At 56.7% G+C, this 54,697-nt stretch carries 63 protein-coding genes, 2 pseudogenes and 1 riboswitch (2 of these 66 only partly in view); of the genes and pseudogenes, 31 read left to right on the forward strand and 34 right to left on the reverse strand.

Features of this window, described 5'->3' with window-relative positions; all coding sequences use genetic code 11:
* The 3 genes from CQ011_RS04835 to thiO form a co-directional block, all read right to left on the reverse strand.
* Positions 1-155 carry the 5' portion of a thiazole synthase gene (locus CQ011_RS04835; RefSeq protein ID WP_286161093.1) on the reverse strand. It extends 652 nt beyond the left edge of the window, so the window shows 155 of its 807 coding nt (coding positions 1-155); it begins with the start codon at positions 153-155; its stop codon lies beyond the left edge, outside the window.
* A 2-nt stretch (positions 156-157) separates the two neighbouring features.
* Complete coding sequence (thiS, locus tag CQ011_RS04840) at positions 158-403, reverse strand: sulfur carrier protein ThiS (protein WP_146112563.1); 246 nt, start codon at positions 401-403, stop codon at positions 158-160.
* Between the two features lie 11 nt (positions 404-414).
* Positions 415-1,533, reverse strand: coding sequence for a glycine oxidase ThiO (thiO, locus tag CQ011_RS04845; RefSeq protein WP_105675242.1), 1,119 nt, complete (start codon positions 1,531-1,533; stop codon positions 415-417).
* A riboswitch (TPP riboswitch) is annotated at positions 1,529-1,628 on the reverse strand. (Overlaps the previous gene by 5 nt.)
* A gap of 79 nt (positions 1,629-1,707) precedes the next feature.
* On the opposite strand from thiO, the gene CQ011_RS04850 reads away from it, so the two are divergent.
* Positions 1,708-2,676 carry a GNAT family N-acetyltransferase gene (locus tag CQ011_RS04850; RefSeq protein ID WP_105675243.1) on the forward strand — a complete coding sequence of 323 codons (969 nt, stop codon included), beginning with the start codon at positions 1,708-1,710 and terminating at the stop codon, positions 2,674-2,676.
* 105 nt (positions 2,677-2,781) lie between these two features.
* Here CQ011_RS04850 and CQ011_RS04855 read toward each other — a convergent pair whose 3' ends face one another.
* The 3 genes from CQ011_RS04855 to CQ011_RS04865 form a co-directional block, all read right to left on the reverse strand.
* On the reverse strand, positions 2,782-4,059 hold the full coding sequence (locus tag CQ011_RS04855) for a mechanosensitive ion channel (protein ID WP_105675245.1): 1,278 nt from the start codon (positions 4,057-4,059) through the stop codon (positions 2,782-2,784).
* A gap of 321 nt (positions 4,060-4,380) precedes the next feature.
* Positions 4,381-4,815 carry an OsmC family protein gene (locus CQ011_RS04860; protein ID WP_105675247.1) on the reverse strand — a complete coding sequence of 145 codons (435 nt, stop codon included), beginning with the start codon at positions 4,813-4,815 and terminating at the stop codon, positions 4,381-4,383.
* 4 nt (positions 4,816-4,819) lie between these two features.
* Positions 4,820-5,323, reverse strand: coding sequence for a GNAT family N-acetyltransferase (locus CQ011_RS04865; protein ID WP_146112564.1), 504 nt, complete (start codon positions 5,321-5,323; stop codon positions 4,820-4,822).
* Between the two features lie 326 nt (positions 5,324-5,649).
* Between CQ011_RS04865 and CQ011_RS04870 the strand changes: the two genes are divergently transcribed.
* From CQ011_RS04870 to CQ011_RS04880, 3 genes are read left to right on the forward strand one after another with little or no spacing between them, the layout of a single operon-like run.
* A complete protein-coding gene (locus tag CQ011_RS04870) occupies positions 5,650-6,798 on the forward strand; it encodes an acetyl-CoA C-acetyltransferase (protein WP_105675251.1) in 1,149 nt (382 codons plus the stop codon).
* 34 nt (positions 6,799-6,832) lie between these two features.
* Positions 6,833-8,419, forward strand: a complete 1,587-nt coding sequence (locus tag CQ011_RS04875; RefSeq protein ID WP_105675253.1) for a fatty acyl-CoA synthetase — start codon at positions 6,833-6,835, stop codon at positions 8,417-8,419.
* Positions 8,416-9,615, forward strand: a complete 1,200-nt coding sequence (locus CQ011_RS04880; protein WP_105675256.1) for an acyl-CoA dehydrogenase family protein — start codon at positions 8,416-8,418, stop codon at positions 9,613-9,615. Before CQ011_RS04875 ends, CQ011_RS04880 begins: the two co-directional genes overlap by 4 nt.
* 8 nt (positions 9,616-9,623) lie before the next feature.
* Here CQ011_RS04880 and CQ011_RS04885 read toward each other — a convergent pair whose 3' ends face one another.
* The 5 genes from CQ011_RS04885 to CQ011_RS04905 all read right to left on the reverse strand — a co-directional run bounded on the left by CQ011_RS04885 (position 9,624) and on the right by CQ011_RS04905 (position 13,364).
* Entirely contained in the window at positions 9,624-10,463 is an 840-nt protein-coding gene (locus tag CQ011_RS04885) for an alpha/beta fold hydrolase (RefSeq protein ID WP_105675258.1), read from the reverse strand.
* Positions 10,460-11,158: a lysoplasmalogenase gene (locus tag CQ011_RS04890; RefSeq protein ID WP_105675260.1), complete on the reverse strand. Its 699-nt coding sequence runs from the start codon at positions 11,156-11,158 to the stop codon at positions 10,460-10,462. Before CQ011_RS04890 ends, CQ011_RS04885 begins: the two co-directional genes overlap by 4 nt.
* A 51-nt stretch (positions 11,159-11,209) precedes the next feature.
* Entirely contained in the window at positions 11,210-11,956 is a 747-nt protein-coding gene (locus CQ011_RS04895; RefSeq protein WP_286161094.1) for a class I SAM-dependent methyltransferase, read from the reverse strand.
* Complete coding sequence (locus CQ011_RS04900; protein ID WP_105675267.1) at positions 11,949-12,683, reverse strand: VOC family protein; 735 nt, start codon at positions 12,681-12,683, stop codon at positions 11,949-11,951. The genes CQ011_RS04895 and CQ011_RS04900 overlap by 8 nt, the downstream gene beginning before the upstream one ends.
* 66 nt (positions 12,684-12,749) lie before the next feature.
* On the reverse strand, positions 12,750-13,364 hold the full coding sequence (locus tag CQ011_RS04905; protein ID WP_181147996.1) for an NAD(P)-dependent oxidoreductase: 615 nt from the start codon (positions 13,362-13,364) through the stop codon (positions 12,750-12,752).
* Between the two features lie 138 nt (positions 13,365-13,502).
* Between CQ011_RS04905 and CQ011_RS04910 the strand changes: the two genes are divergently transcribed.
* The 5 genes from CQ011_RS04910 to CQ011_RS04930 all read left to right on the forward strand — a co-directional run bounded on the left by CQ011_RS04910 (position 13,503) and on the right by CQ011_RS04930 (position 17,110).
* Positions 13,503-13,967: a DUF8821 family protein gene (locus tag CQ011_RS04910; RefSeq protein WP_105675270.1), complete on the forward strand. Its 465-nt coding sequence runs from the start codon at positions 13,503-13,505 to the stop codon at positions 13,965-13,967.
* A 110-nt stretch (positions 13,968-14,077) separates the two neighbouring features.
* Positions 14,078-14,830, forward strand: a complete 753-nt coding sequence (locus tag CQ011_RS04915) for a hypothetical protein (RefSeq protein WP_105675272.1) — start codon at positions 14,078-14,080, stop codon at positions 14,828-14,830.
* A gap of 222 nt (positions 14,831-15,052) precedes the next feature.
* Positions 15,053-15,349 (forward strand): Fe-S cluster assembly protein HesB, encoded by a 297-nt coding sequence (locus CQ011_RS04920; RefSeq protein ID WP_105675274.1) that lies wholly within the window; start codon positions 15,053-15,055, stop codon positions 15,347-15,349.
* A 105-nt stretch (positions 15,350-15,454) separates the two neighbouring features.
* A complete protein-coding gene (locus tag CQ011_RS04925) occupies positions 15,455-16,567 on the forward strand; it encodes a DNA alkylation repair protein (protein WP_105675276.1) in 1,113 nt (370 codons plus the stop codon).
* A gap of 45 nt (positions 16,568-16,612) precedes the next feature.
* Positions 16,613-17,110 carry a mycothiol transferase gene (locus CQ011_RS04930; RefSeq protein ID WP_105675278.1) on the forward strand — a complete coding sequence of 166 codons (498 nt, stop codon included), beginning with the start codon at positions 16,613-16,615 and terminating at the stop codon, positions 17,108-17,110.
* A 24-nt stretch (positions 17,111-17,134) separates the two neighbouring features.
* On the opposite strand, the gene CQ011_RS04935 is transcribed toward CQ011_RS04930, so the two are convergent.
* Positions 17,135-17,902 carry an isocitrate lyase/PEP mutase family protein gene (locus CQ011_RS04935; RefSeq protein WP_105675280.1) on the reverse strand — a complete coding sequence of 256 codons (768 nt, stop codon included), beginning with the start codon at positions 17,900-17,902 and terminating at the stop codon, positions 17,135-17,137.
* 132 nt (positions 17,903-18,034) lie between these two features.
* On the opposite strand from CQ011_RS04935, the gene CQ011_RS04940 reads away from it, so the two are divergent.
* Positions 18,035-18,613, forward strand: a complete 579-nt coding sequence (locus CQ011_RS04940) for a CDP-alcohol phosphatidyltransferase family protein (RefSeq protein WP_105675282.1) — start codon at positions 18,035-18,037, stop codon at positions 18,611-18,613.
* A gap of 8 nt (positions 18,614-18,621) precedes the next feature.
* On the opposite strand, the gene CQ011_RS04945 is transcribed toward CQ011_RS04940, so the two are convergent.
* Positions 18,622-19,206, reverse strand: coding sequence for a DapH/DapD/GlmU-related protein (locus CQ011_RS04945; RefSeq protein WP_105675284.1), 585 nt, complete (start codon positions 19,204-19,206; stop codon positions 18,622-18,624).
* A 160-nt stretch (positions 19,207-19,366) separates the two neighbouring features.
* Between CQ011_RS04945 and CQ011_RS04950 the strand changes: the two genes are divergently transcribed.
* Entirely contained in the window at positions 19,367-20,254 is an 888-nt protein-coding gene (locus tag CQ011_RS04950) for a macrolide 2'-phosphotransferase (RefSeq protein WP_105675286.1), read from the forward strand.
* Between the two features lie 125 nt (positions 20,255-20,379).
* On the opposite strand, the gene CQ011_RS04955 is transcribed toward CQ011_RS04950, so the two are convergent.
* The 5 genes from CQ011_RS04955 to CQ011_RS04975 all read right to left on the reverse strand — a co-directional run bounded on the left by CQ011_RS04955 (position 20,380) and on the right by CQ011_RS04975 (position 24,054).
* On the reverse strand, positions 20,380-21,225 hold the full coding sequence (locus CQ011_RS04955; protein ID WP_105675288.1) for an MBL fold metallo-hydrolase: 846 nt from the start codon (positions 21,223-21,225) through the stop codon (positions 20,380-20,382).
* A 47-nt stretch (positions 21,226-21,272) separates the two neighbouring features.
* The gene (locus CQ011_RS04960) at positions 21,273-21,788 is read right to left on the reverse strand and encodes a 2'-5' RNA ligase family protein (RefSeq protein ID WP_105675290.1); all 516 of its coding nucleotides are present in this window, start codon (positions 21,786-21,788) and stop codon (positions 21,273-21,275) included.
* Between the two features lie 304 nt (positions 21,789-22,092).
* Positions 22,093-22,656, reverse strand: coding sequence for a hypothetical protein (locus CQ011_RS04965; RefSeq protein ID WP_105675292.1), 564 nt, complete (start codon positions 22,654-22,656; stop codon positions 22,093-22,095).
* A gap of 397 nt (positions 22,657-23,053) precedes the next feature.
* Positions 23,054-23,425, reverse strand: a complete 372-nt coding sequence (locus CQ011_RS04970; RefSeq protein WP_105676108.1) for a DUF6176 family protein — start codon at positions 23,423-23,425, stop codon at positions 23,054-23,056.
* A gap of 110 nt (positions 23,426-23,535) precedes the next feature.
* A complete protein-coding gene (locus tag CQ011_RS04975; RefSeq protein WP_105675294.1) occupies positions 23,536-24,054 on the reverse strand; it encodes a GNAT family N-acetyltransferase in 519 nt (172 codons plus the stop codon).
* A 183-nt stretch (positions 24,055-24,237) separates the two neighbouring features.
* Between CQ011_RS04975 and CQ011_RS04980 the strand changes: the two genes are divergently transcribed.
* Positions 24,238-25,236, forward strand: a complete 999-nt coding sequence (locus CQ011_RS04980) for an alpha/beta fold hydrolase (RefSeq protein WP_286161095.1) — start codon at positions 24,238-24,240, stop codon at positions 25,234-25,236.
* Positions 25,237-25,765: 529 nt separating this feature from the next.
* Here CQ011_RS04980 and CQ011_RS18025 read toward each other — a convergent pair.
* Entirely contained in the window at positions 25,766-25,888 is a 123-nt protein-coding gene (locus tag CQ011_RS18025; protein ID WP_286161096.1) for a hypothetical protein, read from the reverse strand.
* A 621-nt stretch (positions 25,889-26,509) separates the two neighbouring features.
* Here CQ011_RS18025 and CQ011_RS04985 point away from each other — a divergent pair.
* The 3 genes and pseudogenes from CQ011_RS04985 (at position 26,510) to CQ011_RS05000 (ending at position 29,262) form a co-directional block, all read left to right on the forward strand.
* Positions 26,510-27,359: pseudogene (locus tag CQ011_RS04985) on the forward strand (bile acid:sodium symporter family protein).
* Between the two features lie 449 nt (positions 27,360-27,808).
* Entirely contained in the window at positions 27,809-28,186 is a 378-nt protein-coding gene (locus CQ011_RS04995) for a PadR family transcriptional regulator (RefSeq protein WP_105675298.1), read from the forward strand.
* The gene (locus tag CQ011_RS05000; protein WP_105675300.1) at positions 28,183-29,262 is read left to right on the forward strand and encodes a hypothetical protein; all 1,080 of its coding nucleotides are present in this window, start codon (positions 28,183-28,185) and stop codon (positions 29,260-29,262) included. Before CQ011_RS04995 ends, CQ011_RS05000 begins: the two co-directional genes overlap by 4 nt.
* Before the next feature lie 91 nt (positions 29,263-29,353).
* Here the strand turns inward: CQ011_RS05000 and CQ011_RS05005 are convergent, their stop codons facing one another.
* Positions 29,354-29,515 carry a HigA family addiction module antitoxin gene (locus CQ011_RS05005; protein WP_502692874.1) on the reverse strand — a complete coding sequence of 54 codons (162 nt, stop codon included), beginning with the start codon at positions 29,513-29,515 and terminating at the stop codon, positions 29,354-29,356.
* Between the two features lie 225 nt (positions 29,516-29,740).
* Here CQ011_RS05005 and CQ011_RS05010 point away from each other — a divergent pair, with 225 nt between their 5' ends.
* The 4 genes from CQ011_RS05010 to CQ011_RS05025 all read left to right on the forward strand — a co-directional run bounded on the left by CQ011_RS05010 (position 29,741) and on the right by CQ011_RS05025 (position 32,334).
* Positions 29,741-30,448, forward strand: a complete 708-nt coding sequence (locus tag CQ011_RS05010; protein WP_105675304.1) for a histidine phosphatase family protein — start codon at positions 29,741-29,743, stop codon at positions 30,446-30,448.
* Positions 30,449-30,457: 9 nt separating this feature from the next.
* The gene (locus tag CQ011_RS05015) at positions 30,458-30,991 is read left to right on the forward strand and encodes a DUF3090 domain-containing protein (RefSeq protein WP_105675306.1); all 534 of its coding nucleotides are present in this window, start codon (positions 30,458-30,460) and stop codon (positions 30,989-30,991) included.
* Positions 30,991-31,758: an SCO1664 family protein gene (locus tag CQ011_RS05020; protein WP_105676112.1), complete on the forward strand. Its 768-nt coding sequence runs from the start codon at positions 30,991-30,993 to the stop codon at positions 31,756-31,758. Before CQ011_RS05015 ends, CQ011_RS05020 begins: the two co-directional genes overlap by 1 nt.
* Positions 31,759-31,947: 189 nt before the next feature.
* Positions 31,948-32,334, forward strand: coding sequence for a hypothetical protein (locus CQ011_RS05025; RefSeq protein ID WP_105675308.1), 387 nt, complete (start codon positions 31,948-31,950; stop codon positions 32,332-32,334).
* Between the two features lie 85 nt (positions 32,335-32,419).
* On the opposite strand, the gene CQ011_RS05030 is transcribed toward CQ011_RS05025, so the two are convergent.
* From CQ011_RS05030 to CQ011_RS05040, 3 genes are all read right to left on the reverse strand, one after another.
* The gene (locus CQ011_RS05030) at positions 32,420-32,656 is read right to left on the reverse strand and encodes a hypothetical protein (RefSeq protein WP_105675310.1); all 237 of its coding nucleotides are present in this window, start codon (positions 32,654-32,656) and stop codon (positions 32,420-32,422) included.
* Positions 32,657-32,892: 236 nt separating this feature from the next.
* On the reverse strand, positions 32,893-33,408 hold the full coding sequence (locus CQ011_RS05035) for a peptide-methionine (S)-S-oxide reductase (RefSeq protein ID WP_286161097.1): 516 nt from the start codon (positions 33,406-33,408) through the stop codon (positions 32,893-32,895).
* A gap of 53 nt (positions 33,409-33,461) precedes the next feature.
* On the reverse strand, positions 33,462-33,821 hold the full coding sequence (locus tag CQ011_RS05040; protein ID WP_105675311.1) for a hypothetical protein: 360 nt from the start codon (positions 33,819-33,821) through the stop codon (positions 33,462-33,464).
* Positions 33,822-34,270: 449 nt separating this feature from the next.
* On the opposite strand from CQ011_RS05040, the gene CQ011_RS05045 reads away from it, so the two are divergent.
* Positions 34,271-34,966 carry an SDR family NAD(P)-dependent oxidoreductase gene (locus tag CQ011_RS05045; protein WP_181147997.1) on the forward strand — a complete coding sequence of 232 codons (696 nt, stop codon included), beginning with the start codon at positions 34,271-34,273 and terminating at the stop codon, positions 34,964-34,966.
* Between the two features lie 344 nt (positions 34,967-35,310).
* On the opposite strand, the gene CQ011_RS05050 is transcribed toward CQ011_RS05045, so the two are convergent.
* Positions 35,311-35,739 (reverse strand): hypothetical protein, encoded by a 429-nt coding sequence (locus tag CQ011_RS05050; RefSeq protein WP_105675313.1) that lies wholly within the window; start codon positions 35,737-35,739, stop codon positions 35,311-35,313.
* A 194-nt stretch (positions 35,740-35,933) separates the two neighbouring features.
* Positions 35,934-36,926 (reverse strand): Abi family protein, encoded by a 993-nt coding sequence (locus CQ011_RS05055; RefSeq protein WP_286161098.1) that lies wholly within the window; start codon positions 36,924-36,926, stop codon positions 35,934-35,936.
* Positions 36,927-37,042: 116 nt separating this feature from the next.
* Here CQ011_RS05055 and CQ011_RS05060 point away from each other — a divergent pair, with 116 nt between their 5' ends.
* The 7 genes and pseudogenes from CQ011_RS05060 to CQ011_RS05090 form a co-directional block, all read left to right on the forward strand.
* Complete coding sequence (locus tag CQ011_RS05060; protein WP_146112565.1) at positions 37,043-37,231, forward strand: hypothetical protein; 189 nt, start codon at positions 37,043-37,045, stop codon at positions 37,229-37,231.
* A gap of 168 nt (positions 37,232-37,399) precedes the next feature.
* Positions 37,400-38,170, forward strand: a complete 771-nt coding sequence (locus CQ011_RS05065; protein WP_105675317.1) for a hypothetical protein — start codon at positions 37,400-37,402, stop codon at positions 38,168-38,170.
* Positions 38,171-38,511: 341 nt separating this feature from the next.
* Complete coding sequence (locus CQ011_RS05070; protein ID WP_105675319.1) at positions 38,512-39,117, forward strand: TetR/AcrR family transcriptional regulator; 606 nt, start codon at positions 38,512-38,514, stop codon at positions 39,115-39,117.
* Positions 39,114-39,716 carry a GNAT family N-acetyltransferase gene (locus CQ011_RS05075; protein WP_105675321.1) on the forward strand — a complete coding sequence of 201 codons (603 nt, stop codon included), beginning with the start codon at positions 39,114-39,116 and terminating at the stop codon, positions 39,714-39,716. Before CQ011_RS05070 ends, CQ011_RS05075 begins: the two co-directional genes overlap by 4 nt.
* A gap of 227 nt (positions 39,717-39,943) precedes the next feature.
* A complete protein-coding gene (locus CQ011_RS05080; protein WP_105675323.1) occupies positions 39,944-40,189 on the forward strand; it encodes a hypothetical protein in 246 nt (81 codons plus the stop codon).
* Complete coding sequence (locus CQ011_RS05085; protein ID WP_105675325.1) at positions 40,186-40,746, forward strand: Clp protease N-terminal domain-containing protein; 561 nt, start codon at positions 40,186-40,188, stop codon at positions 40,744-40,746. The genes CQ011_RS05080 and CQ011_RS05085 overlap by 4 nt, the downstream gene beginning before the upstream one ends.
* A 15-nt stretch (positions 40,747-40,761) precedes the next feature.
* Positions 40,762-41,175 (forward strand): annotated as a pseudogene (locus tag CQ011_RS05090) (hypothetical protein); the annotation flags it as partial.
* 177 nt (positions 41,176-41,352) lie between these two features.
* Here the strand turns inward: CQ011_RS05090 and CQ011_RS05095 are convergent.
* The 4 genes from CQ011_RS05095 to CQ011_RS05110 form a co-directional block, all read right to left on the reverse strand.
* Entirely contained in the window at positions 41,353-43,815 is a 2,463-nt protein-coding gene (locus CQ011_RS05095) for a hypothetical protein (RefSeq protein ID WP_286161099.1), read from the reverse strand.
* A gap of 535 nt (positions 43,816-44,350) precedes the next feature.
* On the reverse strand, positions 44,351-45,436 hold the full coding sequence (gene ychF / locus CQ011_RS05100; protein WP_105675329.1) for a redox-regulated ATPase YchF: 1,086 nt from the start codon (positions 45,434-45,436) through the stop codon (positions 44,351-44,353).
* 46 nt (positions 45,437-45,482) lie between these two features.
* Complete coding sequence (locus tag CQ011_RS05105; protein WP_105675331.1) at positions 45,483-46,580, reverse strand: 4-hydroxy-3-methylbut-2-enyl diphosphate reductase; 1,098 nt, start codon at positions 46,578-46,580, stop codon at positions 45,483-45,485.
* 98 nt (positions 46,581-46,678) lie between these two features.
* Positions 46,679-47,917 carry an SH3 domain-containing protein gene (locus tag CQ011_RS05110; protein ID WP_105675333.1) on the reverse strand — a complete coding sequence of 413 codons (1,239 nt, stop codon included), beginning with the start codon at positions 47,915-47,917 and terminating at the stop codon, positions 46,679-46,681.
* A 260-nt stretch (positions 47,918-48,177) separates the two neighbouring features.
* Between CQ011_RS05110 and xseA the strand changes: the two genes are divergently transcribed.
* Genes xseA through CQ011_RS05125 form a run of 3 tightly spaced genes read left to right on the forward strand, consistent with a single transcriptional unit; the run spans position 48,178 to position 50,454 of the window.
* Positions 48,178-49,446 (forward strand): exodeoxyribonuclease VII large subunit, encoded by a 1,269-nt coding sequence (gene xseA, locus CQ011_RS05115; RefSeq protein ID WP_105675335.1) that lies wholly within the window; start codon positions 48,178-48,180, stop codon positions 49,444-49,446.
* A gap of 9 nt (positions 49,447-49,455) precedes the next feature.
* Positions 49,456-49,683 (forward strand): exodeoxyribonuclease VII small subunit, encoded by a 228-nt coding sequence (locus CQ011_RS05120; RefSeq protein ID WP_105675337.1) that lies wholly within the window; start codon positions 49,456-49,458, stop codon positions 49,681-49,683.
* Between the two features lie 45 nt (positions 49,684-49,728).
* Positions 49,729-50,454: a ZIP family metal transporter gene (locus CQ011_RS05125; RefSeq protein WP_353616160.1), complete on the forward strand. Its 726-nt coding sequence runs from the start codon at positions 49,729-49,731 to the stop codon at positions 50,452-50,454.
* A gap of 5 nt (positions 50,455-50,459) precedes the next feature.
* Here the strand turns inward: CQ011_RS05125 and CQ011_RS05130 are convergent, their stop codons facing one another.
* The 5 genes from CQ011_RS05130 to CQ011_RS05150 form a co-directional block, all read right to left on the reverse strand.
* On the reverse strand, positions 50,460-51,323 hold the full coding sequence (locus CQ011_RS05130) for a PPK2 family polyphosphate kinase (RefSeq protein ID WP_105675341.1): 864 nt from the start codon (positions 51,321-51,323) through the stop codon (positions 50,460-50,462).
* A gap of 123 nt (positions 51,324-51,446) precedes the next feature.
* Positions 51,447-51,659, reverse strand: coding sequence for an antitoxin VbhA family protein (locus CQ011_RS05135; RefSeq protein ID WP_105675343.1), 213 nt, complete (start codon positions 51,657-51,659; stop codon positions 51,447-51,449).
* Between the two features lie 164 nt (positions 51,660-51,823).
* Entirely contained in the window at positions 51,824-53,044 is a 1,221-nt protein-coding gene (locus CQ011_RS05140; protein WP_105675345.1) for a pyridoxal phosphate-dependent aminotransferase, read from the reverse strand.
* A 69-nt stretch (positions 53,045-53,113) separates the two neighbouring features.
* Complete coding sequence (locus tag CQ011_RS05145) at positions 53,114-53,944, reverse strand: glycine betaine ABC transporter substrate-binding protein (RefSeq protein WP_105675347.1); 831 nt, start codon at positions 53,942-53,944, stop codon at positions 53,114-53,116.
* Between the two features lie 38 nt (positions 53,945-53,982).
* Complete coding sequence (locus CQ011_RS05150) at positions 53,983-54,456, reverse strand: NUDIX hydrolase (protein ID WP_105675349.1); 474 nt, start codon at positions 54,454-54,456, stop codon at positions 53,983-53,985.
* 111 nt (positions 54,457-54,567) lie between these two features.
* On the opposite strand from CQ011_RS05150, the gene CQ011_RS05155 reads away from it, so the two are divergent.
* Positions 54,568-54,697, forward strand: partial view of an Lrp/AsnC family transcriptional regulator gene (locus CQ011_RS05155; protein WP_105675351.1) — the beginning only. The gene runs 371 nt beyond the window's last position; 130 of the gene's 501 nt are visible here — the first part of the coding sequence; its start codon is at positions 54,568-54,570; the stop codon falls past the right edge of the window.

Raw genomic sequence — 54,697 nt, forward strand, 5'->3', positions numbered from 1 at the left:
CTGATCGATACCGTGGTCAGCTCCGTACCTGAGACACGGAGCGCGTGTTCTAAAATATCCAGCGAGGTCGCTCCCCCGGTGCCAAGGATCAGGCGAGAGGCAAACCGTACCCCGGCAACGTCAAATCCGTCATTGTCCATCGTAAGTTTTTCCATCTTCAGCCTCCCTGCGCTGCGGTGACTAGTTCTACTCGGTGCCCTGGTTGCAAGGAAAAATCATTCCACCCACTGCGTGGGACTACCGCAGAGTCCACCGCAACCGCAATGCCCAGACGTGATCCATCGCTGGCTCTGCCTTCTTCGGTGATTTGTTTTCCGGTATGAGTGGCGACCAGTTCACGCACCGTGCTGTTGGCGGCCATGGTGGTGGGTGTGGAATTGAGAAAAAGTTCTATTTCTTGCATGTTTTGATCTCCTAGAAAGTGCCGGTTTGCAGGTGGTCGTCGCCAAATCTTTCCGGCGAAACTGCGGCGAGTAGATGCGCGTCTTGTGGGTCATTGAGCAGTATCCCGGCGCCGAGTTGTGCTCCAAGCGGGGCTAACAACACCCCGTGTCGCGAGTAGCCGGTGGACAAGACAAGCCCGGCATCCAGCCGGCCAATCAGCGGCCTATCGTCCGGCGTGGTGGGGCGCGCGCGGACGATAGCTTCATTCAGCGTGGTATCCACGATGCCCGGCACAAGTCTGCGCGCATTGTCCAACAACGCATGTAGTTGTCCCACATTGACTTGTTCTTGTCCGTCTTCCCGGCTTGACGCACCCAGGACTAAACTTCCGTCGGCGCGTGGGACCAGATAGACCGGTTCACGGTGCACGATTCCGCGAACAGTTCGCTTGATCAAGGGGAAACGTGTGGAGCCTTGTAACCGTAAGATATCGCCATATACCGGACGTAGCGCGAGGTTTGATACTCCCGGAATTTCTCCCAATCCGGAGGCCAGAAGCACTTGGTCTGCAGAGATTCGCAGCCCGCTGGCAGTGATCACCCCGCTAGTTTTTGGCCCGTGGCTCAAGAGCCCCACCACGGTCTCGTGCACGATGGAGGATTCAAAGTAGCTGATCAGAATGTTCAGCAAAGACCGTGGATCCAATTGTTGATCTTCGGCGCAGTAAATGGCGCCAGCAATGTTAGTCGCCAGTGCTGGTTCAAGTTTGCGTGCGGCGCTCGGCATAAGTCTTTCAGCGCTGAACCCTAAAGAGTCTTGGAGCCGCTTTAATTCCAGCAGCGCATCCATATCCGCTAATTCGGCGGCGATCACCAGAGTCGAATTTTCAACGTAAGCGGCGCGCTGGCCAGTGGTCTGAAAAATTCGATCAATAAATTCAGGGTAAGCCTTGGCCGAACAGGACATCAGCCGGTGAAGTTGGTCTTGGCCCCAGGTGGTTTCGGCAGTTGGCGCGAGCATCCCGGCGGCCGCATGACTTGCGCCTAAGCCGGGTGCCGGATCAATGATTGTGACTTCAACGCCGCGGGCGTGAAGTTCGAAAGCTGTGGCGAGACCGATAATTCCGGCGCCCACAATGACAGTGTGCACGAAGGCAGTTCCTTCCTACGGCGGCATGACCCGCATCAGGTGTAGCGGTCGGCACAAAGCCCTCTCAGCCCTCTAGGGCTCCCGCGGAGTACTTGGATTATAAGCATGTCGGGGGTCACCTTTGCTAACTTCATGACTTCACGGACGTAGCTGTCTTGTGTTTTACTCGTTGCCATGCCCGAATTTTTTGTCCCGGGAGATTTGTCTCCTGATCACTTGGTAGCCGCAAAGATCATTGACGGCGAAAAGCTGTTACTTACGCGGCGCATTCGCCACGATCAGCAAGAGCTCAAACGGCTACTTCATGAAGATTTTGAAGAAGTTGGTGCCTCCGGCAGAAGCTACGATCGCGCCCAAATCATCGAGCAGCTCATGGATGAACCAGTCGAGGAATCACCTACCCTCCGATTGCTCGAGCCGCGCATCCAGCAGCTCAGTGAGACTCTGGTGTTACTCCGCTGGAAAACTGGCGCGGATAATCCGAGCCAGCGCACCTCATTGTGGGTCCATTCCGCTCATGGTTGGCAGTTGCTCTTCCACCAGGGAACCAAGCTGCCCAAGATCCCCGTTGATGTCGCGACCGCACCTCGTGATGAGTCAGGGACTCAAGCTTTTGTTCGTCCGTTGCTTCCGAGTGATGCACCCCAAGTTCTTGAGGCTTTCTCTTCCCACCCCGACATGGCGCGGCAAGGTGAGGTTCAAAATCTTGTTGAGGCCAAGAACTATATTCAGCAGCTACTAAAAAATCCTGAACAGCAAGTACCACTAGCAATAGTTCAAGGTACCGACTTAGTCGGTTTAGTCGCGGCGAGTATTGACTCCGGAAATCGCAATGCGTGGGTCTGGTACTGGATGAATGCGGCACATCGCGGTGGCGGATTAGCTAGCCGCGCACTGGCTGCTTTGGCTGACGAGCTTTTTGCCGTCCATCAGATGCACCGGTTGGAGCTGGGTTTGCGGGTGAATAATCCTGCATCTAAAAAGGTCGCTGAGCGTTGTGGTTTTGTGCTCGAAGGCCGCGAACGGGACAAATTTTTAATCAACGGTGAGCGGATCGATGTTCTAAATTATGCTCGGTTGATCACCGATCAGGTCCCGCCCATCACCGCGCTGACCTTACGCGGAGTTCAGCAGGATCGATAGTTCAATACAGGCTCGCAAATGCTGAATCTGACGACTCATTTTTGGACAGTAAAAGGTGGGACCGGGCAATCGGTCCCACCTTTTTACTGCGTCAAGCTCTAGATATTAGAACTCGTTTGGTGTTGTCGGAGGTGTGGTTGGTGACGGACGGGTTGGAGTCGTCGGTGCTGGACGAGTTGGCACGGTTCCGGTGCTAGCCGGTTCGTCCATCTTGTTCAGATCGATCTTCTCCAAGGTACGTGCTGCCGCATCGCGTCCACCCAGCCCGAAGGCGAGGGCTGCCGCGAGTGCTGCGCCAATCACGATGGCACCGAAGGCCATGTTGATGATCGAGTCGGCCAGGCCCATGTACTTCAAGCCCATCGCCACGAACAGTGCGATCGCGGTGTAGCGGACAATCTTCGAGGCCGTAGTATCGCCCATCAGTCGATGGATGACGTTTGCCAAGACGAAGCCAATCGCGATGATCACTGCGCCGAAGACGACCTTGCCGCCCAGCTCCAGCACCTCGTTGAGGATATTAGTGATTGCCGGGAAGTTCAGCATGCTTGCTGCCATGACGGCGAAGAACAAGATAATTGCGATCTTCACGATGGTAGCGAGGATGCCCGAGGCGCTCTGGCCTTCAGGAACTACTCCCCAACCGGCCACAACGCGGTCAGTACCGACTCCACGAAGGGTGGATTCAAGCAGTTTGCCAACGAATTTCGCAATCAGGAAGCCTACTGCCAGAAGTATCAGCGCCATGATGACCTGTGGAATGGCGGTCAGGACGATCTGCAGCATTTCCTGTGCAGGTACCGAAATAGCGGCGATACCAAGAACCTGAAGTGCAGAAATCGAGACGACCAACAGGATTAGCGCAAACACGATGTTGGCGATGACATCCACGATGGTCTGCTGGGTACGAATTGAAGTTTCCGGATCAACCTCTTCGGCGTCTCCGGGGGTAACCTTTCGGACCAAAGCGCTGAAATCAACAGTGCCCAGACCGGTCTGGATCAGCTGCTTGATGACGTTAGCAATCACGTAGCCGATGATGAAGATGAATGCTGCACCGATGAGATTAGGCAAGAAGCCCATCACACCGCCGAGCAAATCTTGCACCGGAGAGAGCACCTCGGTTAGCGCGAAGACCTGGAGTATGGCAACCAGCCCGAAGAGCCAGACAATCAGCCCGGCGACTTTACCAAGGGAATCGCCGATCTGCTTTCCGTCGGTACCTGGTTTTTGGAGGAACTTGATCTTGGTGACGAGCTTGGAGACAGCCCATTTAACAACTTTTGCTATCAGCCAAGTGACAATGAGGATAACTAGCGCGATGCCTACTTTTTGTAGCATCGACGCCCAGTCAATGTTTCCTAATACGTTCTGAGATTGCATTACTGCTCCTTCAACGTGGGGATGATTTAGACCCTACGACGAGGATTTTTTGCTGACTAGGGCAAATTAGCTACAAGGGGCGGGTAACGCGAAGAAATTCAGGTAATCCACCTTCGGATTCAGGATCAAAATCAGTAAAACTCTACGCTTTCGATAGCATTCCGCGCTTGGAACCTACGAATCCAGTGATACTTAAAATTATTTTCAGATCCTTAGATCAAGTGACCAATATGTGAGTTCCCTGTATAGATAAAAGTAAAAACCCGCCATGAGCAATGCTGAGCTATGGCGGGTCTAAAAATTCATTTAGTGCAGGTAAAACTAGCTTTTGACTATCTCACTGGTTACCTTGGCGCCCAGTTCAACCGTGCGCGAAACTGTGCAATATTTATCGTGTGAGAGCTTCACGATGCGTTCGACCATACCTGCTGCCTTACGTCCCTCTTCGGTGTCCGGGAATTTAAGATCAAAACCGAGACGGATGTCCTCCATCCGGCTGGCACCATCCTCAGTGAGCTTGTCACCCGATGCTGTCACTTCAAATTTCTCTGGTTCGCTTCTCCGAGTCGTGGCAACGTCAACATCGATACTCGAACAACCGGCGATGGCCGCCAAGAGAAGTTCAACCGGGGTCAGTAGACCCTCAGCCTGTCCGAATTCAATACTCGAACCGGTTATGGCACTCGTGGCCTTATACGTACGTGATGCGGTTCGCACTACACTGACTTCACGAACTTCGCGACTATTTTCACTCATAGTGTTATCGTCGCACGACCTTAGCGCCGACACCGGCATGACGCAGTAGAATATTCGCCGCGGGTTCGGTGCTCAGGTTCTGCTCCGCGGATAGCTCAAATCCACAGCTACGGAAGAAATCGATTCCTGCGGCATTCTGCGCACTGACTACCATCTGCACATTCGTTTGCTTCGAATGAGCGAATGCCGCTAATGCTCTTCCTACGCCAGCGTGGCGGTGTTCGTGGTGAACCCACAGTAATTCGACCCGATCGTCTCCCATGGACATAAACCCCACGATCCGCGTCCCGAGCTGTGCAACATAAACCAGTGATCGTTGTGCATAAACGGTTTCGAGTGTGGGGGCCACCGAATTCAGATCGCTAACCGAGAGAAAATCTCGCCGCCCCTCAATCGAGGAACGCCAAACGTCTAAGAGCTCCGGAACTTCTTCAACCCCGAACCAGGGACGGATCATCAAAGCTTCATCCGCCGAACTCGGCGAATTCTCGCCAGGCTTAGAACTCACTGAATAATCCTCCTCCAACAGTTCCAAGGCACTTCCTACTGAATCGTAACCTAGTGCTTTGTCGGCTCTCACATCAACTATAAAAATAGGTTTGACACTAAAAGGTAGCCCCACCGCAGTATTCGCCGCACTGGCCTAGTCGCTGGACTAAGCCATCCCTGCGTTGCTCCGCTGACTGACTGCCACCCCACGCGCCCTGTGAGCTAGACAACACTGGCAGTCTTGGGCATTCTTATTTCATACCCAGTGGTTGTGTGAATTTTCGTTTTCACGACTGGAAACACGAATAATGCCGTGCGACGGTGCACTATTTTGGAGGATCATCTATGTCCGAGGCTTACATCATCGACGCACTGCGTACCCCGGTAGGACGCCGCGGCAAGGCGCTTTCGCAGGTTCATCCTTTGGATCTTGCCGCTACCCCACTAGCCGAGTTGGTACGCCGAAACAATATCGACTCGGAGCAATACGACGAGATCATCTTGGGGTGCATCGATCAAGTCGGTCCGCAAGCAATGGACATCGCCCGCAGCGTGTGGTTAGCCGCGGGGTTGTCCGAGCAGGTGCCTGGTACCACCGTAGAACGTCAATGCGGATCCGGTCAGCAAGCAGTGTCTTACGCCGCTCAAGGGGTCATGAGTGGCAGTAGCGACCTCGTTATCGCCGGCGGCGTGCAATCGATGTCAAGCATTCCGTTGTCTTACTCCAACGTGGCCGCGAAAGAATTCGGATTCCCTGATCCGTTCAGCGGATCAGCACTGTGGTCACAGCGTTATGGAAGCCAAGAGATTTCGCAATTTCGCGGGGTGGAGATGATGGTTGACCGGTGGGGACTTTCCCGAAAAAGCCTCGAAGACTTCGCCGAAATCTCTCATCGGCGAGCCCTTGATGCCCAGCGTGAAGGCTATTTTGACCGAGAAATCCTGCCGATAGCTGGCTTAGAAATCGATGAGGGGCCCCGAGAGGTGGACCGGGCAAAAATGGCTTCGCTTGCCCCAATCGTTGCTGGCGGACAGCACACCGCGGCCACCGCTTCGCAAATGTCTGACGGCGCTGCCATGCTACTCATTGCCTCCGAAGCTGCGGTCAAACGCTACGGGCTCAAACCCCGAGCTAGGATCCACCACGTATCAGCACGCGCCGATGACCCAGTCATGATGCTTTCGGCCCCCATTCGAGCCACCGAGCATGCATTGGCGCGCACCGGGATGAGATTGCAAGATATGGACCGCATCGAAATAAATGAAGCTTTTGCCGGGGTTGTCCTCGCATGGCAACACGAGACCCAAGCAGATATGGACAAGGTCAACGTCAATGGTGGAGCTATCGCCCTGGGTCATCCGATCGGCGCTACCGGAGCCCGCTTGTTGACCTCGTTGCTGCATGAGCTTGAACGCAGTGACACCCAGTGGGGACTGCAAACCATGTGTGAGGGTGGCGGACAAGCAAATGTCACCATTCTCGAAAGACTCTGAAACCACTAACGCGACCCTTCTATCAGGAGCACCGATGATGAACTATGTACCTCCCGTAGCCGCAGAAACCAGCAACACCATCGGAGCCCTATTACGCCGGAGTACCGCGCGAAACCCCGAGGCTACAGCCTTGCTCTTCGAAGACCGGCGGTGGACCTACCATGAGTTAGAACTTGCGGTACAGCGAGTCGCGCGCAGGCTGGTGGATGCCAACTTCCCTGCGGGCTCACGGGTAGCAGCTTACGCAGCAAATTCCGATGCCTATGCGATCCTCTTCTTGGCTTGTGCCCTGACCGGATTAGTTCACGTGCCGGTGAATTTCGCATTGAAGGACAAGGAATTGAGCTACCTGCTCGAAGACTCCGGCGCGGTGCTGGTAATCACCGACGAACAGCGCGCCTCGCTGGTGCATCAGGTCATGGAACAGGGCCAGACACCAACCGTGGAGCAAGTTTGGGCGTTGCTTCCCACCGAGGAGCGGCACGACTCCATTCTGGATACCGCTATGGATCCAAACGCCCCGGTAGCGATGATGCAAAATGCTCACGTCGCTAGTTCAGCTCTGGCCCAGCTGCTCTATACCTCCGGCACTACCTCCGCGCCTAAGGGCGCGATGATGACCCACGCATCGTTGATGGCACAATACGTTTCGGCGATTATCGCCCTAGATCTCACCGACGAGGATCGACCGCTCATTGCGATGCCGTTGTATCACTCGGCAGCCATGCACGTTTTTTTGCTGCCCTATCTTTCCCTAGGTGCCAGCATCAGGCTTCTGGCAAAACCAGACATGGCGCAAATGCTTGAGCTGGTTGAGTCAGAACGAATCGGTTCGCTATTTTTGGCGCCTACGGTGTGGGTACCGCTGAGCAACCACCCGGATCTAGCGACCCGCGATCTTTCCTCGTTGGCGAAGGCGCAATATGGTGCCTCGATCATGCCGGTCACCGTCTTACAGCGGCTACGTGCACGGTATCCGAAGATCGCCTTCTACAATTGTTTCGGTCAATCCGAGCTCGGCCCGCTATGTTCGGTACTGCGCCCCGAAGAACATGAGGCACGTCCTGCCTCCTGTGGCCGCCCGGTGTTCTACGTCGAAGCTCGGGTCATCAATTCCACCGGCGACATCGCACAAGCCGGAGAGCCAGGCGAGATTCAGTATCGTTCCCCACAAGTAATGCTCGGGTATTGGAACAAACCAGAAGCTACCGAAGAAGCGTTCGTGGACGGTTGGTTCCGCTCCGGAGATCAGGTGACCGTGGACAGTCGCGGCTACATTCAGGTGGTTGATCGGATCAAAGACGTTATCAATACCGGCGGAGTACTCGTGGCGCCACGTGAGGTGGAAGATTGTATCTACGAACTTGAACAGGTCGCCGAGGTGGCTGTGCTCGGGGTAGCCGATGAGCGGTGGATTGAAGCGATCACCGCCGTGGTAGTTCTCAAAGAAGGCGCGCAATTGACGGCCGAATCGGTGCGCAGCCATGTCAGAAGCCGCATCGCAGACTTCAAAGTTCCCAAACGTGTGGACTTCGTCGCGCAACTGCCACGCAATCAATCGGGCAAATTACTCAAGCGCGACCTGCGTGCCCAACGTACCGGTCAAGGAGCACAAGGATGAGTTCAGAAGCATCGATACGGTATGAACTAAGCGAAAGTCTCGATACAGATTATTTCTGTGCCTTCGCCGACGCTACCGCGCAAGACCATGAATTTTGGAATACCGCCAAAACCTATGGGGCAGAAATATTGCCGCAGATCAACCACTACTGGGAGCAAGCGCACTACCCGGTCCAGCTGGTACGCCGGATGGGTGCACTGGATCTGCTGACCGACGGACTGAATATCCCCGGGCACCGGGTGATGTCTCCCCTGGCTGCTGGGTTGGTAGCTATGGAAATTTCCAGAGCCGATGGTTCGATGGCGGCTGCCGCCGCGGTGCAAGGTGGGCTGGTCCTGCGTAGTCTGGTGCTCTTTGGTAGTGCCGAGCAACAGGACCGTTACCTCCAGCCGCTGGCTACCGGCTACTTACTGGGCGGGTTTGCACTCTCCGAGCCCGGGCATGGCTCCGATTCGGTGAGCTTAGCCACCTCGGCACGTCGCGTTGGTGACCGCTGGGTTCTGAACGGACATAAAAAATGGATCGGCAACGGCGCTGCCGGAGGGATCACCATTGTCTGGGCGCGTGACGAGGCTAATTCGCAAGTCAAAGGTTTCATCGTTGACCAGCAAACGCCAGGATATTCAGCTGAAGTCATCGGCGGCAAAGGGGTACTGCGTGCCATCGACCAAGCCGAAATTTCCTTGCGGAACGTCTCAGTAGGTCCTGAAGCACTGTTGCCTTCGGTCGCATCTTTCAAGGATGTGTCCCGCGCCTTGGTAGAGACTCGGGTAAACGTGGGGTGGTCTGCGTTGGGCCACGCATTGAGCATGTTTGAGGCGTGCCTGCATTATTCAAAAAACCGTACCCAATTTGGTAAGCCCCTCGGTGCACATCAAATGGTCCAAGAACGGCTGGCACAAATGCTGGCAGAACTAACAAATATGCAGTTACAGTGCCGAGCGGTAGCCTCCGCGCAGGCGGCTAATAGTTTGCTCCCTACACAGGCGTCGCTCCTGAAATATCACAACACGCGAGCTGCCCGGCGCATCGCGTCGATCGCGCGAGATCTGCTTGGCGGCAACGGAATCTTATTGGAAAACCATGTGATTCGTCATCTAGGTGATGTCGAAGCGTTGCATACCTATGAGGGAACCGAATCCATCCAAGCCCTTATTTTAGGCCGAGACCTCACCGGGTTTAGTGCCTTCAGCTAAAACATGAGTTAGAGGTTTTCCCCGGTCTCAGGCTGTAACAGCTGCGTCCAACGTTCAAGGGCCTGTGCCAAGATCTCCGGCTGGTCGATGTGCACATTATGTCCTGCGCGCTCTAGTTCAAGGAATGAAGCATTTGGGTAGCGTTTCAGTAGTTCCTTGGCATCTTTGAATCCCACGATGTGGTCTTGCATTCCGCAGGCGATCAGTACCGGCATATTCCATACCTGGTCACGGTCTACCGGCAGTGTCTCCAAGTAATAGCGTTTGGATAGGTGTGCCATCGCACGCAGATCTGCGCTGAGCACTCCGGGCAGCACATGTTTTTCGAATTGTTCCCAGTTTGCTCGCGTTTGGAGGACCGACATTTGCGCATAGTGGCCGGCGTTGATGGCGCCCAGCTCCTCGAGCAATACCTCGTCTTCGTGGATGATACTGCGCGCCGGAAGATTACGTTCTTCGGCCGCTGGCCGAATCACCGGAGCGAGTAGGACTAGGCCAAGAATTTGGTCTTCAAATCGGTCCGCCATCTCCTGCGCCAACAAACCACCCAGCGAATTTCCGATCAAGGCAAAAGGTTGCGCACCGAGTTGGCCCTCGAGCAAATTCTGCAGCCAGTCCGCAATTTCTGGCAATCCTGATTTCCCGGCGAGCGCCGGGGTTCCACCAAAGCCGGGAAGGTCAACATAGATACGTTGCAGATTTCCAGGGCGGGCTAATTGTTCATCCAATGCCAAGAGGATTCGGTGATCGACGCCATTACCGTGGACCAGTACCACCGGTAGGCCACTTCCGTGGATCGCGGCGATACCTTCGGGGAGCTGATTAGCCTCGGGTTCTATGTGGTTCATACTCGTCCTTTGTTAGTTTCCTGCGCCGTGGAACGTACGTGGCCTAACACCGCAGCCACAATCATGGATTGGCCCACCACGTAGCTGAGCATGATCCAAAAAGAATGAGCCGGCACCTCAAAGCCGGCAAAGGAACGCAACGCAATTAGCGCATCAGAGATAAAGAAGATCGCCCCACCGGTTCCGGCGAGCGCACCTAGTCCAGTTGAAAGCAACGCCATCAGCGTCAAGGCAAGGCCATAAATTATTACCGGTATGAGCAACGAGCCGGCGTGTGGAGCACAGGCGACCACCAGCCATCCGAATCCGAGTGCGTAGGGGAAGATCCACCAAGGGCGGCCGAGTACCGAGCGACGCCAGAATGGGCGTAACGCCTGCAGGTAGCACAGCTGTGCGAGAAGGAAGCCGCCAACCATCGTCAAAAACGCTTGGTCCCCCGTCATGAATCTGGGTAACATATCACCCAGCCAAGAACATCCCAGTGCTAATAACACCCACCGCACCAATTTGCTGCGCGGCCGGTGGGTAGCCAATAGCAATACCACCGCGAGCGCCGGCATCAAGAAGATCTGTGTGAGATTCGCTAGCGCCCCTTCTGGGGCAATCAATTGCGCGGTCAAATGAATGATGCTGACGGCACACAACACCAGCGCGCTATAAACGACGCGGGGTTCACCTGCCAGAGTGGTTTTCATAAGTCCTATCCCGTCGGCGGGTATCCACTACGGCCACCGATGGGTTCGAGACTATCCGTTCATGCGACGTTGGGCAACGAAGATAAATTGCCGTCCGGGCCTGTCTGGGGCGTCGCGCACCTCGCATATGTCGAACCCGGCCGCATCCAGCGTCGCTTCAATATGCTCACGACTTCGATAACGCAGTGTGGACTCGGAGATCAGTTCGGTCCCATCCTCGAAACGGAAAGTTTCGCGAAAGCGCAGAAGTTCGTTGGCGTAACCAAGCACCTGAACCCAGGTGGTCACCGCTCCCTGCCCTGCAACAACTGTAGTTTCGCGAGTTAGTTGCTCAGTCCATTGTTCCCACGCCCGCACTTCTGGTCGTCGTGCTTCAAAGATCAGGGTTCCTCCGGGTTTAAGCGCCAGGGCTATGTGCTGCAGAGTATTTTGCCATTGCGCATCATCGGTGAAGACCATGGCAACGTTTGCGGTCATGACCGCCGCATCAAAATCCCCTGTTGGCAGATCGTGGACCGTACCGTGCACCCAGTGGACCAGCGCTGCCTCAGGCTTGCCCCGCGCTACGGCCAAGGACGCACCGGCCGGGTCAACCCCGGTCACCTCAAATCCTGCCCCAGCCATGGTGCAAGCGAAGGTTCCAGTTCCACATCCAAGATCCAAAATTTTGTGAGCGTCCAGTGCTGTGATCAGTTGGGTATAGATCTCCAGATCACTGCGGTCTGGATCAAGCGGGTCATAGAGTCGAGCAAGTAGCTCATCATTGAAGTTTGCGTCCATTACAGGTTCATTAGTCATCGCTACCGCCACCAGCTACTGGGAGTACACAAAATTCGTTTCCAGAGGGGTCTTGATAGACCCGCCATGCTAGCTCTCCCCAGTTTGGGTGCAGCTCGCGTCCGCCATGACGCATAATTTCTTTGGCTATCTTCTGCGCATCGTCGCCAGATTCCAAACGCAGATCCAAGTGCATCCGATTTTTGAACGGTCCCTTAGCCTCTCGTTCCGGGCATATTTGAAGTGTCGGCCCATGCCCGCTGCGGTGGCGTAAGGAACCGGGCTTACCGGTAATATCCTGTTCCCATCCGCTCAGCCACTCCCAGAACCGGGTATCGCGAGCAACCTCGGCCGATTCCAAGGTCAACGCGACGATGGGTCCAGTAGCTAGATAGTTATGCTCGTCGTCCAGCACGTAATACGCATTGCCTTCAGTATCTGCCAAGACGCTGCGCAGAACATTATGTTCTTCACTGTCCTGGTGCAGTGCACCGTGCGTTGATGCTTGTGCAGTTCTCTGAGATTGTGCGGCCTCCCCCGACACGCTGAGGTGTAACCGCTCCGAGTCATTGGGTGCCTCGGGTACACGCTGAAAGCATAGGTCAAGGATGGGACCCTCGGGGATGTCCAGGCGTGTTTCAAACCCTTGGGGATCTTCTCCCAATAAAGTGCAGCCCAAGAGTTGTTGCCAAAACCGGCCATGAGTCTGTGGGTCAACCGAGTCGAAAACAATGTTTTCCAAATACATGTGCTCAGCCTACCGGCAGGTCGAGGCGCGAATTAGTGCGAATCGCGATGAGTACTCGGCACGAGGCTAGCGATTGCTCAGCCCAACAGCCTGGCCAATACTCGAATCATCGTTCAACGCATGAAGTAGATACGCGGCCAGATCCGAGCGTGTGATGGTGCCACCCAACGTTCCAGCCTCCGACACCGTCAGCGCCTTCCAATGGCCGGTAGCTTCCTTATTAGTCAGCCCCGACGGGCGAACAATCGTCCAGTCCAACTCGGAGGAGGTGACATACGCTTCTTGCGCATTATGATCAGCCAGTGGTTTAGCAAGCATCAACAACATCGCAAAGCGCAAAAAACCGGGCAGTTGAGAGCCAGAATCTCCGGCGCCCAAGGAGGACTGCACGAGCAATCTCTGTACCCCCGTGGCTTGCATCGCCCCAATGACCGTTTGAGTCACCAATGCCCGCTGGTGTGGCACCTTCTTCGCGGCGCCCACAGTAAGAACCACCGCGTCAGCCCCCGTCACGGCATCACGCACTACCTGCGGATCCGTTGCATCACCGGTGAGCGCACGCACCGCATGCGGAGCCTGGCCACTGCGTGAAAGCACCGTCACCTCATGCCCGGCCTGTTGCGCCAGCTTCGCAAATTCTGCCCCGGTCCCCTTGGAACCACCCACCACAGTAATCTTCACCAAAAACTCTTTCCCGCTTAGATATGAACCTGTCGCGCAGACAGTTTATCCGCACCCCACGGTTCAGCTCTAAAATTCGGTACCATATCCACAGGTCAGCAACGATGCACCGGCCGCAAGTAGCTTTAGGAGAACTCCATGTCTTACCTCGTAGATTTTAAAGATGTCTCCACCGTGGGCTTGGAATCCTCTCCGGTCGCCGAAGCGCTCGCCGGACTACGCGCCAACGAAGCACGGTATTTGAAGAATAAGTTCGATCACGACTTTGTGCTCAGCGATGCCAGCGAATCAGCACAGATCATCGCTTGGGTACACGACATTTTGCTCAAGGAACGAAACCTGCAGATCGGTTCGCCGGTATTGCAGGCCTCAATGTTTGAAGCCGATGGAGCCAAACGCGCTTACCTGTTCTACGAATCGGGCTTGTCAATCAACGTTCTCTACGGTCTGGCCGAGGGCGAGAAGCGTGCAGTTGGTTTTAAACTCTCCGATGGCATGGAGATTCCGCAAGAACTTGCAGATAAGTTCAAATTTGCGCGGCAGAAGTCCAAGTTGGCCGGCACGATCCGCGGATCTTATTTTGTCATCAAGGGTGAGCACTAGAAACTACACGGGTGCCCTAGCCAAGGGGTACAAAGCGTTTTAGGGTGGATTGCACCGAGCTGGGCTTGGTATCCGAAACGCCAGCTCACCCTTTTTGCGAGGAAATGAGCATGTCCAGTTCTTCATCCCCAGCACCCGGGGCACAACACAATCGCGCAACCCACCGCCCACGGCGAAAAATCATCGCCTGGGATCCGGGGAAAGACACTCTGATCGCTTTGGGCACTCTCGTAGCGTTTTGGGGATGTTATTTTGCCGGTAGCGCATTGGGCAACTGGTTTTTGGTGCTGGGGATCCTCCTCTTTGGCACCCTGATTCCTGCACTAACCGTGTTGCGCCTTCGGGGCGAAGGCTGGGAAGGACTTGGGTTCACTCGCAGGTTTCTAGTGACTTCGCTGATCATCGCGGCGCTGCTAGGTGCCGGCTCCGCATACCAGCTCATCGTGACCGCCGCTGAGCTTCAGGTCCAGTTACTGCCCCACTTGTTAGCAAATTTCTTGGTTTTCTGGGAGCCGCTCTTCGTTTTTGGTTGGCTCTATCTTCGGTGGGAACGAGCATTTGGCTGGCTCCCTGCAATTTTCCTCACCAGCATTGGTTTTGCACTACAACATGTGGGTTCTGTCCCGCTTCCGGTGGCTTTGAGCTTTGGCATGTTCGCACTGGCTTTTTCAATCATTTTTGCCTTCGTCAGAAATCTGGCTATCCTTTGGCCGCTGTTCTACCCGGTCGCCAGCGGCATCGGCACCCTGCAATCTGGTTTGGCCATGGGCTGGGACGAGGTGCTTTCCGGCGCCCTGATATTCGTTGTCCAACTGTGCATTCTCTTCTTCGTCGCTCGAGGCATCACCAGGCGAACAGCCTAAGAGCGCCTCCCCCTCTGCCCGAAATTCTGCGACTTCTCCATGATTTTTCTAGCCCGAAAGACTTGGCGCTAGCTATTGAAGGAGGAGCGTACCTGAGAGGGAAAACTAATCGGAAGCGTATTTCGTACATGTTAAGCGAGGTTGCGATCTCTTATTTTTTTTGGAATCGTGGCAAGCACATGCCCTGACCTTGGCATGTTCGCAACCGGAAGGAGAGCCACCGTGCTCACACTGACCGATCAGGCAGATACGATCGTTACCGCGATTGTCACCAACCAGTCCGAGGCAGAAACTGCTGGACTACGCATCCATCAGGCCGAGGGTTCAGGCGCACCGGATGAGGCAGCATTTGCGGTGCAGATTGTTGCAGAACCAGAAGCAGCCGATCTGGTAGTCCGTGGTGAAGGTAGCCCGGTATACCTAGATGAGCTGGTCACCGATGAGCTCGATGACAAGGTGCTAGACGCAGCTGTCAACGAAGAGGGAGCTGTCAGCTTCCAGATTCTGCCTCGCGCTTAGTAGCGGGTAGACACCTTTAGGCTTCCGTCGAGGGCCACCATTTTTGGTGGCCCTCGACGATTTTAAGCATTGGGATTTTCAGCGGCTTAGGACAAGAATGGCGTTATGCCTTTCGCTGATCAACTTATTGGCCCCGATGTTGCCGAACAACTCGCTCTCCAGATGCAAGCAGTCGTTTCGGACCGTTGCCTAGAGCACCTCCCGGCAGTCCGTGAAACACTAGTGCCGCTGAGCCTGCGTGAACGCTCCGATGCCTTGCGAGACGCACTCCTAGCTGATTTTCCTGATGACTACGCGCGACTCGCGGCGGCCATTCGCCGCGCCAGTGAGCACAGCGAATCCTTTACCGGCTGGATGATTTGGCCGGTGACTAGCGCGCTGGCAAGCAAAGCGGTACAAGAAAATACCGCGGAATCCTTGGACGATGCACTGACCTTGCTTGCATTGCTCACCCCAAAACTCACCGCTGAATTCGCGATTCGACAGTTGCTAAACCACGACCTGGAGCGCGCGTTATCCTTCGCCCACCGGTGGACGCAGTCCCCCGATGAGCATGTACGCCGCCTAGCCAGTGAAGGAACCCGACCATATCTACCGTGGGCTGTCTGGGTGCCGCAGCTGAGCCTTGCACCGGCAAAAACAATTCCCATTCTTAATGCGCTATACCGGGACGAGAGTGAATATGTACGCCGCTCGGTGGCTAACCATTTGAACGATCTAAGCCGTGAATCAGCCTCGCTAGTCGTCCAAACCGCGCAGCGCTGGTTAGAAAATCCGACCGATACCACGCTCTGGGTAGTCAAGCACGGGTTGCGTACGCTGCTTAAGCGCGGAAACCCCGAGGCGCTGGCGGTACTAGGTTTTGTTCCCGCCACACTAGATATCAACGGTCCATCCGTAACAAATGAGCAAATAGCGTGGAGCTCCTCCATCGACTTCGTTGCCAAGATAAAAAATACCGGGACAGAGCCGGCGCGGCTAGCCATCGACTACATCGTCAACCATCAAAAGGCCAACGGTTTGGCGACACCCAAGGTTTTTAAACTCACCACCCGCACGCTCGCACCGGGTGAACAGCTAGACATTGCGCGAACTCATTCTTTCCGGCCGATCACCACACGCCGTTATTACCCCGGTTCACATTCAATAGCCCTGCAAATCAACGGAGTTCCTACCGAAGCCGCCGTTTTTGAACTGTTGCCGGACTCCGAGCTGTAGTACCAAAAGCTGACAGCGCGAGAATCTCAGAGCACAATAAGCAGTATGGATACGCCAGAAATTTTCAGCACACTCGCCCGCCTGCCGATCAGCTCGGCCAAACATCTGCCACAGCTCACCGCGCAGCAGCTCAATGCCCACCCGGCCGGGCACCCCAATTCCATTGCGTGGTTGCTCTGGCACAGCGCACGGGAGGTTGACGCGCAGTTAGCTCCGCTCACCGGCCAGGCGCAGCTCTGGGAGGAATATGCCGAAAAATTTGATCTCGGAGAACTTGGTGCCAGCGTTGGTTATGGTCACAGCTCCGCAGAGGCAGCGCGCATAAAGGTCGACGATCAGGGACTCCTGCTGGAATATTTGGAAGCCACACTCACCGCTCTCGGTGACTATGCGAGCACTTTAACTCCCACGCAGCTGGACGAGGTGATCGACCGCAGCTGGGATCCGGCGGTCACTCGTGGGGTCCGTCTGATCTCGATTATCGACGACGCCATCGCGCACGTCGCTCAGGCCGCCTACGCCGCCGGCATCCTCACGGCGTAAACGGCCCGGCGCGCGAGCAAAAAGTTATTTACTCCACTGCGCCAATTGCGTAGCTGAAGTTTCGGCCAACCACATTTGCCATAGCGGACCAAAGCTCACCCGGCGCACGCCCAATGAACTCAGTTGTGCCAGGTCTCCGGCGCCATGTCCCTTCACCGGGTGCGCGGTGACATTAACCGGGACCTGCACGGCGGCCACTAGCTCGCGGATCTGCTCGGCGGAGCTGAGCCCCACCGGGTAGACCGAGCGTGCGCCGGCCTGCTCCATAAGTTTGACGCGGGCTACGGCCTCGCCCAGCGGGTCGGCAAATACGTCGGTGCCAAGCTTCACCGCGTCGGTACGGCCGTTGATCACAAATGCCACGCCAGCCGCATCAGCTTCGGACCTGGCCGCGGCAATGTAGTCGGCGTGCTCTTGGCGATCACGAACTCGTTTACCTTCGGACTGCACCACGTCTTCGATATTTGCGCCGGCGGCACCGGCATCGAGCAAACGCCCGATCAATTCTTCGGGAGCCAACCCATAACCGGACTCCACGTCGACGCTCACCGGCAGCGTGACGGAATCAATAATCCGTTGGCAGGTGCGCAAATACTCTTTAAAATCCATCTGCTCGCCATCGCTGCTACCAATAGCGTCGGCCACGGGGTGGCTTCCGATGGTGAGCGCGTCGAATCCTGCCTCGGCGGCAATCTTCGCACTCCAGGTATCCCAGACGGTCGGGAGCACCAAGGTGCCCCCTGATTCGTGCAAATCGGCGAGTTTCTGAGCTACAGCTTTAACATCAACCACGGAGTCCTCCTCGGACTTTTTAGGGAACACGCTCAGCCTACCAGCGGGTTATTTTTGCCAGATCGGCCTTTACCTCTTGATATCGCAGCTCAGGTGCGACATCGTTCAACATAGGAGATTAAGGAGAGCGTGATGACTAGCCCGGCCGCACGCAAGCACGATTGGGCCACCGTACCCAACGCCATCACGGTGCTCAGATTCCTGCTGATCGTGCCGATCTGCTACTACCTACTGACTAATTCCGCGCCGGTAGCCACCGCATTCTTATTGCTCGCCTTCGGGCTCAGCGACTGGATCGATGGGTTCATCGCACGAAAGTTTAATCAGGTCTCCCACGTCGGTGTCCTGCTTGACCCGATTGCCGACAGGCTCGGGATCGTCGCGATTGCCGTGTGTTTAGTCTTTGGTGGCTTAGTTCCCTTGTGGATCGGCTTGGCCATCTTCATCACCGATCTGATCTTGTTGTGCACCTACTTCGCCTTACGACTCTCTGCCCCACCGGAGTCAAGCAAGCTGGGGAAGATTCGCACCGCAATCATGATGTTGGGTTTGGCCGCCGTGGCTTTTGGTCGCATCCCGGAACTGTCCTGGCTCTTCACCCCGGGTCTCTACATTCTTGGCCTAGGCGCGATACTGCACCTTTTTGTGGGCGCCGGATACCTGCGCCTGATGGCTCACACGGCAAAAATACATCGCCAACCCGCCGGCTAACGACCGGGTTAGTCCAGTGGAACGCTCGCGACCTGCTTCGCTGGCACGCCGACCACCACCGCATTCGGGGCCACGTCCTTGGTGACTACTGCGCCGGCGCCCACCACTGCCCCGTCCCCGATGCTGATCCCCGGCAACACCGTCACGTTTGCCCCGAACCAGACACCTTCGCCAATTACTACCTTGGCCGGGTGCATATCGACTCGGCGACTAGGCACCATGTCATGGTTCAAGGTGGTGATCACCGCGTTGTGCCCGATTAGTGAGCCCGCCCCGATACTGATCCCGCCCTGATCTTGGAAACGACACCCACTGTTGATGAAGATGTTCTCACCAAAGCTAATGTTCTTGCCAAAGTCCGCGCTAAAGGCTGGGAAGAGCTGCATTGAATCGGGCACCTTGGTTCCGGTCAATTCGCTGAGTAACGCACGGACCTGTTCGGGACTCTGGTAGCTACCGTTGAGCTGCGCGGTGATCCGCAAGGCTTCCTGGCTCGTCGCATGCATTGCCGCGTGGTGCGCGGACCCGCCGGGAATCACCTCACCTGCGTTGAGCGTGGCTAGTAGTTCTGGCAGTCCAGCAATATGTGTCATGACTTCACCCTAGACCCGCCGCCGAGTGAAACCCTAGAAACATCTCGGCTTCCATCGACAGAGTCTCCGACGGCATGGCGGCATATCCCCCGTGATCGGCATTGGCTGCCTGCGTGACTTGACCCTGTACTTTTTGAGTGCAACCGGCAAAGCTTGAATCATGGAAGATTCAGCGATTAATGAGATCTGCACACTAGCCAAAATGCACGGGTTAGAGCTGGATCCACGCAGCATCACCATCAACGAGCTTGGCTTGGATTTCCAAGTCGCCATCGGCACCACACATACCGATGAATCTTGGGTGCTGCGTATTCCACGCAGACCCGACGTGACCGAACGTGCCGCCATAGAAGGCAGGCTGCTTCGGCGGCTTGCCCCACATCTGAACGTGGAAATTCCCGACTGGAAAATCCATAGCGACACGTTGATCGCCTACCCCCTTTTGCCAGGAGAACCGGGTCTGACACTTACCGATGAAGGTCAACCGGAGTGGCATTTTGCGCTCGAATCCCGACAGTATGCTCATTCCCTGGCAGATTTTCTTGCCCAATTACATGCGGTGGATCCATCGGAGGTCATTGACAGCGGCATTGAGGTTTTCACTCCCAGTTCCGTGCGCCAGCGCAAACGCGAGGATATAGCCCGGGTTGTGAAGGAATTTGAGGTGTCCGCAGACCTGCAGGACCGTTGGAACCAATGGTTAGCCGATGACCGGTATTGGCCCGAGCACACCACATTGACGCATGGAGAAATTTATCCCGCGCACCAGTTGATGACCGGCGAGCGCATCGACAGCATCCTAGATTGGACCACCGCGGCCATCGGAGACCCGGCCCGAGATTTTGTCTTCCACCACGCCAGCGTTTCTGCCCCAGCGTTTAATGCCACCGTGGATCGATACGTGGCCCAAGGTGGTGTGGTCGGCCCGCTCTTAGCCGAGCACTGTGTCGAGCTTTTCAGTACCGCCGCCGTTGATTATGGCCTCTTCGCGTTGCAGACCGAAAATACGGATCATCTCAAAGCTGCCGCGGCGCAGCTCAATCCCTAGGGCTTTTCGGTCCAAGACCGTCGCGGTGCCAACACCGGAGCAACAGGGCTAAGAGTTCCGGTCGACTTCGCCAAGCGTCCGCTCGATGAGTCGCGAATTACGCTACAGAAACACCTTGCGGAACATTATGATGCATCGTGCTCCGAAAGCTGCGCGTATCCATCTACCGCGGCTTCGCGAAGAAACTCGACTGGCCACAAAGCAAGCAACTGCGCAGCATATTGGATCTCATCGACTGCGATTGAAGCGGCATACGCAGTTCGCAAAGTTTGGGCCAACTCTTCGAACTGGGCCAATTGAGCACTCACAAAAGCGCGGTCCACCGCTTGTCCATGTCCGGGAATTAGCACGTGCTGTGGGTCAATCAATTTCAGTAGGGAACGTAAAACCTCGGGCCAACCCAATGGAAAGGACCCAGAGCCGAACATCGGCGGGCCTGATTCTTCGATAATGTCGCCGAGGAACCAGATTCCGGCGTCAGGAATGAAAATCGCTAGGTCGGTCTCCGTATGCCCTGGGCCCAGTGGAATCAGCTTCAGCTCCCGGCCTCCGAGCTCAACCGTGGTTGTTTCAGCAATGGGCACACTTGGCAGTGTCAGTTCCACCTCGGCCCAGCTATTATCTGGTTCGGATGCAGGATTCTGCTGAACCCGGAGCAGTCTCGGTCTTTCAAACTCTTCAAAATGCTGTGCGATCAAATGGTGACCGTAAATGGGGATTCCCGCGTGAGCGAACAGCTGGTTGCCGAAGGTGTGATCATAATGCGCGTGAGTGTTGAGCACCGCGACAATCGGCACCGCAAACTGTTGCGCCACGTCGTTGATGATCTCTTGTGCCTCGGCAGGGTTATTGCGCGTATCAATCACCGTCGCGCCGCGCGGTCCCATGACCAGACCCACCGAAACATCCAGCGGGTCATATCGGCGCCGGTACACGCCCGCCCCAACCTGCGTCCACGTACTATTGGTCATCTGCTCCCTTACGTCCACAACGATTAATCCTTGGAGATTTTCGCCTCTTAGCAGCTACTCGTATCGGCGAGCACGGTCAGTTCCTGACTTGATGGCTTCCACAGTGCGGCGCGAATAGCGGTGAGCTCTTTGAACGACGCTGGGGTCAGCTCATCTAATGCGCGAATATACTCGGGTACGATCTCCCGTGGCAAGCGCAGGCCCATCGTCAGGTGTGGAGTCCAGCGGTGGCCTCGACCGTCCGGGTTCAGCGCGCTAATCTCGCGCGCCGCAGCTTCCAATTCAGCAGAAGTTTCAAGTAACCAGGCAACGGTTTGTTTGCGTTTTGTGCCAAAAATTACCGTTCCTACGCGCTCTAATCGTGCCGGGATCAGGCTAGGAAGTAACCGTGCAGCACATTGCACCGCCTCATCAGCCATATTCGGAGAAAAGGTGATGGTGATGTGCGGAGTCTGTTGTTGCGCAGGAAACCCACGCGATTCCAACGCGACAAACACCTCGCGAATTTGTTGTTCTTGAGCCTCTGGCAAGCGCAACAAGATGTTATCTGGCGAGGTCCTCATTCACGACTCCTTATTCTGCACGCACTGCGCTAGTTATCAAGGTGGGCTTCCAAACCATATCGCTGATTGAGTGGGAGTCGTCAGACTTTAAAGGGTCCGCGTTGCTTCTAGGCGTAGCTAGGACTGCTAGCTAAGTGTAGTCAGACTGGCGAGGAACGATTCATTTCAGGATTCCTCCCCAAAGTGGCCGCAGCTTACGGGCGGTCAAAACTTCTATTTTCTTCCACACCCTGTAAACCGGGTGTTGATGGCTATGGGCAGAAGCGCTGAGGAATTTGAACACGGACAGAAACGATTCGTAACGTCACAGTTCGATCTGCCAAATATCAGCTTCACCTATGATTTCAAGATTCTTGACAGTGTAATTATTGTAATTCCATGTCATTCGCGAGACGTAGCCAAGCTGGCTGTCAACCACCACTTCATAAGTTTCGTCGCTATCACCATCTGGGCCAAGCATCGTTAGTTCTAAGATGAATTCGTTTTCTTCGCTTCGTGCAACCGAGATTATTTTGTGTGTGTCTGTAGGCCCACCCCACATGGGCAGATCGAGCGGACGAAACATAGCTAGTTCGGGAGTAGCTACCGGGATTCGCCACTCACTATCTCGGATGATTGGCGAATCGTTGGCCTCAAAAATTAGAGTCTGATGTGTATCTGACTGGTATACGATCTCGAATTTAGACCAGTCGTCGCTTCGCACAGTCCTGTAGCTCGATCCTTCGACACGAGCTTCGACCAAATAAGTTTTGGATTTTACGTCGCCACTGCCCTTAATTTCCACCGCCGCCTTAAGGCCAGGGCGTTGGTCAGCTTCACGCAATAAACCAACGAGCTCGACCAGTAGTGAGAAATCAGAATCGGACATCTTGAACCCTTCAAGTATTCATCTACCAAGTGATCCACAGCGTACATGCGTAAGTTACGTAGATGGGATCTAGGCACGTTGTCTGCTCACCTTTTATAACTGCTACCGATGTCGCGTAATCCGCCTAGGGTAGGAACATGACACGGTGGACGATGAGTTCTCTTTTGATTCAGAGAATTACTCGGATGTCGTAGCTACTTTGTTAGTGGCTCTGCCTTACCCGGCTGAAAGGTCGAAATTTCAGATTTCCGGTTCAGGAACTTAGATGTATATTGCAGTGCTTTTCTCGAGTTCGAGGCTTTATCGCATTCTGCTCTGAATGGACGAAGGTTGATGAATATTCACGGATGCGAATGCTCCATAGGAGTTCTCTTCCTAGGAATGACGCTAGAACTCGTCACTCTCTCTCGGCAAGGGTCATCAGGGGCTTCATGGCAGTTTCAACGCGTTCTGGAATCATCATTACGCGAGGCGTGAGATCTTCCGCGGGAAAAGTGTCATCAATACAAGCGCGCCAGAACTGCATATGCTTTTCATCAAGCCAATGATCCGATTGCTCAACGCCAGAACCGTCTTCGCCCTGAACGCTGTACCAATACAAGTAATCGATTCCATCGATCGTCTCCGAAAAAATCGTCTCAACGTACATCTGCTCAGGCTCAAGCGTTTCGCGAACTGCAGCAGCATGTGAATTCAGGAATTGCATCCACTCATCGACGATGCTTTGAGCGTTTTCGCGGACTCGGAAACGAGTTAATTCAATCTTCATTCGTCCATAGTGCCGGATTCGTTCCGAGGAACTCAAAATGATACCCAATATGGGTTCCTTCGCGGACGTTCGATACCAAAGAGTACGTTCCCTTGCCACGCAGCGAGGTCTTACTCCGAGCGCAGTATTCCCATGATGACGATGTCCTCGTATTTTCCGCGCACCCAGGCATGTTGGCGCTGACGACCCTCGATCACGAAACCTGCCTTCTCATACGCACGGATGGCGCCAAAGTTGGACTCGATCACCTCCAGATGGACGCGGCGCAAGTTGCAGCGTACGAAGGCGAACTCGACGATCTGTGAGATGGAGGCTGTCCCGATGCCCTTTCCACGGGCTTCGGGCACCAAGGCGATACCGACCTCGGCGTGGCGGGCTAGCTCGTCGAATTCGAAGAGTGAAACACTTCCGACTGCGGTACCGTCCACTTCAATCATGAATCTTACACTTTTGTCTGAATTATCGGCATCGATCTGCGCCAGCCGAGCCTTGTAGGTGTCTCGATTGAGCGGAGCAGGAGTCGCTGCGCTGCGTTGCTCCCACGTGGTCAAATCGCCGGCAATTTGGAACAAAACGTCGAAGTCATCTTCGGAACGGGAACGAAGTGTGATGGCTCGTGAGCTGGACATGCTCAGAATCCTATCAATCGACCTCGGAGGCTCGATAGAGGTTCCGGCTACCTGCACGGAGCCCTGCCTCACTGGTAACTGCTGACTTTCATACGGTTAGCCTCTGAAAATAACAATTGATCTCAGTTTCTCTTCCATGGGAAAGATTTGTAGGCTGAGAAATTATTCTTCCCAATTCAGTGGATGCAGTTTTACACAGTCGACGATGAGGCATCAATGCACGAAGCTCCGCAAGCACATGGTTTGCTCGACGTCGGGGATGGCCAGAGCATCTATTGGGAGGAATGGGGGTCACCTGACGGCGTGCCCGCCCTCTACTTACATGGCGGCCCCGGTGGCACCCTAGGCTCAAGCGGATATCGTCACCGCTTTGACCTGACACGTACTCGTGTCATCGGATTTGAGCAACGCGGTTGCGGACGCTCCCTCCCCCACACATCGGACATGGAAACGTCTCTGGACACCAACACCACAGCGCATCTGATTAGTGATATTGAGGTACTTCGCAAGACATTGGGTGTTGAAGCTTGGATTATCAACGGAGTGTCTTGGGGTTCAACGCTTGCACTTGCATACGCGCAAGCTCATCCTGAACGTGTGACCGGCATTGTGCTCTTTGCCGTTACGACTACGAGTAGAGAAGAAGTGCACTGGATTACCGAAGTGGTTGGCAAGATCTTTCCGGAAGCCTGGGACAGGTTTGCTTCGCATGCCGAACACAGCGCAATAGGATTCCAGCGTGGGCAGAGCCGGTTGGTCGAAGCATACGCTGAACTCATGAACTCGCCTGACCCTGCTACGCGAGAAGCGGCTTCTCAGGAGTGGGCGCTATGGGAAGACACCCATATCTCTATCGGAGTTGGCCGATTCGAGCGTGATCCTCGGTGGGAAAATGAAGCGTTCCGTTTGGCCTTCGCAAGACTCACCACGCACTACTGGGCAAACGACGGTTTTTGCGTACCACCGTTGCTTGAATGTATGAGCCGAATACGGGATATACCAGGAATGCTAATCCACGGAAGGCGCGATGTTTCTGGCCCTGCCAACACCGCTTGGGAATTGCACCGGAACTGGCCGGGCTCGGTTCTCATGATTGACGACGGCGATGGTCACGGAGGCAAATCCATGGTTGAGCACTGGAGCCAAGCAAATGCCCAGCTCGTTGCAAGACAACTCGACTGATATGGCCGCCACAGTTCTAAGTCAGTACTGAAAATGAATCGATCACGGTGTGTTAAACCCGTCCCTGCACACCAGGATTGCTAATTTACAAACTATGAGCGCCCCAGAACTAGCGATGAAGAACGCGAACTCCTCAGGTACTATGCAGCTATTACCCCACACAAGCTCGTGGCGATAAGGCTGAAGTATTACTGTTGCTTCCTCGGGCAGTTACTCCGGAAATTGTTACGGGATTCGTGGACATCGAACCGACTACGCTGAACTGCTGGGTGGTGAACTGGTACCAATAGCGCGTGGCTTGGCCCTTACCGGGCACGCAGGAAACTTGAATCGTAGCTTCCTGAGCGACGACCAACGAAAAGTTCTGGACCTGAACAGCGAGGTTAGCCTGTTGTCTCGGTCGCCGGATCGAACCATACGACAGTTCATTTGCGCTTGGTTCCAAAAAACGCAGTTCCTACTCGTTCCAGGCGCGTAAGAATCACGGCAGGAAGCAACTTCGCCGCATGTGCCGCCAGTCATTGCTCCATCACCGCGAGAACGTGAGCGTGGTTTGAGGTGTCTGCCATTGCACCGGGCGTCCGAGTTGCGCATGGCTCGCGCATTCTTCACAGATGCGCTGTTCCTCAACCTCGGCCAGACGCACCAGCATGGGCCGATGATGTCCTCATTCGCGGATCCTCACGCTGCTCTCGATCTGTGCTTTACGGTATCAAGGATTGCCGTTACCGGTTTGAGCCCGGTGTAGCTCGGCTCATGCCCAGATTTGTTCACGGTGCCCGTCACAAGGTTCAGGGATTGGGCAAGTTTGGGAAAACATTTATCAATTCAAGACTCCGCTGTTCGTCTTTTCCAACGCGAGACTTCCCCGGAGTTTTCACCGCTCCGCATCGTTTCCAACAGTCCACGGGTCTTCCGAACGAACCATATCCCCACCTCTGACTACTTTCTCCGATCTCACACGCGAGGGTCCGGCTCAGGCGAGCTGACCGGTTTACCGATACGCCAATCGCGCAGCCTCGCGTAGCGGAAGCACTGCGCACTAAGCACCGCAACAGTCGAGGGAGATTACTAACAGGGGCTTGACGAGTGATGCAGGTCACTTGATACTTCATTCACGACATCATTACCCGCCAGTAACACCCGCCAGTGACTTCATGTGGGGAGTTCCCGGTGGCCACCCCTCGTGACCAACTCGAATTCAAGGATTAACGGACACATGAACGATTCATCCCTCGTCACCATCGGCCTTCCCATCGCACTTGCGATCATCATGTTTGGCTTAGGCCTTTCCCTGACCATCAACGATTTCCGCCGAGTCGCCCGATCCCCGCAGGCCGTGGGCATCGCCCTCGTATTACAAATTCTGGTGTTGCCGTTGATCGCTTTTGGCCTGGTCGTCGCCTTTTAATGTCGACCCGCTCCTTGCCGTCGGCGTCATGCTGCTTGCCGCCTCTCCCGGAGGTCCCACGGCCAATCTTTTCAGCCACCTCTTCCGTGGCGACGTGGCACTGAACATCACCCTCACCGCCGTCAACTCGGTACTGGCAGCATTCACCATCCCGGTGATTACTAACCTTGCGATCAACTACTTCGATGCCGATGGCGAACTAGGCCTGCAGCTTGGCAAGTTGCTCCAAGTCATGGTGATCGTGCTGATCCCCGTCGCACTAGGCATGGCGGTTCGCCGCGTTTCGAGCAACTTCGCAACACGCGCCGACCGTCCGGTTCGCATATTCTCGATATTCGTCCTCGTGGTCGTCGCCATCGGCGCGCTACTGGGCGAAAAAGAAAACCTCGTGGAATACTTCCAACAGGTCGGATTGGCCACCGGACTCGTCTGCCTCATCAGCCTGAGTCTGGGCTACCTCGGCGCCCGACTGCTCCGACTCGGTGCACCCCAGGCGATCGCCACCTCGATGGAAATTGGAATCCACAACACCACCATCGCTTTGACCATTGCACTGAGTGTGCTTGGCAGCACCGAAGTGGCGATCCCCGCCATCATCTACTCAATCCTGATGTACGTTCTGGCCACGATCTTCGGCTTTGCCATCAGCCGTGAAACTCGTGCAGCTAGCAAAGCGGAGCAACAGCCGGCGAGCTCATTGCCCAACCACTAAGCAGGGCCAAGAACTAAATGATTGACTGAGCGACCGCCGCGTTACGGAAAACGCGGCGGCCGCTCGCCGTTTTCATAAGTTACGCGATGAAAATGATTCCGGTAATGGTTTCGCTCTAGTCAAACAGGGCGTGCGCCCGTACCAAGGATCCGGAGCCGAAGCATCTAGCGCCTTCCCCTATGCAATTTAAGTCGAAACTTCTAAAGAAAGATTTCCACGGACAACGGCTTCGAAGTTTCCTCGGTTGCACTTCGAGCAATCAGCAAAAAATCCTGATTGGGACTGATGTTCATCGTTTTTTGATCTCCCAGGTGAGCTCGTCCGAACCCAATGATCATTGGAAGCAACTTGCCCCGGTGAGTGTGCGAAAACCCGCGCACCCGGTGACACGTTGTCGAGTAAAACCATATGCCTAGACGAGTATCTAGATACAACCTATACTTAGATACATGAGCGACGATGAGGTGAAATCGGCTTGGCCTACAACCTGGACCCGTGCCGCATTGGGAACGGCGGTTCTCGCCAGTCTTGAAGACGGGGCATTGCACGGTTACGGGATTGCGCAAGCCGTCAATGAGCTTGGTTTTGGACGCCCCAAAGGCGGATCTCTCTATCCGTTATTGACGGGCCTGGAAAACGACGGCGCCGTCATCGCGCAATGGGAGCAAGGACAAAACGGTCCCGGAAAACGAAATTATGCGTTGACGCCACTTGGACATTCAAGGCTCCAAGAAGAACGTCGCGCTTGGCATGCTCTAGCCAATTCCCTCGGCGCGCAGAAAACAGATACTGACAACGACTCGGACCCACAAGGAATGAAGCCATGACTCAGAACTCCGCAGAATCTGACACCGAAATCGATCTCGCCAAACTCTTCAAAGAGTTTCATGCCGCCCGTGGCCAGAAAGACGACGTTAACTGGGTAGAAACCGCTGCAGGTCGACTAATGCTCGATGACGTCAAAATTTCGGTTGCGAAACAAGCCCTAGTCGATCTGCTTCCAGTACTCAAGGACGCGCAGGAACCGGCCGAAGAACTATTTGGTGACCCAAAGATTTGGGCCAAAGAACAACAGGAACATTGGCAACAATCCGGAACTCCTACCCAGGACCGGTACCACCTGTTTTCTTTCAAGCAGTTCACCCAAACAATCTGTATCAGCGCAGTCTTGCTCTGCATGCTAGTGACCATAGTGGCCCTGATAGATGATGGATGGACAACGGAACTGAGCTGGGCAATGTTTGGACTTCCGCTCATCATCCCGGCTATTTCCATGGGCATCAGACAGTTCTGGAATCTTGCAGTGCGAAGATTTTCACGCCTTAAGGCAATGCTCTGGACTGCAACGGCCTTCGCTGCCGCCGCGATTGCCCTCGCCGGGCTGGCCATTGCTCTTCCAGGGTCTCCGGGCACAGCATCCGCACTTTGGTATCTGGCTCCGGTACCGATGTACGCGCTCTTTTACTACCTCATCGAGAAGTTTTCAAAGCGCAATTCACTGGCACCACGCTCAACCACGTCAAAGACTGAAGTCCCATCACACGAGGAATGGATCCGCCAGCTCCAGGAAAACCTCCGACTTCGTGATGACATTAGCGACCGACGGATTCGTGTCATCGTCGAAGATACCCGCGCATTCGCCGTAGATGCCGAGGCATCGCTGCCTACGGAATTCGGCACGCCGGAGAGCTACGCAGCAAGCTTCGCGCCCAATACTTCATTCCGCGCACGCCGCGAAGCATTGGGCTGGACTGTTGGAAGCGTACTTATAGCGTTGCTGCTTCTTGTTTCAATAGACAACGCACAATCGCTCTTCTCCTGGCAGTCCGTGGTCTTCGCGGCATTGCTCGTCGGAGCGATCTGCTACGCGGTCCAGGGTTGGCGGAAGTCTTGTAGGAATTAGCAGTACTGCCCAAAGTGTTGAACCCTCAGGCGACCCTCAATGGAGTAATCACCGCGAATTATTCAGCAACATGATCCTCTGCAGTCCCAACTCATAGCGTCTGCAAATTCAGCCAAAACCGTGGGTCGATCCCAAAATAACGCCCGAGTCGAAGCGCGATGTCAGCGGTAAGCACGCGCTGACCATGCACTATTTCGCTAATACGGCTTGGTGTAACTCCGATCGAGACCGCAAGCTTGTTCTGGGTAATCACGAAAGCGTTGATCCTTCACCCGAATGCTGCATTGCCCCGCTCTGGGGCGTGTATGAGATACAGGTCAAAGTTCAGGAATCACGGTTCGACACGAAGAGGCTGGTATGCAAATCCGCTACGAGATATTCCGATAATTCTGTAGCTAGTTGCTGTTTTTGAGCAGCTTGTGCGGACCGTTCAGTGATTGAACTAGGTTCAGCGACTGCAGATGACTAGGCTGAGTAGATGGCGACAGTTATCCTCGTGCGGCACGGCCGCACCACGGCCAATGCAACCGGACTTCTAGCCGGACGGACTCCGGGGGTGAGTCTCGATGAGCTTGGTCAGCAACAGGCAACTACGGCCGGCGAGCGCCTCGCGCGCGTGCCACTGGTCGGGGTGGTTTCCAGCCCACTTCAGCGCTGTCAGCAGACCGCGCAGTACATCCTCGATCGGCAGCCCGGCACCCCCTACGCTCCCACCGAAGACGACCTGACCGAGTGCGATTACGGCCAATGGCAGGGACGCATGCTCAGCGAGCTAGCTACCGAAAAATTGTGGCCGGTTGTTCAGTCCCAACCCTCGGCGGTCACCTTTCCCGGCGGCGAATCCATGGCCACGATGCAGTCCCGCTCGGTGGCCGCAATTCGACGTCACGATGCAGCCTTTGAGGCGGAGCACGGTCCAGGAGCGGTCTGGGCGGCGGTCGCTCATGGGGATATCATCAAGTCGATCCTCGCCGACGCGCTGGGCATGCACTTGGACATGTTCCAGCGTCTCAATGTGGGCCCCGCATCGATTTCGATCGTGCATTATGGCGCCAACCGCCCTACCGTCCACGCGATCAACACCGATGCCGGCGACCTATCCTGGCTGTCGACTACTACCCACGCAGCCGATGCGCCCGTCGGTGGCGGCGCAGGAACACAAACTACACCCACTAGCGGAGCATAAGATATTTATATGCCTACACGTATTCACGAATTTTCTTGGCCCGATAGGGTCGTTGTCGGCGTCATCGGGCTTCCCGGTGACCGTACGTTCTACCTCCAGGTGCGCACGGGCAAGGAGATTGTCAGTGTTGTGCTGGAGAAACAGCAGGCCGCGCAGCTCGCGGAGAACATCGATGACATTCTTGATCAGTTGCTCACCGTGGATGGGAATCCCTTCAGCATTCCCACCGGCACTCCGATCGAGCTAGTGGACAATGACCCGCTCGAAGTTGATCAGGAGCAGTTCCGCACCGGCGCGATGAGCCTGGGCTGGGACCCTTCCACCTCGCAGATCGTCATCGAGGCCCACCCGATTCCGGATGAAGATCCAGACGTGGCTCCCGTTGAAGAGACCGAAATGCTGCGCGTGCGGATGCCGGTGGGTACCGCCCGTGCCTTCGCTAAGCGCACCCGCGAGATCGTGGATGCCGGGCGTCCGATGTGCACCCTATGCGGTTATCCGATGGACGCAGACGGACACACCTGCACCATCACCGAAAACTGATACACGTGGCTGAGCTGATGACCACCGAGCTCACGCTCACCGGCCGACTCACCACGGCGTCAAACGCAACTTTCCTGGGCAACATCGCAGAGAACGTCGTCGTTTATAAGCCGATCGCCGGGGAGAATCCGCTGTGGGATTTCCCCGACGGTCAGCTGGCTCACCGGGAGGTCGCCGCCTATCTGGTCTCGGAAGCCTTGGGCTGGAATATCGTGCCACATACTTGGCTGCGTGAGGCTCAGTTTGGCGAAGGCATGGTGCAGCTGTGGCAAGAGCAAGATCGTGAGGAAAACGCTATCGATCTGGTCCCTGCCCAGAGCGTTCCGCAGGCTGGTTGGAAACAGGTTTTTCAAGGTCGAGGCGAGAACGGTGAATTGCTTGCCCTCGTTCATGAGGACTCCCCCGCATTGCGACGTATGGCGGTATTTGATGTCATCGTTAATAACGCCGACCGCAAAGGCAACCACATCCTAGCGATGACCGGTGGACACCGATACGGTGTGGACCATGGACTGACCTTTCACCGCGAGCATAAGTTGCGCACGGTGCTGTGGGGCTGGGTTGGCGAAGCACTCACCGATGAAGAGCACGAGGGCGTCGCTCGGATTAGCGAGGCACTCAATGCTGAGCTGGGGCAAAAGCTCGCGGAGCTCATCACCGCAGAGGAACTCGCATCCCTTGCGCAGCGCTGTGAGCAGCTGCTTTCTACCGGCAAATTTCCTAGCCCGAGCGGTGAGATGCCAGCGGTCCCCTGGCCATTGTTCTAAACGAACAGAGCAAGGCGAACAATGGCCTTACGAGCTTCGCGAGTCCGCGCTTCGTGTCCAAACACCGTGCGTTGGAGATTTTCCGCAATGACCCTTGAACTGCCGGCGAGTAAGTCCGTCGCGGCAATGTTGCACAATTAGATGCCCGCGGATTTGCCGTGTAGCCGCGGCACGCCATAGCCTGCATCTATGCGCCCCCAAACTAACCGCAGCAAAGGCGAGGAACTCAGCCAAGCCGAACGCGACATCCTATCCTTGCTATGCAGCGGAACCGATACCGAATCAGCAAAAGCACGTGAGCAGTTGGCGTTCTCGCACTGGGATGGGTTCCAATTCGACGAGTGCGAATGCTTCCTTATCGCAGTCACCAAGGCCCCTGGTCGTAAGCGCATCTCCCATGGCGGCGGACCGTTTTCTTCGGTGACCGTGTTTCAAAACGAAAAAGCTTTGGGACACTTAGATCTTTGGGTTATCGACGGTTACCTTTACTCCCTGGACTACATGCCGTTCGAAGATGATCCCGGATACATGCCGTTGACTAATGAGTACACCTTCGATTTCATCGGCAGGCAGTAACAACTAATTCCCGCTGTTTACCGCCGCTAGTCTGCGCTTTGTCGCCAGTGTCGCCCACCTCCGCAGAGCTATTAAAGCCCCCGCGTCAATCGCTGTTAGTTTTTTGAGAACGAGCGGTGCCGTCGTCCTTCTGATCTCGCAACGCAGTCGCCACGGCCGTTCCTAGCGCGAACACCAATGCAATCCAAAGATTCTCTATGGCTTCTAGTGGCGCTCTGCCCGAGATCCAGCAATACACACCAATCAGCAAGGCCAGGCCAAAAACCGAGATAGCGAGGTAAAGCGCAACGCGTTTTCTGGCAACCCAGAAAATTTTTCCCACCAAAGTACCTCGCAAATTAAGAACCTTTGAGTACCTCGACAACAATAGGGGGCGGTCCGAAGCAGAACAAGGACCATGGTTTTAGTCTGTCGGAACGTCCCCTGCGAATCAGGTGGTGAAGCCAAAGCAGATCTAGAGCAATGAGCCTAGATTACTTAGACTTCGAATATAAATTCCACCAAGGTCTGATACGTAGCAACTTCATGACGCTTCCACGCTCTAGCCGTAGATTGTCCTCACCCTTGGTACTTCGTCAACAGAGAGGTGGGAAGGTGGCAGGAATCCTCGGGGAAACGTGCGAGCCGGTCTTGATGCTCTTCCGCGCTTCGCACATAGGTGGCAAGCGGCAGTACCTCGACCGCGATGCGATCCGCATCATCCCTCTCAGCGATGAACGCCCGAGCCTCGTCGAGGTGGGCCGGCGTAGTGGAATACACACCAGTGCGGTACTTCAGACCGGTATCCGGTCCCTGGTGGTTCACGCTGTAAGGATCGATAATTTCAAACAGGTACGCCATCAGTTGCTCGACATTAACAACCGTCGGATCAAAACGGGTTCGAACGCATTCCGCATAACCGTCGTAGTCGCTATCGATGTCTCCGCTGGCACCGTTGGCTCTTCCAGCTTCCGTGAATGTCACGCCGTCCAGCGTCGCGATGAAAGCCTGCACACCCCAGAGGCAACCGCCGGCCAAATAAATCTCTTCAACCTCACGCTGCGCATCCATAATGCCGATCTTACTGCCAGCCATGTGTGGAGCCATCGTTGGATGAAGCGATACTCAGGCACGACGTTCTCCGGTATCTACCGGTTCTGACGAACTGTCGTCAGCTCAACCCGGTCATTTCCAACCGCATCACAGGTGATCGTCGTATCGGCAATCGTGAAGCTATTGCCCTGAGTACAAGTTGGTTCTACCCCTCCTGCTTGGAAATGGGCTTCGCCACCTTCCAACGCCGACACTAGGCGAATGCGGTCTGCGGAGCGCAACCCATGGTCGCTGTTGTAAGGTCGCGGGAAGCTGTGGAACTGGTCACCTTGAATCATGATTGAACAGTTGCTCTTCGTATCGCATTTGGAACTCCACCTGTCGCAGGCGGTCAACGGCAAGACGAGGACAGCGATAGCGGTGGTAGCAAGAAATGCTCGGGTAGGGTGTCGCATGCGCCTCGCGTCCTTCAATATCTGGGTTATGGATAGAACTCGCTCCGGGCGGCTGATCTGCTCCGCTCTGGACTTCACGAGACGGTCAAGCTCAGATGCATAATACTTGCCCCACTTAGCCTACCTAGTGACGCACTGAGCGGTCGAAACGAGGACGCGAAGGACCCTGACTTTGTTTAGCCAGCTCCTTATGAGGCATCCGTCGGCCTTGTTTCCACAGACCCTACGACTTCACCGCTACGAAGCTGAGCGACGCAAGCGCCTAATGAGTTGTGAGAAATACTGCTGAAGACGAGCACGAGGCTAAAGGCCGCCAAGCGTTCAGTGTGGTCAGCCCGAGCGCAGGGCGGACATAATCCTGCAGCTGGTGCCAGTGGAATATTCTTCACGGATTGAATGTTGCCGATTAATGGCACATGCCGCATTTTTACCCGTAGAAAGATTGATAAATGAGCACGCTAGTGATTGTAGGAGCGGGGCCAGGGCTCGGACTCAGTCTTGCTAAGAAGTTCGGCAAGAAGAACTTCAATGTAGCTTTGATCGCACGGAATCAAGAGAGTCTCGACAACTTCCAGAGCTCGTTGTCTGAAATGAATATCAAGAGCGCGGGCTTCGCTGCCGACGTGACGAATGAGCAACAGATTGCGGATGCGTTCTCACAAGTGCGAGCAACGTTCGGCCAGATTGATGTACTCGTCTACAACGCAGGCGTGATCGCACCGGTTTCTGCCGCGCAGACAACAGCACAAATTGCGAATCAGCACATGCAGGTGAATATCATTGGCGGAATCTCGGCCGCACAGCAGGTGATTCCTGAGATGGTTGAAAGACAGCAGGGAGCCATCTTCTTCACCGGCGGTGGAGCTACCGAACTAACCGTGACCCCAATCTTGACTACGTTGAGCATTGGCAAGTCAGGACTGCGCAGTTACGCGCATTGCCTCCACGAGGAGCTGGCGACCCAGGGAATCTACGTGGGCATGCTTTCCATCGCGGGAGTCATCGAAGAAGGAACATACTTCTCCCCCGACAATATAGCGGACGAATACGTTGATATGTACGAGAAACGTGATGGCGCTGAACGCTTTTATATCGACGAATCTGAGGATTCGGATGCAGTTTTGAAGGACACCTACACTAACTAAGTTGCGACCTGAGCTGACCATCCTCACGTGGCAGCTCAACCTGGGCTAATAGGTCATTCAACGTACTTCCCAGGAGCTAAACAATCTGGCACTATCACTGCTAGAAAATGAAGCCTCTATATTGAATGCCACGCTACAGACAAGGGCGCCATCCGGTCTGAGTAACCGGATTCACCATAGCCTGATTAAATCGCATGATATGACCGTAGCAATAGTAAAAGAACGCCTCTTAAATGAGTTTCGCTCTGACCATCAGTGATGGCCAGAGCAAAACACAATACCGCTTGATGAGTTAGACGTTGAAGCGGAACTCCACGACGTCGCCGCACGTACCAACTTCACGGTCAGAGCGGCAGCCCGTCCTCATCTTCATCATCCGGCGTGATGATCATGCCTTCGTGAGTTACTGTCGCGCCAATCATCTTGCCTCTCTTATCGAGGAAGACCACGTCAACATCACCCAGCCCAGTCCATTGCTCTGAGCTCGTGGCCTCAGGAAAGAAACATCCAAGACTGTCAATGGCTCGGATAATGTCGCGATCGTAGGCAAACCTCCGCCTGATCACCGTTGGACGTGGCCGAAAATAATAACCGTTCCCAGGCTCAACGCCGACCGTTCGGGTAGATTTCAGATGCGCCAACTGCTCCAGCAATGGGTGGTCGTCATCGCCGTTATTAAAGACAAAATCTACGTAAGCGGTATCCGGCCGAAGTGAGTGCATCCACGCGGACTGCTCAGCGCGTGATATGACCTTCCCATACCCAGAAGACAAGGTCGGCTCCTTTGAAGTTTTGTAAGTCAATGAGCTTTCAGATTACCGACAAGTGGGACGAACCCGCACCAAAGTGCAGATCTAGCCCTCTCCGCGACGATACCTAACTCATGGTTAGAGCGGAACGCGATTAGACGTTGAAGCGGAACTCCACCGAGTTCCAGTACAAGCCAACGTCTGACTGCAACGCACTCTCAGGCCCAGAGCCGGCTGTTGTCCTGCCAGCCGTCGGGGACGCCCATGTGCATAATCGGGACAATCTGGACCACCGGAAAGCTCGCCACAACCGCGGGGAGAAGTCTGCTGCGACCAGTGCCCAACCTGTCAGATAGGAACTGCACCAGCGTGAGTTGGCCGAACGTGCGGCTCCAGTCCGCCGACACGGCATCGAGGTCCGGGTGGCGACCGAGCTTAGGGAGCTTGGGCGTAATCGTATGGACGCGGTTGAACAAACGTCCGTGATGTCCACACGTATTTCTCACGAGATTGAGCGACTTGAGCCAACTAGTCAGCTGGGGCGCACTGAGCCCGCATGCATCGGCAACGACGTCTTGGGCGCCACGAGGGGCAAAGCCATAGAGATATGTCAGGCTTCCCCAGTCCAGCAGATCAGTTGCTGCCCATACCGGTAGCTTCCCGCCATACTTCTTGTGGTGGTGCTCCACGAAGTCCTCACGCGACCGGTTCAGCTCGTCCTCGTAACGATTCAGCCATTTTGAATACCCACCGCCACTGCGCGCGGTGGGACCCATCAATGAAGATTGCAAATGAGCGCAGGGATCAATGCGCCCGAGCTCATGTCCGAGTAGCGCGCGAATGGCCAGCTCTACCGGAGCCAGCGCTGCAAACGTGGCGGCGCGAAGGCGCGCATCGAACTCGTATAGAGCAACGACATCGCTGAAGCGCGTGCCAGCGTAAAAGTCATCGTGACGACCATCGGGAGCCTGCCTCCTGAACGGGTACCAGTAGCCGCTCAATCGGTAGTAGTTCACTCTCCGGAGTGTCGCAACGGCGGAACCTTGGTCTCCCATATCCATGCCGCGGTCCGCAAGGATCTTCACTTGCTGGGTGTAAGACTTGTAGATCTTGACGTCTTCGACGAGGAACACCGCCTGACAAAAATGAGGACCGGCCCTGGACCTACCGAGGTAGGCGGAACCGGTCTTAGTGGTTTCTATCTTACGCATACGGCTAGAAACGCGCAACGCGCGATGGTTCTAACCGCGCATTGTTGATTGGAGCGTTCAGACGCGATTCTTATAGGTCATATGCTCACCCGGCCCTTCAAATGGAGGGCTTCAAGGTGATCCTGGGAACTCCTACCTACGCACGCGACACAGCCAAATCCATCGTCATGATTCGAGGCCTCGCAGCCCAACTTGAAACGAACCCAGTTTTTCAGATCGTCTCCGGTTCGGCCGCAGCCGATGTGTTCGCAGCTCATGCTTGCGACTTCGTGAACGAACACGAAGCCTATTCCCCAAGGAATTAAGATACTTCCCACCAAGGATCTGAAGACAGGGAAGGTAAAAGTAAACGAAAGACAACCTCATTTAGTCGACGTAGGAACCGATCCAAGTGTGCAGCCCAGTCGTTTAGCTCTAACTTGCGACGACCGTAGTACAGGAGCCCGAAGTGGAGTCGATGAGATAATGAGGTCGTGAATGCACTCTCAGATCGAGCCGAGCAGATCGCCGCGCACCTCGTCGGATACGAAACGGGTGCAGCAGTCGTTCCGTACGACACCGACGGCCGTCAAGCTGCTGTCGACTTCTTACTCAAGTGGCCCGATGGCCGGGTCGGCGTTCTGGAGGTCACGCTCGTGACGGAGCGAGCTTCAATCGAGTGGCAGGGCATGGCGATGAAGGATGGCTGGAGATGGCCGACGGAGACGTCTTGGGAGTTCAGGCCAAACAACGTGAACTTCGCGTATAAGGACACCAAGCGAGTGGCGATCAGGGCTGTATCATTGTGCGATCAATGGTCCGTGGACACCCCAGCGAATCTTCCATCCGAAGTTCTGGATCGCGGACCGGAGCTCGCAAGGTTCTTGGCGGACGATGTCGGGGACCTCAGGCGCACACCAGTCTCGTCGGGGATCAAGCTGTACCAGAGCACGACGGCTGAATTCGTAGACGCTGCACCTGCGGACTTCTCGCGAGTTGTGGAGTCCTGGCACGAGCATCCGCATCTTGCACCTCATCTGGCGAAGGTGAAGCGCGCATCGCAATCGGACGAGCAGCTCCTATTTGTGGTCGTCGTGAGCGAAGCCTTGCCCGTTCGCTTCTTCGCTGACGACTTCGATGTGCCAGCGACGCCACCGCAAGGGTTCGAGGGTCTGGATGCACTCTGGGTCTGGTCCGACTACTGGCACCGCTATCTGGTCTACCGGGCGAAGACCTGGGCATGGGTCGACTTCCCACCGAATTAAGCGTTGTCGCTAGATGACAAGACCGATACACCGTGAACGGAATCCCCTTTTTGAGAAGTAAGATTTTCCGTTCGGCGCTATTTTGCAGTTCATCAACTTCGCACGCAAAAACGCCCCCGGGTTCGCATAGAAACCGAGGGCGCCAAAGCTAAGAAGTCTTAGACGTTGAAGCGGAACTCCACCGAGTTCCGGCACGTACCAACCGCTGGGTGCCGAACCGGAGCCACGAATCAATCCACCGACCACCTGGCACCTCGCGGGCACCAGCCCAGGTCGAGCACAGAGTTGTGCCATCTGCGATCGAAGCATAAAATGAACAGAAATTCATTGAAAGGATCTTCGTGCCGCGGACGACGGAACAGAATGAAGCGTTGCGTTCAGCCACACGCGCTGCTGTGGAGACGGCCGCCGTCCGGGTCTTCGCACACCGTGGTTTCGCGGCCACGAACATGCGTCAGATCGCCGTCGAGGCGGGGATCAGCGCTGGGTCGATCTACCGGCACTATGCGAGCAAGGAAGAACTGTTCGATGAACTAATCGATCAGGCCTCACGCGGGCTCGAGGCTGTCGCCGTTCAGCTCTCGACCGAAGGGGATCCGCTCTCCATGATCCAATCCTTCACCGAGGTATACGTGGCAGACCTCGCAGCGAACAACGGCGCGGCCGAGTTCTACATGGTGATCAACCAGGGCTTCTCGACGGACACTCCTGAGGGGACTGCGGCGCGACTGGCCGCAACGCAGGGGACGCTCTGGCGGGCCTTCGCCTTGCTCATCGGTCGAGGCCAGGCCGCAGGCCAAATCACCGCGGGCGACCCAACCCGAATGACTTCTCACTACTTCGCCATGCTTGCCGGTATAACGACGATGCACGTTGCTCTTCGGGAGGGATTTGCGGAGCCCGATGTCGAGCTGATCCTACGAATGTTCACAGGAGGACCCCGATGAAGATCGAAGTCGCGCGCGCAGACGAACTGGGTGAGGGGTATCGGCACAGGATCGCTGAAGTTCTCACGCAAGGGTTCGCCGAGGATTTCGCGTTCTTCTCCAAGGACTCCGGTGTGCTTGCCGACGCGTTCGCCCCGATGCTCATCCTGGAGCGCTTCCACGTCGCGCTCGTCGACGGCGAGCCGGCCGCGGTCGCGGTCGTCACCGAAGGCGAGCAGGAGTGCTTCGAGCCGGATCGGCGCGAGCTCCAGCGCGTGCTCGGTCCAATACACGGCATGATCAGCTATCGGATCATCCGCAGTCAATTCATGGGGGCCTATGACGGTGCCCGCACCGGTCTGACGGAGATTGCGTTCGTCACGACAGCGCCGCAGCATCAGGGCAAAGGCGTAGCCACTGCGCTGATGCGCCGACTCCTGGAACTGCCCTCCGACGAGTTCGTGCTGCGCGACATCAAGGACACCAACACCCCAGCCCTCGGGCTGTACGCCAAGCTCGGCTTCACCGAAACACAGCGGCGACGCATCAAGTTCGCGAAGCGAGCGGGGTTCTCCGCGTATGTCTTCATGGGGCTCAACCGCGCTCAGGCTGATGTTTGAAGAGCGTCCGGGCTCGACAGGCCCGGAAGCGCGCTTCTGGGCTGTCCTCAAGTCCGCACTCTAGTTCGAAAATCTAAACTCCACCACGTCGCCGCTCTTACCAACCTCTCAGTACCCGGCGAATCCCCGAAGCGTCGACCCTCTCCTGGCCCAGCGAACACCAAACTCGCCGAGCAATTAGGCAACCCAGGTTGACATCCGGCCACTTAGCAACATAGGTTGACGACATGGAGTCTCCGCTGATCGCAGCAGTAGCAGCCGATACCAGCGACCCGAAAGCAGGATTGCGGGCCGTAGCGTCCTTGCGCGTGCTCGCTGACACCTTGGAACTTCGGCAGGTCGAGGCCGCGTTGCGTTCGGGCATGAGTTGGCAGGAGATCGCCGACGCGCTCGGAGTGACGCGACAAGCTGCCCACAAGAAGCACTCCAAAAGAATTGACCCCGCGATCTCGACACCCAGGAGGAACAGATGAACAAACTCGTCCGCGCCGCTCAGACCAGCCAATCGCTTTCCCTGGCCGCCATGGAGGAAGCATCCCGGCTCGGGCTCTGCGAAGCCGACATCGACCACCTGTTCCTCGCATTGGTCATCAACGACCAGTCTGCCGGCCGCGCACTGCGCGAGCTGGGTATCGACATTGACAGCGCCCGTCTCGCCGTGGAGGACCAACATGATGCACAGCTGACTTCACTCGGCATCGAGGCGTCGTTCCCCGAGGCCGGGCGCATCGTGTTCCATGAGACGGATGGGTACGAGTGGACTCGTCGCGCTCGGGACCTCATCGCGAAATCCAGCAGCAAAGGCAAGTCGGGCGACGCTGCCGCCGTTCTCCGGGAACTCGTCGCAGAGCCCAGCGGCCTGATCACGGATATCCTCGGCCGCCTTGGCACGACATCCGAAGCGCTCATCGAACGACTCGATCGGGCCGACTCGCCCTCCATGAAGTCCATGCCTCTCGCAGCGAAAGTGAAGGGGCGGACCACGGGAACGATTGAGACTTTCGTATCCGCACCATTGGACGAAGTGTGAGCGTTCCTCACAGATCCCGCACGTATCCCCGAGTGGGAACCGAGCATCGGCACCCTCGACCAGACCGGTCAAGAAGCGATGCCGGGTACGGTCTGGGAGGGCACGGCACCCGCAATCTATCCAGACGGCAAACCTGTGAAGATCAAACCTCAGTTTCGTCGACGCAGTGTTGAGCTCATCGCAATTCACCCACCGGACAGGATCGCATGGAGCTTTGGCTATCCCGACGTCGCGCAGGGTAATTCGATTCTGACTGAATTCACCTTGGCGAACGTGACCGGTGGCACACAGCTGCGGATCAGCAGGTCCTGGTCGCGACGCCAAGGGTGGCGAGGACTTGTCGCATGGCCGCTGCGTCCAGTCCAGAAGTTCCTGGTGTGGATCACCCTGTTCCAGACCGGCAGCGCGATCAGCCGAACATTTCGCTAGTCCCAGGCGCGGCGACTCGCCTGCTGGTCGCACATAGATCGAATGCCCGGCTCTCCACAGGGAGATCCGGGCACTCGAGCGGGACATTGAAGCGGAACGCGACTACACGTTGAAGCGGAACTCCACGACGTCGCCGCACATACCAACCTTTGCTTGCGGTGTTGCGAGGGGTTGTCGTTAGCGGCGTCGCTTGCCCCTCTTCTTCGGCTTCCGACTCGGATTCTGCCTGGCGGTCGCTCTTCGCGCCGACGGTGGGGTCGGACGACTCATTGCAGCCGGAGGGATGAGGCCCATCTCCACAATGAGGCTGTCAAACTCTTTGTTCTCTACCGGAGGCGAGTTGTCATAACGGATCGATACGATGCGCTGCTCCTCATCGAATACCACCATGAGCGCACGATCCGACTGAATCTGGTGCTTCTTCGCGAATCCGTAGGTCGCGAGCCGGGTGCTAGCCTCTTGGATAGACATCTTTCGAGGTTTGGAGCCCATGAACAACGTCGGGTAGCCCCACGCTCCGGCGAACGCCATCATCGAATTGTGGTGGAGGCCGTCCTGCCGTGTCATCAACGCCAAGCGTTCGACCATCTCACCCAGCGACTCCTGCGACTCCTCAGCAAGGTTCAACAGATCGGCGCTGAAGCGGAACCACCCCGGCTTGTGCCCATCCTGAAGGAAGTCTACAATCCGGGCGATGCCCGGCGGGATGCCGAAGGAAGGCTTCTCAGCTTCTACAGCGCTAGAGCCTTCCTGGAAGTAGACCCAAGCATCCAACTCATCGGTTTGAGTCATCACACGAGTGGGAACATCCGACACCTGATACCGGCGACGCTCCTTGCCCGTGGAAGGCGCGACGCCAAGGAACTCTTCGCTTACCCGATCTGGGTCCGGTTCAACCCACAAGCCGCCGGAGAGAAACAGCATGAAGAGATCGAGCTCGTCGACGGCTGAGAACTTCAGCGACACTTCTGACTCTGTACGACGTCGCAGATAGAGCAAGAACTCCGTGGGCCTATCGATGACCTCGGCAATGACGCTCAGGTCGTGCAACGTCACGAGCCAAGGGAAACGATCGCTTCCCACGACCTTGGCACGCACGAGTTCGTCCAAGGCAGTGGACAGCGGGCCGAAGTCGTCGAGGTAGACAGTCACCGAGCGAATCTCGTGGATCTCCGAGAGATCCAGCCATTCGCGATTCTCAAGCCACAGCCCGTGATTGGTTCGGATATGGTTCTCAAGCCTGAGTGCCTGGTCAGTCGCGCTCCCGACCGTCTCCCGCAGGTCGGCAGACAACCTCTGGACATGCCCACGCCGGGCGTGACTGGAGATGCTCTTTGCCTTCACTTCTACGCAAATCGCGACATCCTCGATGATGAATAGCCCATCTGCTTCAGTCTGCTCGGCGATCGAGTTGATGTCTTGCGCATCGGGTCCGAGCTCAGAAACCTCGATGCCCGGATTGGCGCGGAAGTATTTGAGGTTCGCGTGGGCTGCATCTGAGTCTAGGATGGCGGCCAGACGCTTCAGAGCGAGCTCCTCACTTACGAACATGCGGCGCTTCTCATAACGGCGAAACTTTGCGGGGGCCGCCTTGAGTGCCTCTTCGACGATCTGACGGAAGCAGTCGGTGCCGATCGGCTTGCCTGTCAGGATGTAGTTGCCGTCGGCGTCATTGACCAGCGATGCAAAGCGGAACGGGTTATCGCCGCTCAGGTACTTCGTCACTACGGCAAGCGCGTCGTCAGCGCCGTTGAACGCCAGGCTGAACCGATCCAGAACGGCCTGGGTCCGCTCTGCCGGCACACCCGAAGCTGCGGCAACCTCTTGAACAGTGATGGTTGCGCGCTCGCCAGGAAACTCCAACAAGCTCATCAAGGCGGAGCGCGCGTCCTCTTCAAACGCAGGATCGTTCTTCTTCTCGGCATGCTGTTCGAACATCTCGCCGACGGTGTCGCGGATAGCGAAGAACTTCTCCCCGTGGACGCGAATGATTGACTCACGCACGGCGCAGAAGTCCTCGTAGCTGAAACCAAGCGTCTCGGGGAGCAAATCACCGAGGTGGCGCGATGAGAACAGCTCCTCGTTGATCTCGTCATGGATATGCGCGTACTGCATGAACCGCACTGTCAGATCGTGACTGACGAATTGGGCGGACAACATGGTCAGCGGTCCGAATTCGTTTCGATCACCCGAACTGAATAGGGCGAAGGAGCCCAGCATCAACATTTCCCGCGCCCGTTCATGCAGGTCGGGAATCAATCCCGCAGGGCGGGTCTTGCTCGTCGGCGTCGACCTAGGCTCGCGCTGCCCCCTGGTGAGCAGAATGAGCGCAATGAGTTCGACCGCTGCTGGCATCTGATCAGCAAGGCTTTCGCGGTAGCCATCGAGGATCATCGGCATCTCGCGCATCCGCATGAGCTCGATCACGTCGAAGGCGTCAGCGTCCTTCAATGAGTCCGCGATGGCCTTGACATGCTCGGCGATTATCGTTGGGCCACGAAGTAGGTACTCCCTCGGGTTCTCCCCCTCGTTCATTCGACCAAGCATTTCCCCCATGCGTTCAAAGGCCACGGCCAGACCCTCATCATCGGCCGTGACGATTCGTCGCGAAGGCAAATCGCGACCCTGCTTCTTCTCCATGACACTCCCCTTTTGTCCATACAAACCGCAGCTATTGGATTTCTACCCCACCACGCGACCCTCCGGGCCGCCTGGGAGTTCTATTCCTCTGCCAGGAGGGTGTGGTGTTGAGTGGCGCAGGAGGCGAATGTGAAGGCACGCTCGGGGTGACCCTTTACCGACTCACACAGGATCTCATCACTCAACGGCCCTGTCAGCGTACACAACCAGGCCTAGAGTATCCAGCCGCCCATACCAGTATCTGTCAGAGTCTTCACCATGGCAGACACGCCAGGACCGATCTGGCCGTCCTTGATAAACTTCATGGACGGGCTGAACACCTCCCATCACCGCAGGACTCCTTCACCGCGCGCTCAGCAACAGAATAGGATCGGGACTGTTCCTCTGTCGATGGGCACAGCACTTCCGATCGATCAAATCTTTGATCCTGAATCTGAAGACCAGTCACGGATTCAATACCCCGATTGCGGAGACAAATGCGCCGGACCCGACAATCGGATCCGGCGCATTCGCAAGAGGTTAAAGCGAAACGCGACTACACGTTGAAGCGGAACTCCACGACGTCGCCGTCTTTCATGATGTATTCCTTGCCTTCGATGCGTGCCTTACCGGCAGCCTTCGCATTGGCAATAGAACCAACCTCAACCAGGTCTTCAAAGCCGACAACCTCAGCCTTGATGAAGCCACGCTGGAAATCGGTGTGGATCACACCGGCTGCCTCAGGTGCGGTCGCACCCTTGGAAATGGTCCAAGCGCGAGTTTCCTTCGGGCCAGCGGTCAGGTAGGTCTGCAGGCCCAAGGTGTCAAAACCGACGCGGGCCAGCTTGCCCAGTCCGGACTCGACGATGCCTGCATCTTCCATCATCTCTGCTGCTTCGTCTTCTTCCAGCTCAGCGAGTTCGGATTCGAACTGTGCGTCAAGGAAGATTGCTTCGGCCGGTGCGACGAGCTCGGAGAGCTTCGCCTGCATCTCGGTGTCGGCCAGACCAGCCTCATCGGTGTTGAACACGTAGATGAACGGCTTGGTGGTCATCAGCTGCATTGGTGCGAGCTCTTCGAGGTCAACACCCTTGGTCTTCGCCGCGGCGAAGAGCGTGATGCCCTCTTCGAGGATCTTCTGCGCATTGAGTACCGCGTCCAGGAAGGACTTCTCGATCTTCTTGGTGCGCAGCTCCTTTTCCAGACGCGGAAGCTGATTTTCAATGGTCTGCATGTCGGCGAGGATCAGCTCGGTGGCGATCGTCTCGATATCCGAGGCAGGGTCCACCTTGCCGTTGACGTGAATCACGTCGTCGTTGACGAACGCGCGAGTCACCTGGCAGATCGCGTCGGCTTCACGGATGGTGGCCAGGAACTTATTGCCCAGACCTTCACCTTCCGAAGCACCCTTGACGATGCCGGCGATATCCACGAAGGACACGGTTGCTGGAAGGATGCGCTCGGAACCGAAGATTCCGGAGAGCACCTTCAGACGCGCGTCCGGCAGTGGGACGACGCCCACGTTAGGTTCGATAGTCGCGAACGGGTAGTTGGCTGCCAGCACCTGGGCGTTGGTCAGCGCGTTGAACATGGTGGACTTGCCGACATTGGGCAGTCCGACGATTCCGATAGTAAGAGCCACGGGAGAAGATTCTACCTTTGCTTAGGAGATGCGAAAAATGAAGTGCTTAGTTCGTTTCATTGGCGGAGCGTCGGCCACCTAGGGCCCGGGCGTCATCGCCGGACTCCTTGAGCTTGCCGCGGATCTCCTTAGGCAGCGAGAAGATGATATCTTCCTGCGCGGTGGTGACCTCGGAAACGTCGGTGAAACCGTAATCGGCGAGCAGGGCCAGCACCTCTTGAACCAGGACATCTGGCACCGAAGCACCGGAGGTCACGCCCACGCTGGAGACGTTCTCAAACCAGGTCTCATCAACCTCGTTGGCGAAGTCCACGCGGTAAGCTGCCTTGGCACCGTGATCCAGTGCGACCTCAACCAGGCGTACCGAGTTCGACGAGTTCGCCGAACCCACCACGATCACCAGTTCCGAGGCCGGGGCGATCTCCTTGATCGCCGCCTGTCGGTTAGTGGTCGCGTAGCAGATGTCATCGCTCGGTGGATCCTGCAGATTCGGGAAACGCTGGCGTAGTCGGCGCACGGTTTCCATGGTCTCGTCCACGCTGAGCGTGGTCTGCGAGAGCCAGATCAGCTTGTCCGGGTCCTTCACCACTACGGTGTCGGCCTCTTCGGGGTTGTTCACGATGGTGGTGACTTCCGGCGCTTCACCGTAGGTACCCTCAACCTCTTCGTGTCCTTCGTGACCGATCAGCAAGATCTCATAATCGGCCTTGGCGAAACGCACGGCTTCGCGGTGCACCTTGGTCACCAGTGGGCAGGTCGCATCGATGGTGCGCAATCCGCGGTCTTCGGCGGACTGCACGACCGCCGGGGAGACACCGTGTGCGGAGAAGACGACGAGCGCGCCGGTGGGCACTTCCTCGTTTTCCTCCACGAAGATTGCGCCACGCGATTCAAGTTCGGAGACCACATGCACGTTGTGCACGATCTGTTTGCGCACGTATACCGGGGCGCCGTAGTGCTCCAGCGCCTTCTCAACGGCGATGACCGCACGGTCCACGCCGGCGCAGTAGCCGCGCGGGGCAGCCAGCAGCACGCTGCGTTTGGTGACCTGCGGGGAGGCTGCTGCGATCTGCTCGGGGGTGCGACGAATACGCGGAACCCGAGGGATCGGCAACGAGACCGGGACAGAAGTGGAAGTAGCCATACCCCTAGTCTACGAACCCCATGCAAGTTAGCGCATGCTCATATGATGCGTGCCACCCGTAAAGGGCTGTGAGTTTAGCCTCCACGCTCATTTTTGGGTCAGCAAGGAAGCGAGCTGGGCAGCCGTATCGGGGTCCGCACCACCGCTCCGGCACCATCACTGCCGCGGTAAGCCCGGCAGAGGCCAATGCCGCGTTTGCCCAGGTTCGCCTTGATTTGGCGCAGTGAGTCCGGAGCAAAACCTTGCCATTGCATGTGCATCAAAACGGTATCCCCGCGCACCGCGGCGGAGGCACGGGAAACGGTGATCGATTTTGATTTAGTTTCCCAGTCTTTGGTGTCCCGGCTCCAGGTCCAGATCGCCATCCCGCGGCTGTTGTAGCCACAGCTCACCGAACCGTCGATGGCCCCGTACGGTGGCCGGCCGAAGTTTGTGTGTACCCCGGTGCCGCCCAGTTGTTTACCGACCTGCGCGCAGCTCAACGGCCGCAAATCCGGGTGACTGATCGAATGGTTGATAACCCACTGGCCCTTGGCGCGGGCAAGCGCCGCCAGATCTACCCCGTAGCGCGATTTAAACGACGCGATGCAATCCCCGGTAGGGGCCAACACCAGGCCGATGTTGCTGCTGGCCGCATAGTTGATCACCGAGTTCAGCGCCGTCAGTGTGCGCGGGCAGTCATCGAAGGTCAGCACCACCCGCGAGGTCCGGTTAGGACCGGTGGAACGCGGGGCTGACGGCGGCAACGGATAGGTCGTAACGTAACTTCCCGAGACCCACCCGGTATAACCGGCGTAACTGACCTTGTACCAACCGTTGCTGGCCCGCGCATAGGCAGAGACCGTTTTCCCCTTCGGGATCGCGACCAGAATCCGGTAGCTGGTGGACGTACCAGTACGCAGGTTCAAGATGTCCAGGGTGCGCACCGTGGCGGCTACGACGTAGGAGCCACTGACATAGCCGGTGTGCCCGGCATAACTGACCTTGTACCAGCCGTTGGCGGCTCGACCAGACACCGGCACCGAGGTTCCCTTGGGGATGCTCACCAAGATCTTGTAGGAAACCGAGGCGCCGCTGCGCAAATTCAGATTCGCGGTGGTACGCACCCGGGCCGGAATATCGATGGACAGGGCGCTGGCGACGGCTATCGCAGCGGGTTTCGATACTGCGGGTTTCGACATTGCAGGGTGGGAGGCCACGGCGGTGGCGGCGAGCGGGACGGAGCCGGCCACCAGGCCGAAAGCTAGCGCCCCAGTCCACACCGCACGAGCGACATTATTCTTTTTTGATCCCCACCACATGGCCTTGTGCCCTTCGCGAATATCTCCCCAATGCACATAGTGTCCTCCGCTAATAGGCCACAGACAATGCTCTTGTACCAGCTTGTCCAAATCGTTTTATAACCGATCAAAACGGGGGTTTGTGAGCCCTGCGAGTGCAAAAATATCCCCTGCTGAGATCAATGCTTCACCTGTGTTTTCGCGCAGGCTGAGCCGCTCAATTCGCTGAACCTTCGGTGCCATACGGTAGTCTCACTTGTGCACCAGCCATTGCGCACGCTGGCGCTACATTTCGAAACTTTCAAGGAGCGGCCCGCATGGAGTCCGAGTCCCCCGCCGGCTTACCGGCCACCGCGGCGTTAACTACGGCAGATAATCCGTGGCCGCTGCGTGTGCTCACCGAAAAGCTGAAGATCCACATCGAGAACTCCCCCATGACCTGGGTGGAAGGCCAGTTGTTGGAGGCGAATGTGCGCAACGGGCACGCCTACCTAACCCTGCGCGACGTAGATGTGGATAATTCCTTCTCGGTCACCGTGTGGTCCTCGGTGATGCGTAAGCTCGACGCCACCCCCGAGGTCGGCTCGCGCGTGGTCGCCCGGGTGAAGCCAAGCTTTTACGCCAAAACCGGCAGACTATCACTGAACGCGACGGACCTGCGCCCGGTGGGACTGGGCGAATTGCTGCTGCGTTTAGAACGGCTACGCCAGGCACTTGGTGCCGAGGGTCTGTTCAATGTTGAGCACAAGCGCCGGCTCCCGGTATTGCCTGGCACCATCGGACTAATCACCGGACGAAACTCGGATGCCGAGAAAGACGTCGTACGCAACGCCACGCTGCGCTGGCCCGCGGTCAAATTCCGCATCATCAACACCGCCGTGCAAGGCGTAGATGCGGTCGCTCAGGTCATCGCCGCACTGCGTGAACTAGATCAAGACCCGCAGGTAGATGTCATCGTCATTGCCCGTGGTGGTGGCGCGCTTGAGGACCTGTTGCCATTTTCCAATGAGGACCTAGTGCGTGCGGTGTTCGCGGCATCCACCCCGGTGGTCTCCGCCATCGGACATGAGGCGGACCGCCCGATTCTGGACGACGTGGCGGATTTACGTGCTTCCACGCCGACCGACGCGGCCAAGCGCATCGTGCCGGATCTGAACGAAGAGTTTGCCGGGTTGCAAATGTCGCGTCAACGTCTGGACCGGGCGATTAGTAATCTGCTCACCCGCGAGGCACAGGTGATCTCCGCGCTGCGGCAACGTCCGGTACTGGCAAACCCGCACACCATGATCGATTCGCGGACCGAAGATCTGCAGCGTTGGCGCGAACGAGCCACCGCGCTCATCCGTCACCGGGTGCAGCGAGCCGGCGATGAGATCGCCCATCTCAGCGCCCAGGTGCGCGCCTTATCTCCGCAGCAAACCCTGGACCGCGGATATTCGGTCACCCAGCTGGCAGACGGTTCGGTAGTTCGCGCTGCCGAGGCACTCACCGGCGGCGAGCAACTACGCATTCGAGTGGCCTCGGGCAAACTGACCGCCACCGTTGATCAAATTTTCCCGGCCGAGCAAGCCAACGAAAACCTTTAAGGACAGAATATGAGCGAGCAAATCCCGGCAGACATTAAAAACCTCTCCTATGAGCAGGCCCGCGAAGAACTGATGAATGTCGTCAATCAGTTAGAGACCGGAGGGGTGCCCTTGGAAGCCTCACTGGCTTTGTGGGAACGTGGCGAAGCGTTAGCGGCGCACTGCGAAAATTGGCTCAATGGCGTCTCGCAGCGCCTCGATCAGGCCCGTGCCCGCGTGGAAAACGCCACGGAGTAGTAACACCGCTGCCCACCGGGCAGATTTGTGGCTACGCTGAGCCCTATGGATATGGCTTGGTGGGCGTTGATATGGGGTTTGGTCTCCGGGGCTTCGCTGTTGTTTGGCGCTGCCGCCGGGTGGTGGCTGAAGCTACCCAAGGTTTTGGTCAATGGCGTAATGGCCTTCGGCGCCGGCGTACTGATCAGTGCGTTGGCCTTCGAACTTGTTGCCGAAGCCTACGATGGCGGCGGACTGCTAGTCACCGCCCTGGGTTTGGTCAGCGGCGCGCTGATCTACTTTTTCGCCAACCGGATCGTCGCCAAACGTTCACGGCGGCGCGGCTCTGGTAGCGAAACAAACTCGGGTAATGCGCTGGCCATTGGCGCGCTCATCGATGGAATCCCCGAATCCGTGGCGCTCGGCGTGGGGCTGGTGGCCGGGGGCGCGGTCAACCCGGCGATGCTCGTGGCGATTTTCATCTCCAACATTCCCGAGGCACTGGCCAGCACCGCGGCACAAAAAGAGGCGGGCAAAAAAGCTGGAGGCATCTTTGCGCTCTGGGGTGCGGTCACTCTGGCTGCCGGAATTTCGGCCTGGGCCGGGTACGCGCTGCTCTCGCTCACCGATCCTGCAATTACCGCATTCGCGATAGCGTTGGCCGCCGGCGGCATCCTCACCATGGTCTCGGACACGATGATTCCCGAGGCTTGGAAGGTGGAGCACGACTACACCGGGCTCATCGCTACCGCCGGGTTCCTCACCGCCTTCGCGGTGCACACCGTTGCCTAACCGCGCTACTTGGTAGCGTCCAAGCGTTTGCGTTCGGCGGCCAGATCAAAGTCTGCCTTCGGCCATTGTGGGTCGATACCGCGCAGCGTCTCCAGCAGTAGTTCGGCCACGCACAACCGGGCCCGCCACTTTTGATCCGCTGGAATCACGAACCACGGGGCACTGTTAGTTGCGGTGCGTCCGATCGCGGCTTCGTAGGCGCGCTGGTACTCGTCGAATAGCAATCGGTCATCCACGTCCCCCGGCGCGTACTTCCAATGCTTGTCCGCCCGGTCTAAGCGCTCACTGAGTCGCTGAAACTGTTCCTCACTGCTGATGTGCAGCATCACCTTGTGCAGGTGAATTGTGCGTGCTTGTAGGCGTTGTTCAAATTCGACGATCTTCGGGTAACGCTGCTCGATTTCCTGCTCGCTGCTGAGCTTTTGCACCTTGTGGATCAGCACGTCTTCATAGTGCGAGCGGTCAAAAACTCCGATGATCCCCGGAGTCGGTAACTGATTTTCGACCCGCCAGAGGAAGTCGTGGGCTAGCTCGTCTTTGGTCGGCGCCTTAAACGCATGATGTTCCACGCCTTGCGGATCAAACAAACCCATCACGTGGCGCACGATCCCGCCCTTGCCTGAGGTGTCCATGCCTTGGAGAACCAGCAGCAGCGAATCGGATAGTTCTTCGTGTAGCGCGGCGGCGAACAAACGTTCTTGCAGATCGGCGAGTTCCTCGGCGATCGCTTCCATCCGTTGCTCGGCAGCCTTTTTATTTTTGGGGGCATCTTCCGGCCACCAGTCGGGGTTCTTGGTGGCACGAGTGGATAAATCCACCTCACCCACCACACGCAGGGCTTGGACGAGGTTCTGCGGGTATTCGCTCATTAGGTTCCCAACTCATGGCACGGATGTTGCTTGTTAGCCTACTGGTCGGCGCGGCTATTTGAGAAGCATCTTGGCCGTAAACCAAGACTGGGCATCGGATGATTCACTGCGGAAGAATTAGCTCTAGGTAGCTATGGTCATCGCACGGCGTAGGTACTCCTCGCGGTCATAGGTGCCACGGACGAAATTCGTTAGATTTTCGACGTCTTCGCGATTCGGTTCCCAACCTTCATGCCAGGAACCTGCGAACGCCTGGACGATGGAATTGCGAGTTTCACTATCCAGGCCCGCGAACAACTCGGGCCACCACAGCTCAAGATCCAGAATTTTAGACATGCTTGCGCTCCCCTCAGCTACGGTTCTATTTTACCGTCTTTACGCAGGTAATTGGCGGTTTTACCTTTGGAAAACGAGTAGGCGCAGGTGTCTTTTCTGGGAGACGAAACGCAAAAACCCGTGTGCCAATTGCTTGTGGCACACGGGTTTTTGAACAACTTCGCTTAGGCGCGGGCACGCCATTCTTCGAGGAACATCGAGATGCGACCCACCGCGTCGGTCAGATCGCGCACGTTAGGCAAGGTGACCAGGCGGAAGTGATCGGGCTTCGGCCAGTTAAAAGCGGTGCCCTGAGTGATCAGGATCTTCTGCGCCTTGAGTAGTTCCAGCGCGAACTTCTCATCGTCGTGCATCGGGTAAACCTCGGGGTCCAGCTTCGGGAACATGTAGAGGGCGCCCTGGGCCTTCTGCACACTCACCCCGGGGATCGCCTGCAGCAGGTCGTAGGCGGCGTCGCGCTGTTCCTTCAACCGTCCGCCGGGCAGGATCAGATCGTTGATCGACTGGTAGCCGCCCAACGCGGTCTGGATCGCGTGCTGCGCCGGAACGTTTGCGCATAGGCGCATGTTGGTCAGCAGGTTGATGCCTTCGATGTAGTTGGTCGCCTGATGCCGGGGACCGGAGATCGCCATCCAACCGGCGCGGAAACCACAGACCCGGTAAGCCTTGGACAGGCCGGAGAAGGTGAGGACCAAAACATCGTCGGCCAAGGCGGCGGTGTTGATGTGAACGGCATCGTCGTAGAGGATCTTCTCGTAGATCTCGTCGGAGAACACGATCAGGTTGTGCTTGCGCGCCAGCTCCAGGATCCCCTCCAAGGTGTCCTTCGGGTACACCGCGCCGGTGGGGTTGTTGGGGTTGATGATCACGATGCCCTTGGTGCGATCGGTGATCTTCGCTTCCATATCCTCCAGATCCGGCAGCCAGCCCTCCTCTTCAACGTTGAGGTAGTGCACCGGGGTGCCGCCGGCTAGCGAGACCGAGGCGGTCCACAGCGGGTAGTCGGGGGCCGGGATGAGCACTTCGTCGCCGTTGTTCAGCAGCGCGTTCAGGCTCAGCGTGATCAGCTCGGAGACGCCGTTGCCCAGGTACACGTCATCGACGCCAATGGTCTGGATGCCGCGGGTCTGGTAATACTGCGAGACGGCGGTGCGCGCCGAAAGGATGCCGCGCGAGTCCGAGTAGCCCTGCGCGTTGGGCAGGTTGCGGATCATGTCCACCAACACCGCGTCCGGCGCCTCAAAACCGAAGGTGGCGGGATTGCCAATATTCAGTTTTAGGATGCGGTGCCCCTCGGATTCCATGCGCTGCGCATGTTCAAGCAGGGGCCCGCGAATGTCGTAGAGGACGTTGTGAAGCTTCGTGGATTGCTTGAATTCTGCCATGGGTTCACTTTCTCATGTTTGGCACGCGCTGCGCGCCTTCGGGTCGGCTGATGACCTGCCGGTGTTGCGCTACTGCGTGAGGATCTTAAACCTGCCAGCCGCGGTCGCCGGGTCTAACGCATCGGTGCCGGTGACCATTCGGTTGATTCCGATCAGCGAGGTTTGATCAATTTTCTTGGTGACCTGGTTGATCAGGTTTTGTGCGTCTTGATCTAGATTTTCCTCGGCCAGTGGCACCACGGCCTTGGCCTCAAAAATCTTTTCGCTGCCCTCGATGATTTCGAAACCTTCATCGCCGATAATCGCATCGGCCGAGTCCAGTATCACTACCCGGTTTAGCGCCGCACGCAGCTGGTTGGCTAATTGTGCGGCGGGAACCGTTTTATACCGTGGCTTGGTGCAGCCCTCCGCGGCCAGCGCGTTGCTCAGCGTTTCGGTTTGTGGGGCTACCCCGATAATTTCAAGTTTCTGGCAGTTCGCGGCCAGGCTCGGCACTGAATCCACGCCGTGGTTGGTGGCCTCCGCGGCGCTCATCACCAGCACCGGGGTGCTTTGGGCCTCGCTTTGCGCCAGCGCGTGCACCGCCGGGTCGGCGGATTTGAAACCCTCCACGGTGGTGTTATCCGCGGTGGAGATGGCCAGATCTGCGTGTCCTTCGAGCACCTGCTGGTACGGGTTGGCGCTAGGTTCAGAGGTGGTTACCTGATATCCGCCCGAGCGTAGCGCGTCGGCGTAAATGGTGCCCAGCGTCAGCTCGGTGGCCGAGGTGCCGGTAGCTACCGAAATGCTGATGTTTTTGGACTGCGTCACCGGGTCAGGATCGGCCCCGGTGCAGGCGGTCAAAGACAGCGTCACGGCTAGGGTCAGCGCGCCGAAGGTGGCGGATTTAGGTAAGTTCATCTCCCCTAGATTCTAGGCCAGCGAGGTTCAATTGCCGCTCAGCGCACGCCGGGGCCGGTTAAAGACAAGATCAGATCCACCCGGTCGATGCGGTTCAGCCCCTTAATTTCTTCCCGGGTAAACCAGGCGGCCTGACTGGTGGAGCCGGCCACTTCGTGACGCAGTTGACCGCCTAAGAGCTTAGCCCGGTAGGTGACGGCCACGGTCTGCATCGGGCAATCATCGCCGGAATATCGCCGGGAGGCCGGGATGATTCCGGTGGTGACGTCCAGTAGCGCGAGGTTTCCCACGCTGTAGCCGGTCTCCTCATAAACCTCGCGGATAGCCCCGTCGATGGTTTGCTCCCCTAGGTCGATGCCGCCTCCGGGAAGTGACCAGCGCGGGGTGAATTTGGGGTCGCGGTGGCGCATATCCCACAGGGTGAGCAGTACTTTGTCCTCGTGTTCGACCAGGACGTAGGCCGCCAATCGGGTGTCGAAGGGTTCACCGGTGGATTCAGAACGTCGAGTCATACCCTAAATATATCGACGATTGCGCTTCTTCGTGGCAGCCGAGCGCCACGGGCAGCAGGAAAAACGCCCAAACATTTCAACGAACGGGGCCGGGTATGGTGAAATATTCTTATGTCATCGCACCCAGAGTCACCTTTCGGCAACGATCTCGACGAGATTGATCGAATCATCATCGACGAGCTGGTCAGCAATGCCCGCATCTCCAATGCGACGCTGGCCCAACGTGCCTCGATCGCCCCGT

This window comes from Arthrobacter sp. MYb213 (assembly GCF_002979915.1).
Classification (GTDB): Bacteria; Actinomycetota; Actinomycetes; order Actinomycetales; family Micrococcaceae; genus Glutamicibacter.

Excerpts from the sequence above, each read along its gene's own strand:
- thiS (WP_146112563.1), bottom strand. The coding sequence starts at position 403 with ATGCAAGAAATAGAACTTTTTCTCAATTCCACACCCACCACCATGGCC.
- CQ011_RS04850 (WP_105675243.1), top strand. The coding sequence starts at position 1,708 with ATGCCCGAATTTTTTGTCCCGGGAGATTTGTCTCCTGATCACTTGGTA.
- CQ011_RS04855 (WP_105675245.1), bottom strand. The coding sequence starts at position 4,059 with ATGCAATCTCAGAACGTATTAGGAAACATTGACTGGGCGTCGATGCTA.
- CQ011_RS04860 (WP_105675247.1), bottom strand. The coding sequence starts at position 4,815 with ATGAGTGAAAATAGTCGCGAAGTTCGTGAAGTCAGTGTAGTGCGAACC.
- CQ011_RS04870 (WP_105675251.1), top strand. The coding sequence starts at position 5,650 with ATGTCCGAGGCTTACATCATCGACGCACTGCGTACCCCGGTAGGACGC.
- CQ011_RS04875 (WP_105675253.1), top strand. The coding sequence starts at position 6,833 with ATGATGAACTATGTACCTCCCGTAGCCGCAGAAACCAGCAACACCATC.
- CQ011_RS04880 (WP_105675256.1), top strand. The coding sequence starts at position 8,416 with ATGAGTTCAGAAGCATCGATACGGTATGAACTAAGCGAAAGTCTCGAT.
- CQ011_RS04885 (WP_105675258.1), bottom strand. The coding sequence starts at position 10,463 with ATGAACCACATAGAACCCGAGGCTAATCAGCTCCCCGAAGGTATCGCC.
- CQ011_RS04890 (WP_105675260.1), bottom strand. The coding sequence starts at position 11,158 with ATGAAAACCACTCTGGCAGGTGAACCCCGCGTCGTTTATAGCGCGCTG.
- CQ011_RS04895 (WP_286161094.1), bottom strand. The coding sequence starts at position 11,956 with ATGACTAATGAACCTGTAATGGACGCAAACTTCAATGATGAGCTACTT.
- CQ011_RS04900 (WP_105675267.1), bottom strand. The coding sequence starts at position 12,683 with ATGTATTTGGAAAACATTGTTTTCGACTCGGTTGACCCACAGACTCAT.
- CQ011_RS04910 (WP_105675270.1), top strand. The coding sequence starts at position 13,503 with ATGTCTTACCTCGTAGATTTTAAAGATGTCTCCACCGTGGGCTTGGAA.
- CQ011_RS04915 (WP_105675272.1), top strand. The coding sequence starts at position 14,078 with ATGTCCAGTTCTTCATCCCCAGCACCCGGGGCACAACACAATCGCGCA.
- CQ011_RS04925 (WP_105675276.1), top strand. The coding sequence starts at position 15,455 with ATGCCTTTCGCTGATCAACTTATTGGCCCCGATGTTGCCGAACAACTC.
- CQ011_RS04930 (WP_105675278.1), top strand. The coding sequence starts at position 16,613 with ATGGATACGCCAGAAATTTTCAGCACACTCGCCCGCCTGCCGATCAGC.
- CQ011_RS04940 (WP_105675282.1), top strand. The coding sequence starts at position 18,035 with ATGACTAGCCCGGCCGCACGCAAGCACGATTGGGCCACCGTACCCAAC.
- CQ011_RS04945 (WP_105675284.1), bottom strand. The coding sequence starts at position 19,206 with ATGACACATATTGCTGGACTGCCAGAACTACTAGCCACGCTCAACGCA.
- CQ011_RS04950 (WP_105675286.1), top strand. The coding sequence starts at position 19,367 with ATGGAAGATTCAGCGATTAATGAGATCTGCACACTAGCCAAAATGCAC.
- CQ011_RS04955 (WP_105675288.1), bottom strand. The coding sequence starts at position 21,225 with ATGACCAATAGTACGTGGACGCAGGTTGGGGCGGGCGTGTACCGGCGC.
- CQ011_RS04960 (WP_105675290.1), bottom strand. The coding sequence starts at position 21,788 with ATGAGGACCTCGCCAGATAACATCTTGTTGCGCTTGCCAGAGGCTCAA.
- CQ011_RS04965 (WP_105675292.1), bottom strand. The coding sequence starts at position 22,656 with ATGTCCGATTCTGATTTCTCACTACTGGTCGAGCTCGTTGGTTTATTG.
- CQ011_RS04970 (WP_105676108.1), bottom strand. The coding sequence starts at position 23,425 with ATGAAGATTGAATTAACTCGTTTCCGAGTCCGCGAAAACGCTCAAAGC.
- CQ011_RS04975 (WP_105675294.1), bottom strand. The coding sequence starts at position 24,054 with ATGTCCAGCTCACGAGCCATCACACTTCGTTCCCGTTCCGAAGATGAC.
- CQ011_RS04980 (WP_286161095.1), top strand. The coding sequence starts at position 24,238 with ATGCAGTTTTACACAGTCGACGATGAGGCATCAATGCACGAAGCTCCG.
- CQ011_RS18025 (WP_286161096.1), bottom strand. The coding sequence starts at position 25,888 with ATGCTGGTGCGTCTGGCCGAGGTTGAGGAACAGCGCATCTGTGAAGAA.
- CQ011_RS04995 (WP_105675298.1), top strand. The coding sequence starts at position 27,809 with ATGAGCGACGATGAGGTGAAATCGGCTTGGCCTACAACCTGGACCCGT.
- CQ011_RS05000 (WP_105675300.1), top strand. The coding sequence starts at position 28,183 with ATGACTCAGAACTCCGCAGAATCTGACACCGAAATCGATCTCGCCAAA.
- CQ011_RS05010 (WP_105675304.1), top strand. The coding sequence starts at position 29,741 with ATGGCGACAGTTATCCTCGTGCGGCACGGCCGCACCACGGCCAATGCA.
- CQ011_RS05015 (WP_105675306.1), top strand. The coding sequence starts at position 30,458 with ATGCCTACACGTATTCACGAATTTTCTTGGCCCGATAGGGTCGTTGTC.
- CQ011_RS05025 (WP_105675308.1), top strand. The coding sequence starts at position 31,948 with ATGCGCCCCCAAACTAACCGCAGCAAAGGCGAGGAACTCAGCCAAGCC.
- CQ011_RS05035 (WP_286161097.1), bottom strand. The coding sequence starts at position 33,408 with ATGGCTGGCAGTAAGATCGGCATTATGGATGCGCAGCGTGAGGTTGAA.
- CQ011_RS05040 (WP_105675311.1), bottom strand. The coding sequence starts at position 33,821 with ATGCGACACCCTACCCGAGCATTTCTTGCTACCACCGCTATCGCTGTC.
- CQ011_RS05045 (WP_181147997.1), top strand. The coding sequence starts at position 34,271 with ATGAGCACGCTAGTGATTGTAGGAGCGGGGCCAGGGCTCGGACTCAGT.
- CQ011_RS05055 (WP_286161098.1), bottom strand. The coding sequence starts at position 36,926 with ATGCGTAAGATAGAAACCACTAAGACCGGTTCCGCCTACCTCGGTAGG.
- CQ011_RS05075 (WP_105675321.1), top strand. The coding sequence starts at position 39,114 with ATGAAGATCGAAGTCGCGCGCGCAGACGAACTGGGTGAGGGGTATCGG.
- CQ011_RS05080 (WP_105675323.1), top strand. The coding sequence starts at position 39,944 with ATGGAGTCTCCGCTGATCGCAGCAGTAGCAGCCGATACCAGCGACCCG.
- CQ011_RS05085 (WP_105675325.1), top strand. The coding sequence starts at position 40,186 with ATGAACAAACTCGTCCGCGCCGCTCAGACCAGCCAATCGCTTTCCCTG.
- CQ011_RS05095 (WP_286161099.1), bottom strand. The coding sequence starts at position 43,815 with ATGGAGAAGAAGCAGGGTCGCGATTTGCCTTCGCGACGAATCGTCACG.
- CQ011_RS05105 (WP_105675331.1), bottom strand. The coding sequence starts at position 46,580 with ATGGCTACTTCCACTTCTGTCCCGGTCTCGTTGCCGATCCCTCGGGTT.
- xseA (WP_105675335.1), top strand. The coding sequence starts at position 48,178 with ATGGAGTCCGAGTCCCCCGCCGGCTTACCGGCCACCGCGGCGTTAACT.
- CQ011_RS05120 (WP_105675337.1), top strand. The coding sequence starts at position 49,456 with ATGAGCGAGCAAATCCCGGCAGACATTAAAAACCTCTCCTATGAGCAG.
- CQ011_RS05125 (WP_353616160.1), top strand. The coding sequence starts at position 49,729 with ATGGATATGGCTTGGTGGGCGTTGATATGGGGTTTGGTCTCCGGGGCT.
- CQ011_RS05130 (WP_105675341.1), bottom strand. The coding sequence starts at position 51,323 with ATGAGCGAATACCCGCAGAACCTCGTCCAAGCCCTGCGTGTGGTGGGT.
- CQ011_RS05135 (WP_105675343.1), bottom strand. The coding sequence starts at position 51,659 with ATGTCTAAAATTCTGGATCTTGAGCTGTGGTGGCCCGAGTTGTTCGCG.
- CQ011_RS05140 (WP_105675345.1), bottom strand. The coding sequence starts at position 53,044 with ATGGCAGAATTCAAGCAATCCACGAAGCTTCACAACGTCCTCTACGAC.
- CQ011_RS05145 (WP_105675347.1), bottom strand. The coding sequence starts at position 53,944 with ATGAACTTACCTAAATCCGCCACCTTCGGCGCGCTGACCCTAGCCGTG.
- CQ011_RS05150 (WP_105675349.1), bottom strand. The coding sequence starts at position 54,456 with ATGACTCGACGTTCTGAATCCACCGGTGAACCCTTCGACACCCGATTG.